Consider the following 57,671-nt stretch of genomic DNA (forward strand, 5'->3'; position numbering starts at 1 on the left):
ATTGAACGCATTGTTATATTTTACTCAGACGGAAGTTTTAAAAACTTTGAGAATTAAGCACATTCTTTCTTAATTTTGCAATTAAAATCAGTTTATGAAACAATTAATCATCCTATGCATCTCTGTGACCCTTTTAGGGTGTTATCAATCTGAAAGGAATTGTAAAGACTTTAAAACTGGAAAATATTATAGTGAAGTAACCATAGATGATGTGTTATATGCATCTGAATTTGAACGAACATCAGATATCCAAGTCGAAACCTATAACGGCAAGTCAGACTCCAGTCATGTGCGCTGGATAAACGATTGCGAAGTTATTTTTAGAACGATAAAGCCTAAAAACATGGCTGAGCAAAAAGATATTCACTTAAAAATATTACAAACTACCGATTCATCATATACCTACGAATACTCCTATGTTGGAGAAACGAATAAGCAAAAAGGGATTGCTTTTAAAGTTAATTAAACGGGTATAAAAAAGATTCTACTAAATGAAACTTGACCTCGTTTGATGGCGTGATTTCATAACGCAACAATAGTTCTCCCCAGAATTCACCATCAGAAAAATCAGCAATAATCCACTTATGGTTTAATAACTTCACGGTATTGATCATCATTTTTCGTCCGGAGCTAGAAGCATAAGGCACGATGGGGTGCTCTCCAGAAACCGCATTGGTGTTATAGAGTGCATCTTTAATAAAAGGAATCAATGAATCTACCCGATATCCTTTGTTTTCAAAATACGAGATCGCATCTTCATTGTGTTCCAAATTAAAATGAGACGCATATAAAATAGCATTCTGCAAAGACACTATAGAATCCTTGTAAGTTTTTAGCTGTTCTTTACTGCTTGTTATTTTCTCATTTTGAAATTCCAACAATCGTTTTGAATTCACATATTGAAATAAAATAATCAAAACCGAAAATATAAATAGATAAATAAAAATACGCTGTTTCATGTGTTTGTGTTATTGTTTTTTAATGATTAACTAATGTTTCCTATCAATCATTATTTTTTGATAAGGTTTTTGGCATGCTCGTTTCATAACTAATTTTAGATATTAATTTGTAACGTATCGTAAGCCAAAAATACGTTTTTAGGAAGCGTTTTTTCAACCTCTTCATGAAATCCCAATAGGTGGCTAATATGCGTGATAAAAGCGATTTCAGGATTTACGCTTTCTATAAACTGCAAAGCTTCTTCTAAATTAAAGTGAGATATATGGGGTTCATGGCGTAACGCATTTACAACCAAAACTTTAATATTTTTAATTTTATCAATCTCACGATCTTCAACGGTTTTCATATCAGTTAAGTAAGCAAAATCTTTAAATCTAAATCCGAATACTTGTAATTTATGATGCATGCCATTAATGGGAACGACCACCCCATTATTTAATGTAAACGGTTTATTTTCAATTGTATTGATGGCTAACGTAGGCACGCCTGGGTATTTGTCTTTCGTTGAAAAGATGTAATCAAATCGTCTTGTTAATGACTCTATAACGCGTTTATGCGCATAAATTGGAATATCCCCTTGCCTGAAATAAAAGGGTCTTACATCGTCTAATCCCGCAACATGATCGGAGTGCTCATGTGTAAATATAATACCATCAATTTTACTGCAGTCAGCTCGTAACATTTGTTGTCTGAAATCGGGACCACAATCAATCACATAGGTGTAATCATCCCATTCAACAAGTACAGATACCCTTAGTCTTTTGTCTTTCTCATCGGCACTTAAACAAACAGGATGTTTACTTCCAATAATTGGAATGCCTTGAGAAGTGCCTGTGCCTAAGAATGTGATTTTCATTAAAAAATGAAGTAAATTTTGAGTTTAAAATTAATACATTTTATTTAAAACTTTTACCCATCATTATTTTTTATAATAAACCCGCTTTTGTAACTAAAAATTAATTAAATATTTCAGGTAAAACATGATAATTATCACATATTAAACACTTGTAAAATATTATTTTTATGCTGTTATAAATCAAAACGTTTCCCAAATGATAATAGGTGTTTTAAAAGAAACCCAGAAAGGTGATAATAGAGTCGCTATTACTCCTAAAATTGCCCAACAACTTATAGAAAGAGGATTTGAAGTTAGAGTTGAAGAAGACGCCGGTGCTAATTCTTCTTACAAGAATTCTGATTATAGTAAAGCTGGTGCAAGCCTAAGAACTAAAGAAGATCTTATTAAAAATGCAGACGTCTTAATTAAGATTAATCCTTTTGATAATAGTGAATTAAAAAAATTAAAAAAGGGCCAAATCATTATTGCGCAATTATTTCACAAATCGCATCCAAAGGACATGAAAATTATTGCCAAACAAGGTGCTACTGCATTTTCAATGGATGCCATGCCCCGAATTTCAAGAGCTCAGGATATGGATGTATTGAGCTCTCAAAATAATTTAGCTGGTTACAAAGCTGTTATTAAAGGGGCGTATGAGATGACCAAAATATTTCCGTTAATGATGACAGCCGCAGGTACTATTTCGCCTGCAAGAGTTTTAGTATATGGCGTTGGGGTTGCAGGCCTGCAGGCTATTGCAACAGCCAAACGCTTAGGAGCTATTGTTGAGGCTACCGATATTAGAACAGAAACCAAAGAACAGGCAGAATCTTTAGGCGCTAAGTTTATTATGGTTGATAATACAGGTGAAGAATCTGAAGGCGGATACGCGAAAGCAGCTTCTGAAGATTACGCAAAACGACAAAAAGAAGCGGTTGATAAATCACTATTTAAAGCGGATTTAGTGATTACAACGGCCATGATTCCTGGAAGGAGATCTCCTGTATTAATTACTAAAGAACAAGTAAAACAAATGCAAAATGGTGCGGTAATTATAGACTTGGCAGCGGCTCAAGGTGGAAATTGCGAACTAAGCATCATGAATAGAACAGTGATCAAACACGGGGTTAAAATAATTGGAACTACCATTGCTCCTCAAAGTGTGTCAACCAATGCGAGTGATTTGTATGCAAAAAATACTTTTAACTATTTAGTGCACCTTACGGAAGGCAATGAATTTAAATGGGATTTGGAAGATCAAATTACAGATGAAACTTTAATCATTCGCAATGGAGAAATAAGACAAAACGGAATAACATCATAAGATATGAATGAATTAATAGATTTTGTAAGTAACAACCTCCAAATGATATATATCGTGATACTGATGATATTTGTTGGAGTCGAAATTATTGGCCATGTGCCTGCAGTACTGCATACACCATTAATGTCTGGAGCTAATGCCATTCACGGTGTGGTAATTATTGGCGCTATTTTAGTAATGCTGGGTGTAAACCCTGAAAATTATTTAGGACAAGCCCTGGGCTTTGTGGCTGTTTTATTAGGAACTCTTAACGTGGTTGGTGGTTTTGTTGTCACAGATCGCATGTTAGAAATGTTTAAAAAGAAAAAATAATGGAATATATATTTAGTCTTGAATTTATCTATTTAGTGGCATCAATGACTTATATACTTGGTTTAAAGATGCTTGGTAAACCAGAAACAGCAAGAAAGGGTAACCTCATTGCTGCAGCTGGTATGACCTTAGCTATTTTTGGAACCATTTTCTTATATCAAGGTGAGGTGCCTACATATATATATGTTTTAATTGGTACGGCTATAGGTATTGGAACTATTATAGGTTGGATGATAGCCAAAAAAGTAGCCATGACCAAAATGCCAGAGTTAGTATCACTTTTTAATGGTATGGGTGGTGCTAGTGCGGCTTTAATTGGCCTTATCGAATTTGAACATTATACGGGTGAGACCTTATCTACCACAACAATTGTAGCTGGAATTATAATTGGGAGTATATCCTTTTCTGGTAGTATGATTGCTTGGGCAAAACTTAATGGAACACTAAATAAACCGATTCGATTGCCAAAATACAATCTTATTAATAATGTCATCATCGCCGGTTTAATTGTATTTGCAGGATATATTGCTTGGTCTGGTACAGAAAGTCAATTGTTACTATATGTGCTGTTTTTTGGAGCTTTGGCATACGGTGTTTTATTTGTGTTTCCTATTGGAGGCGCAGATATGCCTGTGGTCATTTCATTATTAAACTCATTTACGGGTTTAGCCGCTGCTTTAGGTGGTTTTCTTTACGGAAATATGGTGATGCTAACAGGGGGTATCTTGGTAGGTTCTGCAGGGACTATTCTAACCTTTGCGATGTGTGATGCCATGAATAGATCACTTGTCAATGTTATTTTTGGAAGTTTTGGAAGTAGTGCCGGTGATGAAGCGACTCTAGGTGAATCTGAAACCATGAAAGGATCTATCAAAAAAACAACCGTTAGTGATGCAGCCATTATGATGAATTATTCTCAACGCATTATTATTGTTCCAGGTTATGGACTTGCAGTAGCGCAGGCACAACATGCCATTCATGAGTTAGAACAATTATTAGCGAGTAAAGGAATTGAAGTTAAATACGCCATTCATCCGGTAGCAGGACGTATGCCTGGTCACATGAATGTGTTATTAGCAGAGACTAATGTTGACTACGATAAGCTTGTTGAGATGGAAGATGTTAACCCAGAATTTAAAAATACGGATATTGTGTTTGTTGTAGGAGCTAATGACGTTGTAAACCCTGCGGCCCACAACAACCCATCAAGTCCTATTTATGGCATGCCTATTTTAGACGTGGAAAATGCAAAAAATATTATTATCAATAAACGAAGTATGAATCCTGGTTATGCGGGTATAGAAAATGAATTGTTTTATAATCAAAAAACATCCATGCTCTTTGGAGATGCCAAAGCCGTCATTCAATCATTAATTTCTGAATTAAAGGGTATGTAAATCATTAAATCCATAATTTTTTTAGCAAAGCCATTTCAAAATTTGAAATGGCTTTCTTTATTTATTAATCCTTCTTTTTTTTTCTATTTTTGTACCTTTCAAAAAAAAGAAAATGGCTTTAAAACTAAAAGGAGATAAAGAAATAAGTAAGATCCCTACTATTAAGCAGAAATCCTTACAGATAAATCTTAACGAAAATATTTACGGCACGTTTGCAGAAATTGGCGCTGGCCAGGAAACGGTTCGTAATTTCTTTAGAGCCGGCGGGAGTTCTGGCACAATTGCAAAAGCAATGTCAGCTTACGATAAAGATTTTAGTGATGCTATTTACGGTGTTGAAAAGGACAACCGTTATGTGAGTGAATCTCGTTTACGTAAAATGTTAAATCATGAGGTTGGACTGGTCGAAGATAGAATTACGAGAGACAAACATCCAGATAAATTATTTTTCTCATTTGCCAATACCGTCGCCACTATTGATTTTTCAAAAAAATTTAAAGGTCATGGTTGGGTTGGTATTAAATTTCAACTAGATCCACTTGAAGATTATAACGATATTGTCATTCACGTAAGGTTTAAGCAAACCAATGCACAGCTACAGCAAGAAACCTTAGGTATGCTTGGTGTTAATTTAATTTTCGGCGCTTTTTATATGCACGACGATCCTAAAGAGATTGTTAAATCATTATACGATAATATCGAAAAAGATCAAATAGAAATTGATATGATCAATTTTTCTGGTTGCAGATTTATGTACGTCGACAACCGATTAATGAGTTTACAGCTTCTTAAGAACGAAATGACAGAAGCGGTTATGTTTGGTCCTGATGGTATGAACTTGTTACCAGCCCAGGAACTATATAAGAAAAATATTTTAGCGCTTAGAGGAAGTTTTAGGCCGGTAACCAAAGTAAATATGGATATTTATGAAAAATCGGTAGAATTATTCCTCAATGAAAAAACAGTTAATAAGAAAAATGTCAAAATAATTTTTGAAATTACATTAACCAATCTTAGAGCTGAAGGAAAGATAAATGAACGGGACTTCTTAGATAGAGCAGAATTATTATGCTCTCTTGGACAAACGGTTATGATCACAAACTTCCAAGAATATTATAGATTGGTAGAATATTTTGCGCAATTTACAAAAGCGAGAATGGCACTTGCCATGGGCGTATATAATCTTATTCAAATTTTTGATGAAAAATACTATCGTAACTTAAGTGGTGGTATTTTAGAAGCCTTTGGAAAGATGTTCTTTAAAGATTTGAAAGTATATTTATATCCTTTAAAAAATCATGATACTGGAGAATTTTACACGAGTGAAAATTTAAAAGTACATCCGCGTATGAAAGAATTATATAAATTCTTTAAATACAATGGAAAAATGCTAGATATCAAAGATTTTAATCCAGATATCATGGACATTTTATCAAGAGAAGTACTTCAAATGATTGTTGATGGTGAAGATGGATGGGAAGACATGCTACCTGAAGGTATTGCAGAAATAATAAAAGACCAACGTTTATTTGGGTATTCTAGAAGGCGTCAATTAAAATAAAATTAGTCTTCTAGAATTTGACTTGTATGGTCCTTGGTTTTTACCTTTTCAATGATTTTGGAAATAGTTCCTTCTTCATTAATAACAAAGGTCGTTCTATGAATTCCATCGTATTCTTTACCCATAAATTTTTTAGGTCCCCAAACTCCAAAAGCGTTAATAACGGTTTTATCTTCATCAGCCAATAATGGAAAAGGAAACTTGTATTTATTTTTAAAGTTTTCTTGTTTCTTTTGGTTATCCGCACTCACCCCTAAAATATCATACCCTTCTTCTTGCAATGTTTTATAATGATCACTTAAATTACACGCTTCTGCAGTACAACCGGGCGTGTTAGCCTTTGGGTAAAAGAAAACAATGAGTTTTTTTCCTTTATAATCCGTTAATGAAATGGTGTTTCCTTGTTCATCTAAAGCTTTAAAATTAGGAGCCTTATCGCCTACTTGTAATGTTGTCATATTTTTTAACTTTGTTATTGCTAAAATACAATAAATGTCTAAAAAAGAAAATGTTGAATTTGTTATTTCAACGCTCCAAGAATTATATCCTGAAATTCCGATTCCACTGGATCATAAAGATCCGTATACGCTATTAATTGCCGTATTATTATCAGCACAGAGCACGGATGTTAGAGTCAATAAAATAGCGCCTATTTTATTTGAAAAAGCAGATAACCCCTTCGACATGATTAAACTTTCTGTAGAAGACATCAGGGAGATTATAAAACCTGTTGGCTTATCGCCTATGAAAAGTAAAGGCATCCATGGATTATCCAAAATTCTTATAGAAAAACATGATGGTGAGGTTCCTCAGAGTTTTGAATATCTGGAGGAACTTCCTGCAGTAGGCCATAAAACGGCCAGTGTGGTGATGTCCCAAGCCTTTGGAGTGCCTGCATTTCCTGTCGATACGCATATACACAGACTTTTGTACCGATGGAATTTAAGTAATGGAAAAAATGTGGTTCAAACAGAAAAAGATGCTAAACGACTATTTCCAAAAGAGCTTTGGAACGATTTACATTTGCAAATTATCTGGTACGGAAGACAATATTCACCTGCTAGAGGCTGGGATTTAGATAAAGATATTATTACTAAAACGATTGGTAGAAAATCTGTAATTACTAATTATTATAAATCAATAAAGTCCTGAAACTAGTTTCAGGACTTTATCAAAATTTAATTTAGAAGTGCTTCAAACTTCATTTTATTACAATTAATAACACTTAAAGCTTTTGAATAATTTAGAAGAAAATTAACCGTTTCTTCTTTCGGATTACGTTCTTTTAAATCTTTAATAGAATTGTTAGTGTAAAGTTTTGCCATTTAGCTATCATTTATGTTAATTATAAAGCTAACGTAACAAAATATCTTTTTATTGTTTAATTGGTTAAAACTATGTTATGTTTATCAATAATTTTTCTCAAATTAATAAGCGCATAGCGCATTCTCCCTAACGCTGTATTAATACTAACCCCTGTTTTATCTGAGATTTCTTTAAAACTCATATCGTCATAAATACGCATAAGCAACACTTCTTTTTGATCATTTGGAAGCTCTTCAACTAAGCGTCTTACATCATTTTCAACTTGATCTTTAATAATTTGTTTTTCTGCATTCAATGTCTTGTCACTTAACACTGAAAAAATACTAAACTCACCACTATTATCAAATTTCGGCATTCTATTGTTTTTTCTAAAAAAATCAATCACCAAATTATGAGAGATACGCATCACCCATGGTAAAAACTTACCTTCTTCGTTGTAAGCACCACGTTTAAGCGTTCGTATCACTTTAATGAAGGTGTCTTGGAAAATATCTTCAGTGAGATCTCTATCGTAGACCTTAGAATATATAAAACTATAGATTTTTTGTTTATGTCTCTTAATAAGAATTTCTAAGGCATACTCATCACCACTAATGTAATTAGATACTAGAGTTGCGTCTGGAATAAGTTCGTATTGCATAATCATTACTTTTTGTGCATAGAAGAAGTCTTCTTAGCTTGGGGTTAAATTTTAAAAAGTAATGTTTTGCTATAGGCTAAAAGTGTTTTGTTTGATATAATAACTTGTCAAATATAAGAACAAAGAATCTTAAAAAATAATAAAAAATACTTTTTTTTATCTCATAAGTACCTAAAAACGTATTTTTTACAATATGGCTTTTCTAAAATAGCACCATAAAAATTTTATCTCTACCTCTATTATATAACTAATGAAGATCAATATTTTTAGTAGGATAAAATACTTATAGTATCTTTGCAAAATTATTCCTTAAAAGTCATGATTAGTAATCTTTCAGACGTAAACCCTAAACAAAATATCATCATCAAAGGTGCTAAATTGCATAATTTGAAAAATATTGATGTGGTGATACCAAGAAACAAATTGGTTGTTATTACGGGGTTATCTGGTTCTGGTAAGTCAAGTCTGGCGTTCGATACCTTATATGCAGAAGGCCAAAGGCGCTATGTTGAAAGTTTATCCAGTTATGCACGTCAGTTTTTAGGACGACTCAACAAACCAAAGGTCGATTATATTAAAGGCATTGCACCTGCCATTGCTATTGAGCAAAAAGTAAACTCGACCAATCCGCGATCAACGGTTGGTACCACTACTGAAATTTACGATTATTTAAAGTTATTATATGCTAGGATTGGTAAAACATATTCACCCATATCTGGTGATGAAGTCAAAAAAGACACGGTTTCAGATGTTATACATTACTTAAAACAATTTGATGAAGGTGAAAAACTGTTGCTCCTTGCGCCTATTCATCTAGAAACCGGACGCGAAATGAAAGACAAACTTAAAGTCTTACAGCAACAAGGGTATGCACGCATAAAAGTAAAAAATGAGGTCATTAGAATTGATGAATCTCAGGATATTAGTGAATCTGTAAAAGATATTTTTTTAGTTGTTGATAGAATCATCTTTAAAAATGAAGAAGATTTTGAAAATCGATTAGCTGATGCCGTAGAAACGGCCTTTTTTGAAGGTAAGGGCGCATGTTATATTGAAAGACTAAGCACGAAATCGCTAAAACACTTTAGCAATAAATTTGATCTGGACGGAATCACTTTTTTAGAACCCAATGTTCATCTTTTTAGCTTTAATAATCCGTATGGCGCTTGCCCTAAATGTGAAGGGTATGGCGATATTATTGGTATTGATGACGATTTGGTAATTCCAAATACAGCCTTATCTGTTTATGATAATGCCATTTTTCCCTGGCGAGGCGAAAGTATGAGTTGGTATAGAGATCAATTAGTTAATAATTCGCATAAGTTTGATTTTCCTATACATAAGCCTTATTTTGAATTAAGTTCAGAACAAAAACAACTCATTTGGGATGGCAACCAATATTTTGAAGGGTTAAATTCCTTTTTTGCAGAACTCGAGTCAAAAGCATATAAAATTCAAAACCGCGTGATGCTATCCAGGTATCGAGGCAAAACGAAGTGTAAAACGTGTAACGGTAAGCGTTTGCGTATTGAAGCTAACTATATTAAAATTAGCGGAGCAACTATTACCGATTTGGTAGAAATGCCTTTAAATAAATTATCTGATTTTTTTAAAAATTTAATATTGAATGATCACGATAATCACATAGCTAACAGACTTCTAAAAGAAATACATAACCGATTAGAATTTTTATCGAACGTTGGACTTGACTACTTAACCTTAAATAGAAAATCTAACACCCTTTCTGGCGGGGAAAGTCAGCGAATCAATTTAGCAACGTCATTGGGAAGTAGTTTAGTGGGCTCTATGTATATTTTAGACGAACCAAGCATTGGGCTGCATCCTAAAGACACAGAACGCCTCATATTGGTATTAAAGCAGCTGCGTGATTTAGGAAATACCGTGATTGTAGTTGAACATGATGAAGATATTATGAAAGCTGCCGATGAAATTATTGATATTGGTCCAGAAGCCGGAACCTTTGGAGGTCACGTCGTTGCTCACGGAACCTTTGCTGATATTTTGGTTTCAAATTCATTAACGGCTAAATATCTTAATGGCGAATTAGAAATAGAAATACCTAAAACACGAAGAAGTTCAAAATATCATGTAGATATTATGGGGGCTAGAGAAAATAATTTAAAAAATGTTAATGTAAGTTTTCCGCTTGGAATGCTAACGGTGGTTACTGGTGTTTCTGGTAGTGGAAAAAGTACGCTTGTAAAAAAGATTCTCTTTCCTGCTTTGCAGAAAAAATTGACAGATTTTGGTGATAAACCAGGTCAGTTTTCAACTCTAGAAGGCAACTTTAGTAATGTTAATCATATAGAATTTGTCGATCAAAACCCTATTGGAAGGTCTTCCAGATCGAATCCAGTCACCTACATAAAAGCATATGATGATATTAGAGCATTATATGCAAAACAAAAACTTAGTGCGATTAGAGGCTATCAGGCAAAACATTTTTCGTTTAATGTAGATGGCGGACGCTGTGAAACTTGCAAAGGTGAAGGTGAAGTAACCATTGAAATGCAATTTATGGCCGACGTGCATTTAGAATGTGAAACCTGTAAAGGCAAACGCTTTAAAAAAGAAGTGCTCGAAGTTATGTTTTCTGATAAAAACATTGATGCTATTTTAAATATGACCATTGATGACGCCATCGCATTTTTTGAAACTAATAATCAACCTAAAATTAAAAATAAACTCCAGCCGTTACAAGATGTTGGTTTAGGTTATGTTACGTTAGGACAAAGCTCTTCTACTCTTTCTGGTGGTGAAGCCCAACGCATTAAATTAGCATCATTTTTAGGAAAAGGAAACAACAAAGAAAAAGCCCTCTTTATTTTTGATGAGCCAACTACGGGATTACACTTTCATGATATTTTAAAACTTTTAAAATCATTTAACGCCTTGATTGAAAAAGGACACTCTATTATTGTTGTTGAACACAACTTAGAACTTATAAAATGTGCTGACCACATTATTGATTTAGGTCCCGAAGGTGGCGAAAACGGTGGGTATATAGTAGCAACTGGTACTCCAGAAGAAATAATTATAAACAAAGCTTCTGAAACTGGCAAGTATTTAAAAGAAAAGGTTTAAATAAGGTAGTTCGATTTAAAAATAAGCCTAATTTAAGGATAAGAATTACTATTACAGGGAGTTGCCACCTTAAGCGTTGGTTGAAATAAAAATATATTTTATAAAAAGTACCTCGCGAATCTAAACGAAAGGTCTTGAAAATCGATAATTTTTATAGGTTTTGCCTGCGCTCAACCTTACATAAAATTATAAGTATTTATTTATTAGTTAAATACACGCCTAGTTATATCTGACTCATGATAAAGAAGGTCATTAGTAGAATAAAAAAGCAGATATTCCAATGATTAATGCTGCAAGAGGAATTACAAAACTCAAGAACAAAAACGAAACAATGCCACTTTTAACAAAGCTTAAAAAATAGCCTTGTTTATAAAAATGTTTTACTGCTAATAACAAATAGAAAAAAGTTGAAAACATGACCAGTCCAATCAATAAACCTGAAAGTGACCAAATAAGATCTACTAAAATTAAAATACTAAACACCATAAATAAAAACGAAAAGAAATAAAATGAAAACACTAAATGGTGTGAAAAACTACCTTTTCTAAAATAAAATAGTTTAAGTAACAAAGCAAAAATGGGCAACAAAATAAACATAGCAATAGGAATACTATCATAAAACGCCTGTAAAATAGAACCTCCATTTCTTTGTTTATAAAACTTGAGCGCTTGTCTGTATAATTTTCTCTTAATGGCACCTGCATCATCATTTAACCCCATTGCTTTTAATATGTCACTATCTGGAGCGTTTATAGCAATTAAAGAATCAATCTTTTTTTCCTTAAAATTAAAACTCGAATCTACAATGGGTTTCTTACCGGTGTTATTTTTAAATAATGTATCTAATTCAATATTTATCGCTTCATCGTCGCTAATACCTATAAAATCCTTATTATCCTTTAGTACTTTTAATAATTCTTTTTCTTGAATGGAATCTGATAATGCTTTGCTTTGAATAGTATCTAAAACAGCCTCCGTTTCATCAAACCCTTTTTTTAAAGCTGTATCAAATTTTTCAGTAGTTTCCCTTGTAATTATTGAAAATAAAAAGAAAAACACTACTGAAATAAACAGATACATCTGTGCAGGATGTAAATATAATAAGCGCTTACCTTCAACAAACTTATTAGGCAAATAACCTGGCCTAAACATTAAAGGGATATAGCTTTTAAAAAACCGCGCGTCAAAAGAGAAGTAATTGCTTATCGTATTATAAAATAATACGCCTAACGTAAGTTCATCATTTGTTTTTTGTCCGCAATGAGGGCAAAATTGAAAACCACTTTCATAAGTATTTTCGCAGTTTTTACAAGTAATAGATTCGTTGTCCATACAAATGATTGCTTTGATTATAAAAATATAAAAAAGAAACCACAAACCCATACGGTTTAACCAATTCATTCTTAGCAACTTAAATTTTTGGCACGCAAATTGAAAACTATAAAGCAATAGCGGCAGCCGAAAAGCTAAAGAGTAGGCAAAAAAATAAACCCCAGAATCATGAAAACAAAAATTACGCTACTCAGCCTTTGCTTTCTTTTAGTCACTGCTTTCAGTTTTGCGCAAAAAAAGAATGACCCAAAAAGTATTATAAATAACAAAGTCGCCATAAAAAAATATCACGGTAGTGAAGAACTAGAAAAAATGCAAAAAGGTGAATTATTAGAATTGTACTTAGAGAGAATAGCAGTTCTTTCCAATACATTGCCCTACATAGCCTTCGCAACGAAACCAAGTGCAACGATGTCTACGCTTGGCATACCTAACAGCAAAGAGAATAGAAAGGTACTTGATAATCAACACGAAAACACAGATACTTACATAAAAAACACGTTAGAATTTCAAAAAACAATCTTGCCCTACTCTGATACCAGCAAATTGGTTAGAGCTATTTTATTTTATGAAGAAATAATGAAATCGCTTCACACCTATGATGAATTTATCTAATGATGTATAACAAAAATGAATCATTTATAGCGGAAGCCGAAAAGCTTAAAGAGTAGGCATTATATATAATCCTTTGAATATGAAAACACAATTACTTTTTATTACAAGTTTGTTATTAAGTATAGCAACTGTATCAGCAACAGAACAACTAGACCCTAATCCAAAAGGGAAACATTCAAATATTATAAAACACTATCGTTATGCACAGCCTATTGTCTTTATGGAACGTGGTATAGAGTTTATGGTGTTTCCTGACGGAAGTTTTGATTTTGATGTATTATACAACACTAATTATTATGATTCAAATACAAGAAGAAACACTATTAACACAGGTTATGCTACAAAAGGTTTGCGTGTACAATACACCTCGAACACATATAGAAAACCTATGATTGTTAAGGATAGATTTGGATATATAACCCGAATTGGAAATACGCCTATTTATTACAATCGTATGGGTGATGTGACTCAAATTGGCTCAATAGATATTGATTATAAAAGAAGGGGCCAAATAGTGTCTAAAATTGGAGGCTTACACGTTAGTTACAATAATTGGGGACAAATAGTACACACATCTGGCTATATAAACCGATTAAATATAAATGTATGTAACGATGTTAGCCCGAACGATGGCAGTTTTTATGACAAGCATTACGATGCTAATTATTTTCATTATACGAAACATGGTAAGTTGAAAAAACTAAAAAAGAAAAATCATTAATAAATATTTTGAATTAGTTGTTTAAAATCTCAAAGCCTATAAAAAGGTTTTGAGTTTTTTTTAATTGATTATCAGCAACTTATAATCATATAACAGTTTTTGGCACGCTGTTTGTAACTAGATAAACGTACAACAATAAAAACTCACAATTATGAAAAAGTTACTACTAATAGCAGGATTAATCTTTACAGGGTTAACAGCTTCGGCAATCACAACCAATACTACTGAGAATGTGAATACATCTACTTATATTAATGGTTATGGAAATTCTTTCATATTTGTAGAGAATGGTATTGAGTTTTCTGTATTCCGTGATGGACAGTTTGATTTTAACATTTTAGGAAACAGATCCAATGTTAATGTATCAATTGGTTCTCCTAACATAAACTTTAGTTTTAATTCTGGATATGATTATAATGCATATGTACAATATGATGAGTATGGTGCTATTATTCAAATAGAAAACACCCCTATTTATTATGATTATTACGGACGCATAAGTCAAGCCGGAAACGTAAACATAAATTATAACAATTATGGTTATATCTCTAGAGTCGGTGGGTTATATGTACACTATAACAGATTCAATGTGTTTTCTCATTATACTGGTTTTATAAACATTTACAACAGAGGTTATATACACAGACCTTGGCATCGGTATTACAGTATTCCTGCTTATGATTACTGTGTAGTTTACAACAGACCTTACAGACAATATTATAATCCTGTACGTTATACCTATAACAGACCGTTTTATAATAACTACAGACCTAGAACTGCCATTGCTAGCAGACGCGGAAACAACATCACAAGAAATAGAAGTTATGCGACTGTAAATAGAAGCAATAAAAATGTAAGAGACATAAATAGAATTGCTAATACCAGACGTACTGTTGCAGAAAACAATACATCAAATAGACGTAATACTAATAATGTGAATACCAGAACAAGAATAGAATCATCAACTGTAACCAGAAATGATTCAAGACGTGATAACAACACAACGTTAAATAGAACAAACTCAAGAAGAGATTATAATAGAGATAATAAAAGAGTTGAAAATAACGTTACTAGAACTGAGTCAAGAAATCGAAATACTTCGGTGATTCAAAAACCAAAAAGTTCAAATACACGTGCATATAATAACACAAATAACACCAGAAATACGCAACGAGTTACTGCTAGAACAGAGCAAAGTAAACCGAGAACGACGGCACAACGCACTGTTACAAGGTCTACTGAAAACAGTGAGCCTAAAACAATGACACAACGGACTGTTAGAAAATCTACTGGAAACAGCAAACCAAAAGCGACGCAAAGTAGAAGTAGTAATTCTAGAAACAATACAAGATCGACAACAACAAGAAGACGATCATAATAATTTGGTTGGTTAGTTGGAAAGCCCTGCGATATGTTTGCCTCAAAGCGACTTCGCAGGGTTTTCTGCTTCTAATAATGACGTTTTAAGAGCTTATTCAAAATAGACGTTACATCTTCTGAAAAATTAAAAACATAAACCACACAACCGTAAAAAGCAACAAATAACAAGGATTTTAAACCGATGTTAATAATGACATGAAACGGAAACTCCCAAAAATAAAAGATAATAATGCTTATAAATATAAGCATCACTGTTTTAAGGGTTGCTATAGTAAAAGGAAACATATTAAACTTGAACTTTACAAGAAGTAATTTAGCCATGTTATAAACCAAAACAGATATAAAGGTTGCAAACGCAGAACCATTAATTCCATATATGGGTATAAAAATCATATTTAACGTGATGGTTGTAAAAACAAGAAAAATGCCTAAAAGCAATACGATTCTGTAGTAATCACTATTAAACAAAATAGCATTATTATTACCTAAAATATTGTCTGTGAGTTTTGAAACCCCAATTAAAAACACGATTAATAAACCTCCACTGAATTTTTCTGGAATAAGTAAATAGAGTTGATTGATATTTATAATGATCAATAGAAAAATAAAACCACTGATAATAAATAAATTTAAAGAGCTTTTTTTGTAAAGAGCCTTTAATTCTACTTTATTATTTTCATTTAAAAGTTTCGCCGTTATGGGGCTTATTATTTGATGTAAAGACCTTAATGGAACACCAATGACACTGGCTATGTAGATAGCGACGCCATAATACGCCACTTTTTCAATATCCACGTAGTAACCCAACATAAACTTATCTATTTCTAAAATGATATTCGCCACAGAACCTGCCACTATAATTAAAGCGGTGTATTTTAAAACTTTTGGTAAACTTTTAAACGTATGGAATTTTATAATAGGCTGTTTTAAACTGAAGGCGTAAATAGCCATAACTAACGCACGTAATATATAAACAGCAACAATACCATTAATTAACGCTTCGACATTTAAAAAATTAAAATACAAACAGAACAAAAGAATGGTCGTGGCTAATCTATGAAACACCTCTTTCATAAAATTACCAAAAACGCTTTGCATCTGTACTCTGCTCCAGGCGTAAAACACCTCGAAATATGCAAAGGCTATAGCAGACACATAAATCAACCAATAATAATCTTTAATGATGGCATTTTTTTGAGACAACCAATTACTTAAAACCTCATATGACAAATGCCCTATTAAACCTAACGGAATTATAACGACTATTGGTAAAAAAATCATGAGGGTTAAAAAACTATTTTGAGATTGTCTTGTTTTAAATATTGAATAGAACTTAATAATGGTATTATGTGTACCAAATGCCATTAAAGGCATCATAATATTTGCGGTAGAGAGTATAAACGTTATTAACCCAAAATAGGTGTCGCTAATAAAATTGGTGAATAAAAAGAGTACATTAATAGCCCCGATACCAAAACCTAAATAGGTAGTAATTGTGTTTTTAATCGATTGAGATGCAACAATACCCATTATATGAATTTAGATAAAGATTTTGTAAGCGATTTTCTACTGTACTTTTGAAGACCAACGGGATGAGATTGCAACATATGGCTCTTAAAATCTTTATAATGACTCAAGATAAGTTTTTTTAAGTTATTATAATCATCATAATAAAAATACTGTCCGGTATTGGTTTCATTAATAATGCTTTCCACATCCGATTCTTTTGGACCAACAGCTATAATGGGTCTTCCAGAAGCCATATATTCAAATAGCTTTCCTGGTATAATGCATTTAGTATCATCAGAATCTATTTCAATCAACAAGAGTAATTGAGATTTTTTTTGAAATACAATAGACTCTTTGTGTGAAACATAACCGATATTATTTAAATGATTTGTTAAATTATATTTTTTAATGCTATTTAACACATTTACACTAACCGCACCCACTAGATTAAGTTGGAAATCGTTTGAAAATGAATCATTTTCAGATATTAAATCACTTAATACGTTCCATAAATTTTCTGGATTCCGTTTAGATAATAATGATCCGATGTGTGACAATGTAAACTTAGAATCCATTATAACCTCAGAAACAGATTCCGTATCATAACCATTCGTAATAACTTCAATAGGTTGATTGGTAATCTTCTGAAACTCCTTTTTGGTAATAAAACTTGTTACAACAATTTGATCGGTAGCATTTAAAACCTGTTTTTCTAAAGCCTTATGCTTTGCTTTTGAAGCAGTCGTTAATTTTAATTGTTTGTGGTAACCAATCGTTGTCCAAGGATCTCTAAAATCTGCCAACCACCTCACTCCTAGTTGTTTTTTTAATTGCAAACCTATTAAGTGCAAACTATGTGGCGGCCCCGTAGTAATAATGGTTTGTATGTGTTCTTTTAAAATATAGTCTGAAAGAAAGGCTACGGAAGGCTTAACCCATGATACACGTGCATCTGGAATAAAAAAATTACCTCTTATGTAAAGTAACAACTTCTCAATCAAACCTTGTTGTTTTTGTTCAGGAATAATTCCTTTACTTATGGATTTTGATGAGGTTTTAGAAAACAATCCTGCCAGTTTATATGGTTCTTTAATGGGTTGTTTGATAATGGTTATATCACTTGAGACTTCCGAAAGCAAGCTTTTATCAATTAATGGATATTGCGGATTTTCTGGAATGTAAACAATAGGTTCAATATCAAATTCTGGAAGGTATTTTACAAATTTCAACCAACGTTGAACACCAGGGCCACCTGCTGGTGGCCAATAATACGTGATGATAAGTGCTTTTTTACGCACTGGCATTTTTGTTTCTCTTAATTTGAAAGAATAAGCCCAAGATAATTAAAATTCCGACTAAAACAGAACTAGCAAAGGCAATTGAGCTTCCTGTTTTTACAACTTGTGGTTGAAATTTAAACTCAATCGTATGGCTTCCTTTCGGAATTTCCATACCGCGCAACACATAATCAACATTCGTATGACTCACCTTGTTTCCGTCGATAAATGTTTGCCAACCAGAACGATAATAAATTTCTGAAAACACAGCAAACCCTTCAAAGTCATTATTAGATTGATACTTTAAATAATTTGGCTTATAATCAATTAACGGAATAGTTGCTGTAGAATCCTTTTTATATAAGGTACGGTAATTTCCTTGAGTCAATGAAACTTTTCTAATCGTTGCTTTGTTTTTATTATCTAAACTATCTAATGCTAACATTTCTTTGTTAGCAGAATCAAAACTTACCAATTCGCTTATAAACCAAGCATTTCCGTTCGCTTCATCATTTACATATGGCAAAACATTCCCCTCCTTGTCATTAATAATAATGTATTTAGTATTCAGCATGTTTAATACGTTCATATTGTTGTTAGCAACATAAAAATCAAACAATTCATCATACTTTTTTAATGAGGCGGCATGATAACCTGACAAAGAATTATGAAAATAAGACGCTCTGGCGCCTGATGATGTTAAATCTAACACTCTAAAATGCGTGCTATCTCTTAAAATTTCTAAATCTGCCTCATTGGGTTGATATGGCTTATTGACACTTATTGAAGATATAAAATCTTCATTATTCACATAACGTCTATCTACTATCACTAAATCAAATAGGATTAAAACACCAAAAGAAATAATGACCCACTCTTTCTTTAACTTTTCCTTCAAAAACATAAAAATTAATCCCGCAGAAAGCATTACCAAGATTAAGGTTCGTATGGTATCATTGGTGAAAAGTGTTTTTCTGTCTTCTTTAATAGCATCAATAAAGGCTTGCCCGTAATTTTGACGATAAAAACCATCATTCACACCAACAAAATTAAATAATGATGATTTAAATATTAAGAATACAAGTGCCAAACCTGCCGTAATAATGGTAGCATATTGTAATGCCTTCTGTTTTTCTTCTTTTTTAATAAATTCGGAAAATAATTTTACAAGTCCGAATACAGCCAATACAGGAATGCATAACTCTAATAGTACCTGTATAGATGTGACTGCTCTAAATTTATTATAAAGCGGTACAAAGTCAATAAAAAAGTCCGTTAAAACAGAAAAGTTCTTACCATAAGACAATAGTAACGATAAAATCGAACCGCCTACAAGCCACCACTTTAAACGCCCTTTTACTAAGAACAAAGCAAAGACGAACAAGAATAAAACAACCGCTCCAATATAAGCCGGGGCTTCAACAATAGGCTGGTCACCCCAATAGGTAGGAGCGCGTTTAGATTCCTGTAAAGCTTGTGTAGGGGTTGCTCCTAATTTTCTAAAAGCTTCATAGGTCGCGGAATCTTTACCGACATTCTCACCATTCCCACCACCCATAAATCGCGGAATAAACAAATTAAAAGTTTCAGCGATACCATAACTAAACTGTGTGATGTAATCTCTATCTAGACCAGATGTAATTTCTTTTATACTACCATCAGGATTTATGGTTAATTCACTTTTGCCACGTGTACTTTCTTTGGCATATTCTTTAGTTGCCAAAATATTCGTAGCATTTAAACCAACGGCTAGAATAGCTGCTATGATTAATACCCCCAGAGACTTAAAGAAATTAGAAAGCACCTTCTTCTTGTAAGCATCAATTAAATAAGCGATCCCCAAAACAAGAACCAACAACAATAAATAATAGGTCATTTGAAAATGGTTCGCTACAATTTCTAAACCTAAAGCAACGGTTGTTAGCAAAAAACCTAAAATATATTTCCGTTGGAAGGTTAATATAATTCCACTTAAAACTAGTGGCATATAAGCGATGGCATGTGCTTTACTGTTATGCCCTACTCCTAATATGATAATCAAATACGTTGAAAACCCAAAGGCTAGCGCACCAAGAGTGGCCAATTTAAAATCTACTTTCAAAACCAGTAACAGCACATAAAAAGACAACAGATATAAAAACAGATAATCTGCTGGTCTTGGCAAAAACCGAAGTGATAAATCTAATTTCTTAATATAATTATGTGGATATTTTGCACCTAGTTGATAGGTAGGCATGCCTCCAAAAGCACTATTAGTCCAATAGGTTTCTTCACCCGAATCGGATCTATAATCAGTCTGCTGTTTAGACATGCCAATATACTGCATGATATCACTCTGAAATAATTGTTTTCCTTGCAGTACAGGACTAAAATATGCTAAAGAAATAATAACAAAACCTATAAGAACCAATAGGTGTGGTAAAACGCGTTTTATGGGAAATTGCATGAATTTAGATTAAAACCAATGATAGTGAAAATTAATCAATTTCTTCGTAATCAATATAGTCTCCTACATTTTTATTTGAAGATTTCGTATTTGGAACTTTATCGATGGTTACTTCACCTTCTTTTTTTTGTGGTTCTTCTTTTGCATTAAACTGACTCCCAAAACGTTGTTCTGCCTTCTTTACGACAAATTTCATTAAAAATGGAGCAAACAATCTTGACAGAACTTTAATTCCGTAATAAATCAATAAAATGATTAGAATGGTTCTTAAAAACCCAGGTACCGATGCAAATTGTAGCATAATAATAGTTTTGAGCAAAAATACAATTCTATACTTTTAAAAAACATTCAAAAATGATAAAAAAACTATAAAATCTCTATATTTGATACGTCTTAATTTTTTAAATGTTAATAGTCTTTTGACGTAATAGATAGAAAAAATTAAAATCTGTACTTATGAAATTCAACAAATCTGCCTTTATTTATTTCTTTTGCTTATTCACTATCAATGTATTTAGCCAATATACCGATGTTATAAATTCAAACAGACCAGGTGTTTCTAGAAGTGCTTTTTCAGTAGGCACCAATGTGGTGCAGTTTGAGGTAGGCCCCTATATAATTAATGAAGATCGTACCCCAGCGTTAAGAACGGAAGTTTCGGGGTTTGGTGTTGATTTTGCCGGACGATATGGACTTGTATTTGAAGAATTAGAATTAAGCATTGAAGGCACCTACCAAAATGATACAAAAACATATTTTTCAAGCATTCCATTTGATGAATCGCGATCAAACTTTAAAAATATAACGGTAGGTGCTAAATATTTACTTTATGATCCTTATAAAAATTCTGAAAACGATAAACCAAACCTTTATAGTTGGAAAGCGAATCATCGATTTAAATGGAGTTCTTTAATCCCAGCAGTAGCTGTGTATGCTGGAGCAAATTATGACACCAAAAACAACCCTTATACGGCTAGCGGCATTGAAGGGTTTAGTCCTAAAGTAATGATAGCAACTCAAAACAACTTTGCTGGCGGATGGGTTTTTGTAATTAATTTAATAAAAGATAGAATTGGAACAGACCAATCCGATTTTCAATATATATTAACCCTAACGCATTCCTTTAATCCAAAATGGGTTATTTTCGGTGAAGCACAAGGGATACAAAGTGACTTTTACGCAGATAACTTATTTAGATTTGGCGGTGCTTATTTGTGGAGTAAAAATTTTCAGTTAGACACAGGTTTAACATTTAACACAAAAGACACACCATCAGTTTTAAGTGTCAATTTTGGACTTTCGTATCGATTAGACTTCCATAAAGACAAAGAAAAAAGTAAAACGGATAATGGTAACTCGTTAAAAAGAGGTAAAAAGAGAAAATCAAAAAAGAACAAGAAAACTACTGATGTTATTGAAGATTACAACAAGAAAAATAAAAGAAAAACTCAAAAATTTAATTAATAGTAAAAACCTATCATTTTAATATGATAATAATAAAAGAAGTAACATCAAAAAAAGACTTAAAGAACTTTGTGAAATTTCCCTTTAAGCTATATAAAAACTCAAAATATTGGGTACCTCCTATTATTAGTCAAGAAATTAAGACGTTCAGCAAAAAAGAAAATCCCGTTTTTAATGACGCCGAAGCTTATTTCTTTTTAGCTTATAAGGACAATGAAATTGTTGGACGCATTGCTGCGATTATAAATTGGTTAGAAGTAAAAAACCAAAACCAAAAAAAAATGAGATTTGGTTGGTTTGATTTTATTGATGATGTAGAAGTTTCTAAAGCTTTATTTGATAAAATTGAATTTTTAGGAAAAGAGAATGGTTTAGAATATGCCGAAGGTCCAGTTGGATTTTCAAATTTAGATAAAGTTGGTGTGATTACTGAAGGATTTGAAGATATTGCTCCAATGGTTACCTGGTATAACCATCCTTATTATGCTAAACATTACGAAGCAGCTAGCTATGTCATTGAAAAATCATATTTAGAAAGTAGATTTCCATTTGAAAATGTGAAGCCAGAGTTTTTTTTAAAGGCACAAGAGTTAATAAAACGTCGATACAACTTAAAAGCCCTGTCCTTTACTAAAACGTCTGAGGTGATGCCTTATGTCGATAAAATGTTTGATTTATTCAACAAGTCTTACGCTTCTTTATCTTCATTTGTCGAAATAACCGATATTCAAAAGGCATATTTTAAAAAGAAATTTATAAGTTTTGTAAACCCAGAATACATCAAGTTTATAATTGATAAAGATCAAAATTTAGTTGGTTTTGCTATTGTTATGCCAGCCTTTTCTAAAGCCTTACAAAAGGCCAAAGGACACTTATTCCCTTTTGGTTTTAAATATATTTTAGATGCTAAGAAAGATAGTAAGGAGGTTATTTTTTACTTAATAGGAATTCACCCTGATTATCAAAATAAAGGCGTGCACGCTGTTATTTTTAACGAATATTACAATACGTTTACTGAAAAAGGCATACAAACCTGCTTTCGAACTCCAGAATTAGAAGACAATATAGCTATTCACCAAATATGGAAGCATTTTAATCCTGAAGTTTACAGAAGGCGAAAAACATTTAGAAAAGCATTTTAAAAAAAAGAGCCACTTGAATAAGTGGCTCTTTTTTTATAATATATATTTTAATTACTCACCCATTGCAGCCATAACCGCAGCAGATAAACGTTTATAAGTTCCGTTTTCTAATCTCGATCTAATAGCATCAAAAGCATCTAACGTTATTTTAACATCTTCTAAAGTATGGGTCGCTGTTGGTATTAATCTTAGTAAAATTAAGCCTTTAGGTATTACAGGATAAACTACTATAGAACAGAATATTCCATAATTTTCTCTTAAATCTTTTACTAAAGCCATCGCCTCTGGAATACTTCCTTTTAAATATACTGGAGTAACACAACTTTGTGTAGTTCCTATATCAAAACCGCGCTCCTTAAGACCATTTTGCAAGGCATTCGTATTTTCCCATAGCTTGTTTTTAAGCTCAGGCATCGTTTTAAGCATTTGTAATCTTTTACGAGCGCCTACAACCAATTGCATCTGTAAAGATTTAGCAAACATTTGAGAACGCAGATTATATTTTAAATAATCTATAATTTCCTGATCTGCTGCTATAAAAGCTCCCGTACTTGCCATAGATTTAGCAAAGGTTGCAAAATAAACATCTACATCGTCTTGAACACCTTGCTCTTCTGGCGCACCTGCTCCTGTTTTACCTAAAGTACCAAACCCATGAGCATCATCTACTAAAAATCTAAATTTATATTTTTTCTTTAAAGCAGCTATCTCTTTTAGTCTTCCTTGTTCTCCTCGCATTCCAAATACCCCTTCAGAAATTACTAAAATACCGCCACCAGTTTGTTCAGCCATTTTAGTGGCGCGATCCAAATTTTTCTCTAAACTTTTTACATCGTTATGCTTATAAGTAAATCGTTTACCCATATGTAAACGAACACCATCAATAATACATGCATGTGCATCTACATCGTAAACAATAATATCATGCTTGTTAACTAAGGCGTCTATAGTAGATAAAATACCTTGATATCCAAAATTTAAAAGATAAGCAGCTTCTTTATTAACAAATTCAGCAAGTTCTTTCTGTAAAGTTTCATGAAGCTCCGTATGACCAGACATCATTCTTGCTCCCATTGGATAAGCCGATCCATAAGCAGCTCCAGCTTCTGCATCTACTTTGCGAATCTCAGGATGATTTGCTAAACCTAAATAATCATTGATACTCCAGGTAATAACATCTTTACCTTGAAACTTCATACGGTTAGAAATTTGCCCTTCTAATTTTGGAAACACAAAATAACCTTCAGCCTGCGATGCCCACTTCCCTAGTGGTCCTTTGTCTTTATAAATTTTTTCAAATAAATCTTTCATTAATTTTGTTTATTAGTGCTATTAAAAAAACTCTAAATCTAAATAACGAAAGGATAAATATATTAAAAGCAGCAATGTTTTTAATGTAACTTATTATAGTTTTAAATCCTTAGTTAGTTCTGGCAAAATTAAATATTTATATTGTTTGCACATAATTTTTGCCATTGAATTATTTATAAAATAAAAAAAGAGGTAGTTAATTGCTTTTTACACAATACGACCTCTAAGATATTTAAATTAGTTATTTTATTTTATATACTCTATAGCTTTCGCAGCTTCTATGTTTACACTATCAAAAAAGCCTTGTTCATTCATCCATTTATCACTATATATTTTACTCATATAACGCGATCCATGATCTGGGAATAAAACGACAACCATGTCACCTTTTTTAAATTCACCAGTTTCATTAAGTTGTTTTACTGCTTGTAACGCTGCGCCACTAGTATAACCTACGAAAAGCCCTTCAGTTTTTGAAATCTCTCGAGCTGTATGAGCACTTTCTTCGTCTGTTACTTTTATAAATTTGTCAATCTGACCAAAATCTGTTGCAGTGGGAATTAAATTTTTTCCTAAGCCTTCAATTCTGTATGGATATATTTCTTTTTCATCAAACTCATTCGTTTCATGATATTTCTTAAGTACTGAACCATAAGCATCAACTCCAATTATTTTAACATTCGGATTTTGCTCTTTTAAATACTTAGCCGTTCCTGAGATAGTTCCTCCGGTTCCACTACAAGCTACAAGGTGGGTTATTTTACCTCCTGTTTGATTCCAGATTTCTGGACCTGTAGAATTATAATGCGCATCAATATTTAATTGGTTAAAATATTGATTGATATATACAGAACCTTTTGTTTCTTCATGAAGTCTTTTTGCAACTTCATAATAAGATCTTGGATCATCAGCGGCAACATGTGCTGGACACACATAAACTTTTGCTCCAATAGAACGCAACATATCAATTTTGTCTGGTGATGATTTAGAACTTACCGCTAAAATACATTTGTAACCTTTAATGACACTTACCATTGCTAAACTGAATCCTGTATTTCCAGAGGTAGTCTCAATAATTGTATCTCCTGAGGTTAGGATTCCTTTTCGTTCTGCTTCTTCAATGATGTAAAGTGCTATTCTATCTTTCGTAGAATGTCCAGGATTGAAAGCTTCAACTTTTGCATAAAAATCACCTTTAAAAGGAGCAGTGATTTTATTTAGTTTAATAAGTGGTGTTTTACCTATTAAATCTAGTACATTGTCAAAAACTTGATTTTCGTGTCTCATAAATGCTTTTTAAGAGCTACTCTAATTAATGTGAAAATCAAAGTAACCTAAAACCTGTCAAAAATAAAACATTTTTTTTTATTAGCAATGAATTCCTTCTAAATCTAACAAGAAAGCATATTCTAAGGCAACCTCTTTTAAACTTTCAAAACGTCCAGAAGCACCGCCATGGCCAGAGTCCATGTCGATATGAAAAACCAAAATATTAGACCCCTTTCTTAATTCTCTTAGTTTTGCCACCCATTTTGCTGGCTCCCAGTATTGAACCTGAGAATCATATAACCCTGTAGTTACTAGCATATTGGGGTATGATTTAGCGTCTACATTATCATAAGGTGAATATGACTTCATATATTGATAATATTCTATTTCGTTAGGGTTTCCCCATTCATCATATTCTCCAGTTGTTAAAGGAATCGTATCATCTAACATGGTTGTAACGACATCTACAAAAGGTACCGCTGCTAAAACGCCATGGTATAATTCCGGATTCATGTTTATAACAGCTCCCATGAGTAAACCTCCGGCAGAGCCTCCATAAGCATATAAATGTTCGCTCGATGTATAATTTTCTTTTATTAGATGTTTAGAACAATCTATATAATCATAAAATGTATTTAGTTTCGATAAAAGTTTACCGTTTTCATACCATTCTCTACCCAAATATTCGCCCCCGCGCACGTGCGCTATGGCATATATAAATCCGCGGTTTAACAAACTTAATCTGATTGTGGAAAAAGACGGATCAATCGTTGAACCATAGGAACCATACGCATATAATAGCAACGGGTTCTTACCATTTAATTTGATTCCCTTTTTATAAACTAATGATATTGGAATTTTTACGCCATCTCTACTAGTAACCCAAATTCGCTTAGACTCGTAATCGTCTTGATTAAAATCACCACCTAAAACTTCTTGTTGTTTTTTTAATTCACTTTCCCTCGTATAAAAATTATAATCAATCACAGAACTTGGTGATGTGAGCGAATTAAAACTATATCTTAATACGTCACTATCAAAATCTGGATTATTACCAATAAAAACGGTATAGGTTTCACTTTCGAATGGCAAATAATAATCCTCATGTCGTTCCCAACTCATAATTCTAAGTCTATTTAGACCATTTTCACGCTCATTGATCACCAAATAATCTTTAAATATCTCAATATCTTCAATTAAAACGTCATCTCTATGAGGAATCACTTCTTTCCAAAACTCTTTTTGAGTTTGAGATTCATTAACTTTTAAAAGCTTAAAATTTCTAGCATTATCGCTGTTAGCAATAACGTAAAAGTGATCTTTGTAATGTGCAATACTGTAATCTAATTCGCGTACACGTTTTTGAAAAATCTTAAAGGTTTCATCAGGTGTGTTGGCATTTAAAATTCGATATTCTGAAGTCAAGGTGCTTGAAGACCCAATAATGATATATTTTTTTGATTTTGATTTATAAACAAAGGTATTATAGGTTTCATCTTTCTCATGAAATACCATCTTATCATTTTTAGTACCACTAAAAAGTTTATGCTTGAAAATTTTATAGGAACGAAGCGTTACTTCATCTTTCATGGCATAAAACAAGGTTTTATTATCATTAGCCCAAACACAACTACCTGTGGTATTTATAATTTTATCTGGATAAATCTCACCTGTTTTTAAGTTTTTAACTTGAATCGTATATTGCCTTCTACTCACAGTGTCAGATGAAAAGCTAGCCATAGTATTGTCAGGGCTTATTGCAATGCTACCTAAATTAAAATAGGCATGATCTTTTGCCATATCATTGCAATCAAATAAAATTTCATCAGGTGCTTGTAAGGTCTCTTTCTTACGAATGTAAACAGGGTAATCTTTACCTTTTTCATATCGTGTAATATACCAATACCCATTTAGTTTATAAGGAACCGTCGTGTCATCTTCCTTAATTCTACCTTTCATTTCTTCAAACAACACTTTTTGAAAATCTTCGGTATGAGACATTATTTCTTTAGCGTAATCGTTTTCAGAATTTAAATAATCTATAACTTCAGGATTTTCTTTGTCATTTAACCAATAATAATAATCAATTCTTCTGTCAGAATGAATTATTAATTCTTTTGGTTTTTTCGTTGCTATTGGCTCTATCACTGCTTTTTTCAAAAGGACGTATTTGTTTGGAATGAAAGTGTCAAAAATATAAAAATTATATAGCTTTGTAAGAAATATAAAAATAAAAAAACCATGTTTGGAGATATGATGAATATGATGGGCAAATTAAAAGAAACCCAAAAGAAAGTTGAAGAAACAAAAAAGCGTTTAGACACCGTTTTAATTGACGAAAAAAGCAATGATGATAAGGTTAAAGTCACTTTAACGGCTAACAGAACGATTAAGTCTATTTCAATATCTGATGATTTATTAAATGATAAAGAGGAACTTGAAGATTACTTAGTTCTTACATTAAACAAAGCCATAGAAAAAGCAACTAACATTAATGAAACAGAACTTGCGGCAGCCGCCAAAGACGGATTACCTGATATTCCGGGTATGGATATGTTTAAGTAGAGATGTTAGAAATCTAGATGGTTAAATGCTTAAAACTGCTTAAGACTGTTTCGTGCATTTCGTTAGTGTAATCCATATGGGTAACCATGCGTAGTTTATTACTACCCATGCTAATAATTAAAATGTTACTTTCTTTTAGCTTTTGAACAAATTTAGTTTCATTAACATCACTGTTTAATTCAAAAATAACAATATTGGTTTCAACAGGTTCAACCGTTTTAATATAAGACAAATTAGATAGAAGGGCTCCTAGTGCTTTTGATTTCTTATGATCCTCCTCTAATCTTTCAACATGATTATCTAATGCATATAATCCGGCAGCGGCTAAATACCCAACTTGCCGCATATTGCCGCCAAAAATCTTTCTAATTCTAATGGCATTTTTCATAATATTGTCATCTCCAATAAGCACAGAACCAATTGGACAACCTAAGCCTTTACTTAAACATACCGAAATGGTATCAAATACCTCACCATATTGTTTCGTAGTTTCACTTTTAGCGACTAAAGCGTTCCATAGTCGTGCACCATCTAAATGAAACCTTAATTCGTTTGAATCACAAACGTCCTTAATCTTTAAAATTTCATTGAAATCCCAACAAGCACCCCCTCCTTTATTGGTAGTATTTTCAATTTCAACCAAACTTGTCTGACTGTAATAAAAGGCATCTGGATTGATAGCCTCTAGGACTTGATTAGCCTTAAACATACCTCTATCCCCATCTAAAAGCCTGCAGGACACACCACTATTAAAAGAAGCTCCACCAGATTCATAATTGTAAATATGAGCATATTTATCACAGATGACTTGCTCACCAGGATTGGTATGTAATTTTATAGCTGTTTGATTTGCCATAGTGCCCGAAGGAAAAAACACGGCTCTTTCTTTACCAAACATGGCAGCTAACCGGGCTTCTAACAAGTTTACGGTAGGATCTTCACTAAACACATCATCACCTACTTGAGCTTGCATCATAGCTTCCAGCATGCCTTTTGTGGGCTTGGTAACCGTGTCGCTTCTTAAGTCTATTGTCATTAAAGTAATCTTATTTATTATTTGATAAAAATATCATTTAAATTTATGTTCTTAAAGGTTATATTATATTTTTGTTTAAAATAAATTCTTTACATGATTACATCGGACCAAATCAAATCTCTTAATACCCGCCTTGACAAACTTAGGCACTATCTTTGACATAGATGCCAAACTGATAGAAATTCAAAACGAAGAAGAACAAACCTTTGCGCCTGATTTCTGGGATGATTCTAAATCTGCTGAATTAGTAATGAAGTCATTACGAGTTAAGAAAAAATGGGTCGAAGATTATAATACCTCGATAACACTTTTTGAAGAACTAGAAATCTTATATGAATTCTATAAAGAAGGAGAATACACGCTTGAAGAGGTTCAAGAAAGTTATGAAAAACTTCAAAATCTTCTTGAAGATATAGAATTTAAAAATATGCTTTCTGAAGAAGGTGATAGTTTAAGTGCTGTTTTACAAATTACCGCAGGAGCTGGTGGTACAGAAAGTTGTGACTGGGCCAGTATGCTCATGCGAATGTATTTAATGTATGCTGAAAAAAGCGGTTTTAAAGTAAAAGAACTTAACTTTCAAGAAGGTGACGTTGCCGGAATTAAAACGGTGACTCTTGAGATTGAAGGCGATTTCGCTTTTGGTTGGCTTAAAGGTGAAAATGGGGTGCATCGTTTAGTTAGAATCTCGCCCTTTGACAGTAATGCGAAACGTCATACCAGCTTTGCTTCTGTTTATGTCTACCCATTGGTAGATGATAGTATTGAAATTGAAATTAATCCTGCCGATATCGAAATTACTACAGCACGTTCTAGCGGCGCTGGCGGACAAAATGTTAATAAAGTAGAAACCAAAGTGCAATTAACTCACAAACCTACTGGTATTCAAATTCAATGTTCAGAAACACGTTCACAGCATGACAATAGGGCGCGTGCCATGCAAATGCTTAAGTCTCAATTATATGAAATTGAACTCCAAAAACAATTGGCACAACGGGACGATATAGAAGCAGGGAAAATGAAAATAGAATGGGGAAGCCAAATTCGCAACTACGTTATGCAGCCGTACAAGTTAGTGAAAGACGTTAGAACCGGCCATGAAACCAGTAATGTAGATGCCATTTTGAATGGTGATATTGGTCCGTTTTTAAAATCGTATCTCATGATGATGGGACAAAAAGAAGAAGATAACTCGCTATAATTATATTTATATATGATGATTAAAATATATCACAACAATAGATGCAGTAAATCAAGAAATGGTTTAAAATTGCTTGAAGATTCAGGTAAAGAGTTTAAAGTAATAAACTATGTAACAGAAAAGCTCTCAATTAATGAATTAGAAAATATTATTAAGTTGCTGGGGATCAAACCCATTGAACTCGTTAGAAAAAATGAAGCCATTTGGAAAGAACATTATAAAGGAAAAGAGTTAACTGATGCCGAAATTATTAATGCCATGGTTGAAAATCCCAAACTAATTGAGAGACCAATTGTTGTAAATGGAAAGAATGCCGTAATTGGAAGACCTTCGGATAACATTTTAAAAATTATCTAGTTTTGTTTAACGTTTTATTAATTTCTTTTAACAATAAATTAACCGAAGCCCTTTAAACATTAAGGTAATTTTGTAGTCTAAGATTAAAAAACATAATGTTTAGACTAACCATAACCGTACTTATACTTACACTACTTAGCCCGCTTTCGCGTGCTCAATCTAGTTTACAGACTAGTTCAGAACAAATTGATACCTATTCTATTTTAAGCGAACCCTCTATTTTAAATCCCCCATCTGTTGAAATTTCCGAAAATATTTTTAAGGATATAAAAATTACTGGAACAGTGGTTGATGCAGAAACCAAAATTCCATTAGAATATGCCACAGTTTCGTTTTTTAATCATAAAGACCAAAAAATAGTTGATGGTGTAATCACTAATTTAGAAGGAGAATTTGAAATTAAAATAGCTAAGGGAGTTTATGATATTAATATTGAATATATTTCGTATAAAACAGTATCCCTGAAAAATAAAAATATCACTAAAAATATTGATCTAGGCACCATTTCATTACAAATAGATTTTGAATCTTTAGATGCTGTTGAAGTCATCGCAGAAAGAACTACGGTTGAAATTAAACTTGACAAAAAGATTTACAATATTGGTAAAGATTTGACTACGGCTGGAGGAACTGTTAGCGACGCTTTAAATAATGTACCTTCGGTTTCAGTTGATATTGAAGGAGGAATTAGCTTAAGGGGCAATGAAAATGTTAGAATTTTAATAAACGGTAAACCTTCTGCTATAGCAGGCTTTGGTGATACTAATGTGTTGAGTCAGTTACCAGCTGAAGCAATTGAACGCGTTGAGGTAATAACATCACCTTCTGCAAGATATGATGCCGAAGGCACCGCTGGTATTCTAAATATCATACTTAGACAAAAAGAAACTCTTGGTTTCAATGGGTCATTTAACCTAACTCTAGGGAATCCAGATAACCTTGGTATTTCTTCAAATATTAATTACAGAACAGAAAAATTTAACTTATTTTCCAATATAGGATTCAGATATTTTGATGCACCAAGAAACAGCTTTAATGATACAGATTATTTTGACAGATTGGTTGATGGCGTTCTTGAAGCTCCAGAATATGAAAGAGTTCGAGAGCAAGAAGAAGTATCACGTTTAAATCGTAATTATAACGCGAGCTTAGGTTTAGAATACTTTGTTTCTAAAAAAACGTCTGTAACCGGTAGTATATTTTATCGCTATGGTGAAGATGCCGATTTAGGCCTTAACAATAGTGATCGTTTTAATGGAGAAAGTATTGTTGAAGAAACCTTAAGAAGAGAGCAACAAAATGAAGATGGCGGAGATTTTCAGGTATCATTTAATTACATTACAAAGTTTAATAACGATGGACATCAATTAACCGCTGATATTCAATTTGAAAATGGTTCAGAAGATAAATTCACCAACATTAATGAAGACTATATTATAACCGATCAAATTAATCCTGAACCCTTCCAACAAGAAAAAGTGTTTCAAATAGAAGATAAAAAAGAATCATTATTCCAAGTAGATTATGTATTACCCATTGGTAAAAATGCAAGATTTGAAGCTGGATATCGCGGGAATTTTGAAAATGAAAAAACAGATTATACCTTAGAACAAGAAGATATTGAAACAGGAAATTTGTTTATAAACGATACCATTTCAAATATTTTTGATTACTCGGAAAACGTAAACGCTGTTTATACTCAATACGGAACTAAATTTGGTAAATTCTCATTTCTTTTAGGTTTACGTTTAGAAAACACACAATTAAAAGGAAAAATTGACTCAAGATTAAGCGAAACCGAACTACAAGAGGCTTTTGGATTTCCTATAGATACTGACTTTGATAATAACTACCTTGGTCTCTTCCCTACACTAAATTTAATATATAATTTAGCTGGAAGTGAAGATGATTCTGAACAAAGTATCACATTTGGTTTTAATAGAAGAATTAACAGACCAAGAGGTTGGTACATAAACCCTTTCCCTTCTCGCTCCAGCCGTACTAATGTTTTTCAAGGAAACCCTAATTTAAACCCCGCCTTTTCTAGTGCTTTTGATATTGGCTACTTAAAACGTTGGGATAAACTCACATTAACTACTTCTATATATTATCAACATGAAACTGATTCGTTTGAACGCGTGCAAGAGAATACAGGTCAACAGACCTCAGATGGGATCGATATTATTAGAACTATTCCGGTAAATTTATCTACCAATGATAGAACAGGCACAGAATTTGGTATTTTATACAATCCTGAAAAATGGTTGAGATTAAATACAAGTTTCAACTTTTTTCAATTTGAGACAAAGGGAACGTTTAACGGTGTAGATTATGGCGCTAAAAACACAAGTTGGTTCGCTCGTTTTAGTGGTAAAGTAACACTGCCGTCAAATATAAATTGGCAGACAAATGCTTCTTACAGAGGAGATAGAGCAAATGCTCAAGGTTCTTCAGAAGGTTATTTCTCTATGGATTTAGCGCTTAGTAAAGAACTATTTGATAAGCATTTAACGATCTCATTAAATGCAAGGGATGTTTTTAACTCCAGAAAAAGAAAATCTATAATAAATACAGAATTCTATTCAAGCTATAATGAATCGCAATGGAGACAACGCCAAGTAAATTTATCGTTCATGTATCGTTTTAACCAACAAAAGCAAAGAAATGAAAGATCAAATAATGGTCCTAATGGAGGTGGCGGTGATGACTTTGAATTTGAAGGGTAAACATATAAATTATAAAAATTCATATAAAAAAAGGAAGCTAATTTAGCTTCCTTTTATATTTCAAAACAATTCAAAATTACTGAATTGATGCTTCTTCTCGTTTAGATTTCTTTTCAGCTCTAATTTCTTTAAAACGTTCAATAGATGCTCCAAAAATCCAATAAGGAATTACAAATGTGATTAAAAATATCATTAACCAAAATCCTATGGTTAAAATGGTTAAAAATGCTAAAAATCCTAAATATTGGTCAAATTCAAACATAATTGCAAAAATCTTTTTTTTTAAAAATATGTTGCAAATATAGCGCAAAGCTATTTATTATACAATATCAAATGAAATTTTATTAACAGAGTTTCTCACATCGTTTCATTACTGCTTGATTCTCAAAAACATCAAAAAACTAACATAAATCATAATAAGAAACTTCAAAACCTTTAACTTTGTATCTCAATTTTTAATTAAAATCCTAATGAAATTCAGAATAGAAAAAGATACTATGGGCGAGGTAAATGTGCCTGCCGATAAACTTTGGGGAGCACAAACAGAACGCTCTAGAAATAATTTTAGAATTGGGCCATCAGCATCAATGCCTTTAGAAATTATTTATGGCTTTGCTTATCTTAAAAAAGCTGCTGCTTTTACTAATTGTGAACTTGGTGTTTTACCTATTGAAAAGCGTGATTTAATTGCTCAAGTTTGTGATGAAATTTTAGAGGGTAAGCATGACGACCAATTCCCTTTGGTAATTTGGCAAACAGGCTCTGGAACGCAAAGTAATATGAATGTTAATGAAGTCGTTGCCAACAGAGCTCAACAAATAGCTGGAAGAATTGTTGGTGAAGGAGAAAAAGTTATACAACCGAATGATGATGTGAATAAATCACAATCATCAAATGACACCTTTCCTACTGGTATGCATATTGCTGCCTATAAAAAAATAGTTAAAATAACGATTCCCGGTGTTAAACAATTACGAGATACCTTGAAGAAAAAATCTGAAGATTTTAAAAATGTTGTAAAAATTGGAAGAACTCATCTAATGGATGCGACACCTTTGACTTTAGGTCAAGAACTTTCAGGATATGTTGCTCAATTAGATCATGGTTTAAAAGCCTTAGAAAACACCTTATCACATTTAAGTGAGCTTGCCCTTGGTGGAACTGCGGTTGGGACCGGACTAAATACTCCAAAAGGCTATAGTAAGCGCGTCGCTGAATATATAGCTAAATTTACCGAGCTTCCTTTTACAAGTGCTCCTAATAAATTTGAAGCGCTTGCTGCACATGATGCTTTGGTGGAAACTTCAGGTGCTTTAAAACAATTAGCAGTATCCTTAAACAAAATAGCTAATGATATTAGAATGATGGCATCGGGACCTAGAAGTGGTATTGGTGAAATCAGTATTCCTGCTAATGAACCTGGCAGTTCAATCATGCCTGGAAAAGTGAATCCAACCCAATGCGAAGCACTAACAATGGTTTGTGCTCAAGTAATAGGAAATGATGTATCTGTGTCTGTTGGTGGTTTACAAGGACATTATGAATTAAATGTTTTTAAACCTGTTATGGCGGCCAATGTGTTGCAATCTGCTCAATTACTTGGAGATGCATGTAAGAGCTTTGATGAGCATTGTGCTGTAGGCATAGAACCTAATTATGATGTTATTACTAAACTTTTAAATAACTCTTTAATGCTCGTTACTGCTCTTAATACCAAAATTGGGTATTATAAAGCAGCAGAAATTGCGAATACAGCGCATAAAAACGGAACAACATTAAAAGAAGAAGCTATTAACCTAGGTTACGTTACTGCAGAAGATTATGATGCTTGGGTAAAACCAGAAGATATGGTTGGTAGTTTAAAATAATTTTTAAACAATACTAAATGACATAAAAAAGACCTTTCAATTAAAATTGAAAGGTCTTTTTTTTAATTATATTTTATTGAGTCGTTACCATTCATTAATTCAATTATACATTAAATCGTATTATTTCTTAATAAAGATATTTGTATAAAACCAGCTGCCCTCTGAACTCTGCTCGGCAGAAACATCAAAATTAGTAAAGTCACCTTCAAGGTTTTTTTTATGTGATTCACTCTTTAACCAAGCGTTCACTACAGATTCCGCCTTCGTATAACCATAGGCAACATTTTCTGATACTGATACAGCACCTGCATTTGATTTTAAAAAGGTACTTCTTTCAAAGAAATTATCATGAGACACTTCATTTTCTATAACCATATGCTCTGTGTGAGAAAAAGCTTGAGATTTAATTATATCCATACTTTCCAGAGGGTTTACACCTATGCTTAGCCTATGATTATTAATTAATTCTAAAATTTGAATTTCAATTGTTTTTGTTTCCGGAACAATAATACTTTGATTATAAGCTTCTGCACTTTCATCGATGCTATCAGTAGAACAAGAAAAACTAAAAATAGCTAACAACACCAATAACGGGAGTCTGGTTAATAAATTCATGATAAAGTAGGTTAAATTTGGTGTATAAAACTAACCCTCTAACCATGAATTATATGTTAAAGAAATGTTAAATTCGACAAAAAACAAACATATAATCGATTTATTATGCTTTTTATCGATTAAATACAATTTTAAAAATAATAATTATGCATTTCATCTATTTTTTAAGGAGATAATCGATCAACCTTCCAATTATAGTCTTCTTGAAGTAAAAAGCGTATTCTATCATGTAATCTATTCGGTCTGCCTTGCCAAAACTCTATTTCAACAGGTTTAACAATATATCCGCCCCAAAAAGATGGTCGCGTAACGTCTTTGCCTTCAAGCTCTTTTTCAAGTTCCGCTAGTTTTACCTCTAAATAGGCTCTATCTGATATTACCTCGCTTTGATTGGAAACTAAAGCACTTAATTGACTACCTCTTGGCCTCGATTCAAAATAGCCATCACTTAAATTTTCAGCTATTTTTTCTGCTTTACCTTTAATAATAATTTGTCGTTCTGCACTATGCCAAAAAAAAGATAAACAAACGTTCGGGTTTTGCTCTATAGCCTTTCCTTTTTCACTTAAATAATTTGTATAAAAAATAAAACCTTCATAGGTGTATCTTTTAAGCAACACGACTCTACTCTTTGGAAAACCATCTAACCCTAAGGTAGAAATAGTCATCGCATTAGTTTCTTCAATATCAAATTTTGAATCTACCTCGTAAAACCATTTCTGAAATAATTCCATGGGGTTATCTCCGACATTACTTTCAAGAAGCTCTTCTTTTTTATAAGACTTTCTGTAATCACCTAGGTCTGTATCCATTATAATATTTTCAAAATATATTCTAAATTAAATGCTATAGAGTTTAAAAAATCGTATAAATTTAAACAATAATTAATAGCAATGCGTTTCGAAGAAAGCAAATATTATAATAAATTGAAACATAAAAAGCTAAGGTTTCCTTTCGGAAATTTTTATTTATGTGACTTTTTTTTAGTTTCCGAATTAAAAGAAGGGGTTCATTTTGGCTGGGAAGAAGTTAAACTTCTTGTGAAAAAAATAATTAAGCTATACGGAAGTGATATTAAATTAGGATATATTTCAAATAGGATACATTCTTATTCTTCAGACCCTAATTCTTGGAAAAGAGTAGATAAAGAATATGGTATTATTGTAGCTAGTGCTATCATTTATTATTCTGATTTTACATATAAAAATGCCTCGCTAGAAAAATCATTTTCTGAAAAAAGCATCAAACGATGTATGAGCCTAGACGAGGCTATCATATGGATGACCAATCTTAAGGAATTTAATTAAACTCAAAGACTTTTCCATCTTCAGCTAATTCCACATTATTAAAAATCGTTTGAGCTTCGTCTTTAAAATCATTTAAATTATCGTAGCGTGTAGAATAATGTCCCAGAATTAAGGTCTTTGCGTTTGCCTTTTTAGCAATTGCTGCGGCTTGTTTAGCGGTACTGTGCTTTGTTGGTTCGGCTAGCTTTTTATGTTGCTCTAAAAATGTTGATTCATGATAAAGCACATCCACATTTTTAATAATAGGAATGACAGCTTCATTAAACATGGTATCACTGCAAAATGCATAACTCATGGGTGATTTTCCGGGTAAGGTTACTTCTGTATTTTCAATAATTTCTCCGTCTTCATTTTTTACATCGAAACCTTGCTTGAGCTTTCTATAATAGGCTACATTAATATTATGATCTTCTACAGCTTTAATATCTAATTTCCGATCTCCTTCTTTTTCTTTAAATAAGAAGCCATTGGTGTAAACACGATGTTTTAAAGGAATTGTAAACACTTCAACATCGTTATTTTCATAAATTAATTCTGAATTTTCAGAGATTAATTCATGAAAAATAAGCTGATAATTCGTCCACGAGTCGGCTAACTTCATTTGAAGCGTAATCACTTCTTTAATACCTTTTGGACCATAAATATGAAGTTCTAATTCTCTTCCTAAAAGTCTAAATGTTGAAATTAAACCTGCCAAGCCAAAAAAATGATCCCCGTGCAAATGTGAAATAAAAATATGCTTAATTCTATTGAATTTAATTTTATGCTTTCTTAACTGTACTTGCGTGCCTTCACCGCAATCAATTAAGAACATATTACCTTTCATTTCAAGAACTTGAGATGTTGGATTTGATAAAACTCTTGGAGTTGCGCTATAACAACCTAAAATGGTAAGTTCCATATTAAAATCCTAAATCCCTTTCCATTTCTTCCATGTCAATAATATCGTATGCTTCTTCAAGTGTTGGCACAATAATCATTTCATCTGGAACTTCATCTAAATCTATTTTATCTGAAACGATAACAAAGGAATGTTTAGATTTTCTATGACTATTTGAAAGTTCTAAAAATTCAAGGATATCTTGTAAATTAAGTTTATTTAAACTTGTTAAATTTACAATTATGTTATCGTTTTTTAGTTTTGAGTAAACCTCCTGAATTTTTTTTACTAATTCTATAATAGTTAATTTTTCTTGAGTTATTATAGATATATTTCCATTTTGATCTAAAATCATATTAATGTTTAATTTTTGATGCCAGCAAATAAATAGCAGCCATTCTTACAGCAACACCATTTTGAACCTGTTCTAAAATAATAGATTGTTTCGAATCTGCTACATCACTTGTTATTTCAACACCTCTATTAATTGGTCCTGGATGCATGATGATTATCTCTTTATCTAAAGAATCTAATAAGGCTTTATTTACACCAAATTGCTGGGTATACTCTCTGGTTGATGGAAAATAACTTATATCCATACGTTCGTTTTGAACTCTCAGCATGTTAGCAACATCACACCAGTTTAAAGCTTTTCTTAAATTGGTTTCTACCTTAACACCTAATTTGTCTATATACTTTGGTATTAAGGTTTTTGGTCCACAAACCTTCACATTGGCACCTTGAAGTTGCAATGCAAAAATATTTGATAGCGCTACACGACTATGCAAAATATCGCCTACAATTACAATATTTTTCCCTTTTACTTCCCCAAGTTTTTCTCTAATTGAATACGAGTCTAATAGTGCTTGTGTTGGGTGCTCATGTGCTCCATCACCCGCATTAACAATACTTGCGTTAACATGTTTTGATAAAAACACGCCTGCTCCAGGGTTTGGATGTCTCATAACAACCATATCAACCTTCATTGATAAGATATTATTAACCGTATCTATTAGGGTTTCTCCTTTTTTTACTGAAGATTGTCCAGATGAAAAATTAATCACATCTGCAGAAAGTCTTTTTTCAGCTAATTCAAAAGACAATTTTGTTCTAGTAGAATTTTCGAAAAATAAATTAGCAATAGTAATATCTCTTAGCGAAGGTACTTTTTTAATAGGTCTATTAATTACCTCTTTAAAATGATCGGCAGTTTCAAAAATAAGTTGTATATCTTGTTTGTTAAGATATTTGATTCCTAATAAGTGATTGACACTTAATTCGCTCATTGGTAAATTATTTATTTATTAAGTAAACGGAGTCTTCACCGTCGTTTTCCTTCCAATTTACTTTAACTTTTTCTTGATTTATCACATCTACTTGTCTGCCTCTATAGTCCGGTTGAATAGGTAAATGTCTGCTAAAACGTCGATCTATTAATGTTAATAACTCTATTTCATTAGGTCTTCCAAAGGATTGAATAGCAGTTAATGCAGCTCTAATACTCCTTCCTGTATGAAGCACATCATCAATAAAGACAATGTTTTTGTTTTCTACTAAAAAATTAATATTTGTACTGTTAGCCTCTAAAGGTTTGTCTCCTCGTCGGAAATCATCTCTAAAAAAAGTGATATCTAACAAGCCTAATTGAATGTTTTTAATTTTATAATCTTCCTTTAAAATTTTAGCAATCCTATTTGCTAAAAACACGCCTCGTGGCTGTAAACCAATTAAAACGGTATTAGAAAAGTCATTATGTTTTTCAATAAGTTGACAAGCCAATCGATGAAGAATGATGTTTACCTCTTTTGCGTTAAGTAAAACTTTTTGACTCATATTTATCCAAACGTATTTGGAATACAAATGTAATGCAAAATTTTAAAAATAATAGTTTTAAAAATGGGTTTAATAAAAAAGCCTTCAATTTCTTGAAGGCTTTATATTATTTAATGGAATAGGAATTTACTTTTTCTTAGCTTTAGTCGTTTTTCCGTCCATTTTATCTTTAAGAGCTTGAAGTGCATCATTGGCATCACCAAGTGTTGGTTTTGCTTCTGCAGCAGCACTAGCAGCTTTCTTAACAGCTGCTTTTACATTGGCTACTTCTTCAGCTTTAAAAATAGCTGTATGAGAAGCAACGACACGCTTAAACTCTTTATTGAATTCAATAATTTTAAATTCTGCTGATTCTCCTTTTTTAAGTTTCTTACCATCTTCTTTTTCAAGGTGACGAGAAGGAACAAATGCAACGATATCTTCATTAAATTCAACGGTTGCACCTTTATCAACGATTTCAGAAATTTCAGCTGTATGAACTGTGTTCAACGCAAATTCTGTTTCGTATTTATCCCAAGGATTATCAGTAGTTTGTTTGTGACCTAAACTTAATTTACGTCCTTCAACATCTAATTCTAATACAACAACATCTAATTTATCACCAACGGCACAGAATTCAGATGGATGTTTGATTTTCTTAGTCCAAGATAAATCGGAGATATAAATTAATCCGTCAATACCTTCTTCTAATTCAACGAAAACACCAAAGTTTGTAAAGTTACGAACCGTACCCACATGATTAGACCCTACTGGATATTTACCAGTAATATCTGTCCATGGGTCAGGTGTTATTTGTTTTATACCAAGAGACATTTTACGATCTTCTCTATCTAAAGTTAAAATAACAGCTTCAACTTCATCTCCTACAGATACGAAATCTTGTGCCGAACGTAAGTGAGTAGACCAAGACATTTCAGATACGTGAATTAAACCTTCAACACCATCAGCAACCTCAATAAACGCACCGTAATCAGCAATAACGACTACTTTACCTTTTACTTTATCACCAACTTTTACAGTATCAGCCAAAGCTTCCCAAGGATGTTTGCTTAATTGTTTTAAACCTAATTGAATTCTTGATTTATCTTCATCAAAATCAAGAATTACCACATTAAGTTTTTCATCTAACTCAACAATCTCATTTGGATGATTGATTCTAGACCAAGATAAATCTGTAATATGAATTAATCCGTCAACACCGCCCAGATCGATAAACACACCGTAAGACGTAATGTTTTTAACAACACCTTCTAGTACTTGACCTTTTTCTAATTGACCAATGATTTCTTTTTTCTGTTCTTCAATATCAGCTTCAATAAGAGCTTTATGAGATACAACTACGTTTTTAAATTCGTGGTTGATTTTAACAACTTTGAATTCCATAGTTTTATTTACATACTGATCGTAATCCCTAATAGGTTTCACATCAATTTGAGAACCTGGTAAAAATGCTTCAATGCCGAAAACATCGACTATCATACCACCTTTAGTTCTGCATTTAACAAAACCATTAACGATTTCTCCAGTTTCATGAGCCGCATTAACACGATCCCACGCTTTGATGACACGTGCTTTTCTGTGAGATAATACTAATTGTCCTGTAGCATCTTCACGTACATCAATTAATACTTCTACTTTATCTCCTACTTTTAAACCTGGATTGTAACGAAATTCGTTTAACGAAATAACACCTTCAGATTTTGCATTGATATCAATAATTGCATCTCTATCAGAAATGTGAACTACTGTACCTTCTACAACTTCATCATTAAGTGTGTCTACGAAGTTTTCCGCTACTAATTTTTCGAATTCTTGTAATTGCTTATCATCAACCTCGTCAATACCTTCTTGGTAATTGTGCCAGTTAAAGTCTTTTAAGAATTTTTCAGGGTTTGCTTGAGCTTCAGATACTACTGGAGCTTCTACTTGTGGAGTTTCTTCAGTTGGAACTTCTACTGTTTCAACCTCAGTTTTTTTTGCTTTTTCAGCCATGTGCTGATTAAATTTTGTATTCTATATGTTTCGGAAGATTTTAAGCGATTAACACACAGAAGTGTTATTTTTATTTATCGTTTCATTCCTTTTATCTTTCCGATGATTCGCTAAAAGGAGTGCAAAAATATACATTTTCAATAAAATAGCCTAATTTGAATACATAAAATTAATATGACTTTTTTATAAGTGTGTTTCATAAAACAAAATATATATTAATATTAATTTTATAAGAAAAGTAATATCTTGTGAGAACTTAAAATAATGAACAAATATGACAGCAAAAGCAAAATATCAAGACGTGCTTGATTTAGGAGAAGCATTACATATTAAAGATGGAAAGGTGACCGAAGAAAACGGCATCTTAAAAGTTAAAGGAGTGGCAAAAACGCAATATGAAAAAAACCTGATTTGGGATAAGATTAAAGAAATTGGTGGTGAAAACCCTACTGATATTTTAGCCAATATCTCTGTAGATGACACCAGTGTTTATCATAGACATAGGGTAAAAAGCGGAGAAACTTTAGGTAAAATAGCAAAACACTATTACGGAAATGCGTCTAAATATCAAGCGATTTTTAAAGCGAATTCTGATATATTAAAGAATCCAGATTTAATATATCCAGACCAAGAATTAATTATCCCTAATTTATAAGGATTAAAAAGAATAACGAATCTTTATTAAGTTAAGGGTTCGTTTTTTTTTACGTCTTTTCTAATATCGTATAACTGAAGTAATCTCATGAAATAAAACTAAATAATAAACAGATTGCTTCGTTCCTCTCGCCATGACGTAAAAGAAAAATTCGCAAGAAATGATATTATTCACAATCTTCCAAAGTCATTTTAACTAATCCAAGAATCTTATCAAACTGTTCTTGTAATGACATGTTTGAATTATCTATCTCTATAGCATCATCTGCTTTATATAATGGTGAATCATCTCTGGTAGAATCAATATGATCACGTTCTTGAACATTTTTTAATACATCTTCAAAACTGACCTTCTCACCTTTAGCTTTAAGTTCATCATAGCGTCTTAATGCTCTCGTTTTGGCTGAAGCGGTCATAAATAATTTAAGCTCTGCATTTGGAAAAACTACGGTACCTATATCACGTCCATCCATAACAATACCTTTTTGCAATCCCATTTGATGTTGTTGTTTAACAAGTTGTTTTCTAACCTCGGGAATCGCCGATACTTTACTCACAAAATTTGATACTTCTAAGGTTCTAATTTCTCGTTCTACATTTTCTCCATTCAAGTAAACCTCTGCAAATCCCAAGTCTTTATTAAATATAAAACTTACGTCAATATCATCAAGCTTTGCAATAAGCCCATCGACATCAAAATCATTTTTGCTGATAAAGCCATGGATCATGGCATAATAAGTAATAGCTCTGTACATAGCGCCTGAGTCAATATATACGTAACCTAGTTTTTTAGCCAATTGCTTGGCAACGGTACTTTTTCCTGTTGAAGAAAACCCATCTATGGCAATTATAATTTTATGCTGACTCATGTTCTATTGCAAATCTATTTGTAATCCGAAAAAATTTGAATTCGCTGCACTTGTATATTTAGCATGCGTATAACTAAACCTCATCTTATTTAATTTTATCGAAAACCCCGCTGATAAGCCAGAGAAATTTCGTTGGTCAATAATACGCAATTCTTCAGCTCTTCTAAAATTATATCCTAGCCGAATATTAAATCCGCCTTCTGGAAATAATTCGGCTCCCAAAATAGTGCGTCTTATAACTTTACCAAGAAACCCTATTTTTTCAGGAGTTTGATTTCCAGATAAATCTGTGGTGACACGTGCCGGATTTGAAACTGCAATGGGCCATTCTTGTAAGTTTTCTATAGTTACATGCCAACGAATAGGTACATTTTCTAAACGCTGAGACATTCCAAAATCTATTTCAAAAGGTAGTGGTTCATTTTGACCTGCATAGGTAGTGATTTGTGTTCCGAAGTTCCTTATTACCAAAGCTGCTTTAAAATCTAAATCTTCATTAATATAAAGTAAACCTAAATCAGTAGCCACTCCCAATGAATTATATTGCTCTAATTTAGATGTAATAAATTTGATATTTGCCCCGAAATAAAAATCACTATAGCCTAATTGTAAAGCATACCCTAATGATAGAGCGGCTTCATTACCTGTAAAAGAACCTGTTGAATTCCCGTCTTCATCATACCCATCAAATGATCCATAGTTTATGTAAGTGATTCCCGCATGAAATGTTTGCGTGCGCCTGTCTAAAGTATATGCATACGAAGCCGTACCATAACCAATACCACCCAAATAACTTGAGTAATTTAATGCTAATTGATTATCCATATCAATATTAATAGTTGCCGGATTATAAAGACCTTGAGCCACATCATAATCAACATTGGTCAATACTTTTCCACCCAGCGCAGCTTGGCGAGGAGAAGATATCAAATTTAAAAATTGAAACGTAGACTCACCTCCTACCTGTGCATTGGCTATAAAACTAGTCAATAAATAAAATAGAAAGAAAATTTTCTTTAGCATATAAAGTACAAAGTAAGTAACTAAATCTATCTTAGAACGAAAGTAGCTTTGAAATATTTTAAATCAAAAAAACCTCGAAGTTAATCGAGGTTTAAATTTATAATTTCTTTGCGTTTTTAACCTTTTGATTGGTAATAGCTATCTTAATAACATCACTCATATCTGTTACATAATGAAACGTTAAGCCTTTTAAGTAATCAGGTTTAATTTCTTCAATATCACGTCTGTTTTCTTCACAAAGTAAAATTTCTTTAATTCTGGCACGTTTAGCTGCCAAGATCTTTTCTTTAATACCTCCAACTGGAAGCACTTTTCCTCTTAAGGTTATTTCACCAGTCATCGCAAGACTTTTCTTTACTTTTCGCTGTGTAAACAATGATACTAATGAGGTTAACATAGTTACACCAGCACTTGGACCATCTTTTGGCGTAGCACCTTCTGGTACGTGAATATGTACATTATATGAATCTAATACTGTTGGATTAATACCAAAAGTTTCAGCATTCGATTTAATGTACTCCATGGCTATGGTAGCTGATTCTTTCATCACCTTACCAAGATTTCCGGTAATAGTTAAAACGCCCTTCCCTTTTGAGAGAATAGATTCTATAAATAAAATATCACCTCCAACACGTGTCCAAGCCAAACCAGTCACAACACCAGCGACATTATTGTTTTCATACTTATCACGCTCAAGTTTTGGACCACCTAAGACTTCTATAATATCGGCATTTGAAATTTTGATATTATAATCTTCTTCCATGGCAATATTTTTTGCTGCATACCTTACCATTTTAGCAATTTGTTTTTCTAATCCACGAACACCAGATTCGCGCGTATAACCTTCAACAATTTTTTCTAATTGAGGTTTTGCTATTTTTAAATGGGCCTCTGTTAAACCATGCTCTTTCAATTGCTTTGGAAGCAAATGACGCTTTGCTATTTCAACTTTTTCCTCAATAGTATAACCAGTCACATTAATTATTTCCATTCTGTCCAATAATGCTGGCTGAATAGTTGACAAACTATTACAAGTAGCTATAAACATCACTTTTGACAAATCATAACCCATTTCTAAAAAGTTATCATAAAACTCATAGTTTTGTTCTGGATCTAACACTTCTAACATGGCTGAGGAAGGATCTCCTTGATTGGAGTTTGATAATTTATCAATTTCATCCAACACAAAAACCGGATTGGATTTACCAGCTTTTTTTATGCTCTGAATAATTCTTCCAGGCATAGCTCCTATATAGGTTTTTCTATGTCCTCTAATTTCTGCTTCATCCCGTAAACCACCTAAAGATATTCGTACATATTCCCTACCAAGTGCTTCAGCAATAGATTTTCCTAATGATGTTTTTCCAACTCCTGGAGGCCCATACAAACATAAAATGGGTGATTTCATGTCGTTTCTGAGTTTTAAAACAGCCAAATGTTCAATAATTCTTTCTTTTACATCCTCTAATCCAAAATGATCTCTATCTAGAATTTTTCTTGCACGTTTTAAATCGAATTTATCAATACTGAATTCATTCCACGGTAAATCTAAAAATAAATCTAGATAGTTACGTTGAATAGAATATTCAGCTACTTGAGGGTTCATGCGTTGCATTTTTGCTAATTCCTTTTCAAAATGTTCAGCTACTTTTTCATCCCAGTTTTTATCTTTGGAACGCTGTTTCATTTCGTCAACCTCTTCATCATGACTCACACCCCCCAATTCTTCCTGAATGGTTTTCATTTGTTGGTGAAGGAAATATTCACGTTGCTGTTGACTCATATCCATCTGAACCTTAGACTGAATATCATTTTTAAGTTCTAATTTCTGAAATTCAAGATTCATAAATTTGAGAGTCGCTAAAGCTCTCTTTTTCAAGTCATTAATTTCTAAGAGACTTTGTTTTTCTTCTACAGACAGATTCATATTAGAAGACACAAAATTCACTAGGAACGAATTACTTTCAATATTTTTTATAGCAAAAGAAGCTTCACTAGGAATGTTTGGACTATCCTTTATAATTTGTAAAGCCAAATCTTTTATGGATTCAATAATAGCTGAAAACTCCTTATTACTGATTGCGGGTTTAGCTTCTGGAATTTCCCTGATGGTTGCATTCATATAAGGTTCTTCTGTAATAACCTCTGCAATTTTAAAGCGTTTTTTTCCTTGAATAATAACAGTCACATTACCGTCAGGCATTTTTAAAACACGCAGTATTCTAGCCACTGTACCTGTATTGTGAATATCTTTTGCCTTTGGGTCTTCAACAGACTCATCTTTTTGAGAAACAACACCAATAACCTTACTGCCTTTATTGGCATCGTTAATTAGTTTTATTGACTTATCTCTGCCAGCAGTAATTGGAATAACCACGCCAGGAAAAAGAACCGTGTTTCTTAACGGTAATATGGGCAGAGTTTCAGGTAAATTTTCATTGTTTATTTCTTCTTCATCTTCAGGTGTCATTAATGGAATCAATTCTGAGTTTTCATCAAAATCTTGCAATGACAAACTGTCAAGACTAATAAAATTAGATTTCTTCATATATCTTTTTAAGTCAATATGTCATTGTAAAACAAGTGACATATTTTTTTATTTATTACTATATTTAATAAGCCATTGGATATCAGTTATTTAATGATGTTATCCAATGTTGCACTTAGATATAAATCCAATAGCTATGCCATAGGTGTATTTTAACCTTAAAATTTAATTATTACATCTTGCCTGTTTTCTTTAAAACAAAAAGTAACAAAATAGGTATTGCCAATAAACCTATCATTAATAAGTCTTCCTTAAATAACACTGGTGCTAATATTAATGTCATTATATAGCCTCCAATCGCACCCCCAAAATGGGCATCATGACCAATATTGCCAACCTTATTTTTCATGCCATATATTGAATATAATAAATATCCAATTCCGAAAATATAAGCAGGAATAGGGATAGGAATAAAAAACATGTATAAACTCATACCTGGCTGTAATAGAATAGCCGAATAAATAATGCCCATAACGGCACCACTAGCTCCAACAGCACTATAATGATATTCGTCTTTATGAAAATACAAAGACAATAGACTACCCAATAACAAACTGCCAACATAGATAATTATAAAGCTAAAAACACCTAAAAAGCCAATAACAACATCAGCAAAAAAGTACAAGGAAAACATGTTAAAAAATAGGTGAGCATTATCTGCATGTAAAAAGCCTGAGCTAAACACCCTGAACTGTTCTCCTCTCCTTATGGCTCCTACGTTGAATTTATATTTTTCAAAAAAACCAAAATCACTAAAGCCTTTGTATGATATAATCACATTGGCTGCAATAATAATTATAGTTACTACATCTAATTTGCCCATAAGGAATAAACGTTTAAATAATTTATAACATATATTTGTTTCGGCAAATTTAAAATTAATTAATGCAATTTCTTGTTTACATTCTAGTTTATCCGTTTTTATGGATTATATCCATCTTACCTTTTAGGTTATTATATATGTTTTCGGACTGTTTATATGTTCTGATTTACTATGTTATTGGTTATAGAAAAAGAGTTGTGAAGGAAAACTTAAGGCTTGTGTTTCCTGATAAAACAGAAGGTGATATTAAAATCATTAAAAAAAAATTCTATCACCATTTATGTGATATGATTTTAGAATCTATTAAATCGATAACTATTTCTGAAAAGGAAATGAAAAGGCGTTATGTTTTTACCAATGTGGAAGAGATTCATCAGCTTGAAAAAGAAAATAAAAGTATTGTTTTATTTATGGGACATTATGCTAGTTGGGAATGGGTTTTTATTTTGCAAAGATATATTAATCATAAGGGATATGCCGTTTATAAACAATTAAGTAACTCATATTTTGATGCACTCGTCAAACGGATTCGTGCCAAGTATGATAGTTATTTAATAACGACTAAGGAAACCTTTCCTATCTTGATAAAGGCAAAAAAAAATAATGAATTAACCATAAATGGTTTTGCCTTCGATCAATCTCCTAAACTCAGTAGAGCCATTCACTGGCAGCACTTTATGGGTATAAAGGTTCCTGTACATGTAGGAGGAGAAGTGCTTGCAAAAAGACTAGATATGGCTACCTTATTTTTAAAAGTAAAAAAAGTGAAACGTGGTTATTATGAAGCTACCTTTGTAGACATTATTAAAGATGTTAATAACATTGAAAATTATGCGATTACTGATGCTGCACTTAAACGCGTAGAAGAACAAATTCGTGAAGCCCCTGAATTTTATTTATGGACCCATAAACGCTGGAAACATGCAAGTAAAACACCTCAATAAAATCCTTCTTTGCCAGTGCAATCAAACAATATGATTGTCTTTAATTTTAAGAAAGATTACTTCCGTTGTTTCGCCTTAAAATGACGTTTGATTCCTTTATTGCGAACGCAGTGAGGCAATTTCTTTATTTTAAATACGTTACATGAGAATACTTCGTCGTTAACTACTTAAAAAAGTCGATTGATTCCTTTATTGCGAACGTAGTGAAGCAATCTGTTCAATTTAACTCCTTATCGTAGATTACTTCGTCTTGATATCCTCGTAATGACGTTTCAATTTAATTGATTATTTAGGTGGTACTACCATTTATGTTCTAGTTAAATTTTAGCAATACGTCCAATTTCCGCAATAAACTTTTCAGCCAATGTATCCGCTTTTTCCTGTGATTTTGCTTCCGTATAAATTCTAATAATAGGTTCGGTATTGCTTTTTCTTAAATGCACCCAACTTTCAGAGAAATCAATTTTTACCCCGTCAATAGTCGTTAATTGTTCATTTTTATAACGCTCTTCAATGGTTTTAAGAATGCCATCAACATCTAAACCTGGAGTTAATTCAATTTTCTTCTTACTCATAAAGTAATTAGGATAGGTTTTTCTAAGCTCGCTAACCGTCATCTGCTTATCAGCTAATAAACTTAAAAACAATGCCACACCTACAAGAGCATCTCTACCGTAATGAGATTCTGGATAGATTATACCCCCATTACCTTCACCACCAATAACAACCTTATTCTTTTTCATTAATTTAACCACATTCACCTCTCCTACAGCACTCGCTTCATAACTGCCACCATGTTTTTTAGTAACGTCTCTCAGTGCTCTGGTTGAACTCATATTACTCACTGTATTTCCAGGTGTTCTACTCAAAACATAATCAGCACAAGCTACCAAAGTATATTCTTCTCCAAACATGTCACCATTCTCATCTACAAAAGCCAATCTATCAACATCAGGATCCACAACAATACCAAAATCTGCACGCTCTTTAATAACTTTTTCAGATAAATCCGCTAAATGCTCTTTTAGGGGTTCTGGATTGTGAGGAAAATGTCCTGTTGGCTCACAATACAGTTTTACGACATGAACACCTAAGCGGTCTAAAAGTAAAGGTATGGCAATGCCTCCTGTAGAATTCACACCATCAACCACTACTTTAAATCTGGCGTTTTCAATCGCTTTTACGTTAACCAATGGTAAATCTAGCACTTCAATAATATGCAAATCTATATAAGCTTTGTTTTTGGTAATCTTACCTAAACTATCAACATCAGCAAACATCATGGTATCACTTTCGGCAATCTCTAATATTTTAGCGCCTTCTTCTCCATCTAAAAACTCTCCGTTACTATTTAAAAGCTTTAAAGCATTCCATTGTTTAGGATTATGACTTGCAGTTAGAATAATGCCTCCATCTGCGTGCTCCATGGGTACCGCTAATTCTACCGTTGGCGTCGTAGATAAGCCTACATCTACCACATGAATCCCCATTCCAACTAAAGTATTCATTACTAAATTCTGAATCATGGCTCCCGAAATTCGAGCATCTCTTCCAACAACTACTTTATAATCCTCTTTATCTCTTTGTTGTTTTATCCAAACGCCATAAGCCGAAGCAAATTTCACAGCGTCTATAGGTGTTAGGTTTTCACCAACTTGTCCTCCAATAGTTCCTCTAATTCCTGAAATTGATTTTATTAATGTCATTATAATGAGTTTTCAACAAACCTACATATTTTTTTTAGCTTGTATTTTAATAATTCTCAAAAAATGATTAACGGAATAATTTTAAAGTTAAAATACTTATCTTCCTTTTGAATTTGTAAATTACGCCAATGAATTACTTAGCCCACATATATCTTTCTGGTGAAAGTGACCTTGTAACTATTGGCAATTTTATGGCAGATGGCATTAAAGGGAAAGATTACAAGAAACACTCTAAAGAGGTTCAAATAGGTATTTTATTGCATAGACATATCGATACGTTTACCGATGCCCACAAAACAGTAAGAAAAAGCACCAAACGATTGCATTCCAAATACAGTCACTATTCAGGTATTATTGTTGATATTTTATACGATCATTTTCTAGCGAAAAACTGGAACAAATATAGTGTTGTTCCTTTAGATGAATATGTCGATTCCTTTTATGACTCTCTAGAAAAAAATCACTCACTTTTACCCGCACGTATTCAGAAAATGATACCGTTCATGATGGCAGACAATTGGTTGTTAAATTACGGGTCTATTGAAGGGATTTCAAGAGTTTTAGAAGGCATGAACAGACGAACTAAAAACCGCTCTGGAATGGATGAGGCTGTAAAAGAACTTGAAATATTTTATAATGAATTTGAATCGGAATTTTCAACTTTTTTTGAAGAACTTATTGAATTTTCAAACCAAAAATTAAAAGAATTACATAATTTATACTACAAACAATGAAACATTTTCTATATGCTATTTTACTAGTATTACTTTTTGCATCTTGTAAAAAAAACAATTCAAATACTGCGATTAGTACAAGAGGTCTTATTACAAATCATGCCATGGTAGTTTCTGCACGTGTTGAAGCGTCTCAAATTGGAGCAGATATTTTAAAAAAAGGTGGTAATGCCTTTGATGCTATGGCTGCTACCGGCCTAGCCTTATCTGTAGCATATCCTTTTGCTGGAAATCTAGGCGGTGGCGGTTTTATGGTTTATAGACAATCTAACGGAGATATTGGTGGCATCGATTACAGAGAAAAAGCACCTTTGGCAGCATCAAAAAACATGTATTTAGATGAAAACGGTGACGTTATACCCAATAAAAGTACGCTTGGCTCAATGTCAATTGGTGTTCCCGGAAGTATTGCTGGTCTATTTGATGTTCATGAAAAATTTGGAAATTTAACAATAAAGGACATTTTAGAACCTGTAATAAATCTAGCTAAAAATGGCGTTGTGGTGACTAAAAATCAGGCGACAAGATTAAATTTGGTTCAACCTCAATTTCGTTTAGTAAATAAAGATTCATTGTTGTTTTATAAGGAGTGGAAAGAAAACGACACCATAAAATATCCTGCTTTAGCAAAAACTTTAGAGCGTATTTTAATATATGGTAAGGATGAGTTTTATAAAGGTGAAACCGCTAAAATACTTGTTAAGTTTATTCAAGACAATGGTGGTATCATCACCTTGGAAGATTTAGAAAAATACGAACCAAAATGGCGCACTCCAATTACGTTTACTTATGACGATTTAAAAATTATTTCCATGTCACCACCTTCAAGTGGCGGCGTGTGTTTAGCTCAGATTATGAAAATGATTGAACCTTTTGATTTACATGAATATGGGGCTAATTCATTGAAATCTGTTCAAGTAATTACAGAAGCTGAACGGCGTGCCTATGCTGATAGAAGTTTTTATTTAGGTGATCCTGATTTTGTTTCAATTCCTACAAACACGCTCATAGATCAAAACTATTTAACATCAAGAATGTCTGATTTCTCTTTTGATAAAGCCACATTATCTTCGGATGTGTCTCACGGCAATGTTGAAGTGGTAGAAAGCAATGAAACCACACACTATTCAATTATCGATCAATTTGGAAATGCAATTTCTGTAACAACAACATTAAATGGCGCCTATGGCTCTAAATTGTATTGTTCTGAACTTGGTTTTTTTCTGAATAATGAAATGGATGACTTTAGTAGTAAGCCAGGTATACCGAATATGTTTGGACTTATTGGCGCTGAAGCAAATAGCATACAACCTGAAAAAAGAATGCTAAGCTCTATGACACCAACTATTGTTGAAAAAAACGGAGAATTATTTATGTCTGTAGGAACTCCCGGTGGTTCCACTATTATAACATGTGTTTTGCAAACCATCTTAAATGTGCATGAATTCAAAATGACTATGCAAGATGCTGTAGATACTCCCAGATTTCATCACCAATGGCTGCCAGATGTTATTCAAATGGAACCTAATTCATTTGATAAAGATTTAATTTCTCAACTTAAAAACCTTGGATATACCGTTAATGAAAAAGACTCTCCTGTTATTGGTAAAGTTGATGGAATTATGGTTTTAAACGATAAACGGTTAGAGGGTGGTGCAGATCGTCGAGGTGATGATACGGCTGTCGGTTTTTAGCTAAATTTTTCTGTTTAGTCAATACAATTTAATAATTTAGCCTTGATTTATAGAACATTACCCCTCAAATGCTCTTGACCTATTAATCTATGAAATCAAAAAAAACATTTAAAATAATCACAGGTGTACTAGTCTTTTTTACATTGCCTAGCATCTTGTTTTTTGTATTTATGTTTTTTAAATATAACGAGGAGCTACCTGAAGGTGAACTTGGAGAAAAAGCCGATGCATTGGCTTATAAAATGCTAGAGGCCTTAGATTATGAAGCCTATAAAAACACCCATTATTTAGAATGGACTTTTAAAAAAGTTCATCATTATAAATGGAATAAATCTAAGGGAACATGTTCTGTTTTTTGGGATGAATATAAAGTTGATCTTAATTTAAAAAATGAATCTTTTAATAAAGCAACGGTTCACGGTTTTAAAATAGAGGGTGATATGGGTAAGGAACTTATTGATAAGGCTATCTCCTATTTTAATAATGACTCGTTTTGGTTAGTTGCACCTTATAAGGTTTTTGATTCTGGTACCGAACGAAGGTTGGTAGATTTAAAAAATAGTAGCAATAAAGGATTACTAATCACTTATACTAAAGGCGGGACAACACCAGGTGATTCATACTTATGGATACTTGATGAAAATGGTATGCCTAATAGTTTTAAAATGTGGACTTCCATTTTACCAATTAAAGGGTTAGAATCATCGTGGTCTAATTGGACGACTACAGAAAGTGGCGCTAAACTTCCCACATTTCATAATATATTTTTCTTAAGAATTGATATTACAAATATTAAAGGGACAAACTAATTTTAACAATTTTGTAAATTACATTATTTATTAACTAGACCTTTGTCCTACAAAGTTTTGATTTTTCAATTTAAACAAAACGTTAAAACTCGTTAAACTCCCGTATATCCTTGTAATATATTGTTGTAAATCTATTTTGCCTTGCTCATCTAAATCACTTGAATTTATGCGCTGTTCCATAACTCTCAAACGATCTCTAACCATCGTTATTTTATGAAAAAATGTATCTATAGGTAATTCATATGGCTTTAAACTAGTGTCAGCAGGTTCTAAAATTAACCTACCCCCTTTATATTTATCAGCTATTGGTACTACTTCACTTACGTCGCTCCATTTTTTTAAAATTTCAGTTAAACTTCTTTCTATATCAAAAAAACTAACGGTATCAACATCATCATCAGCCGCTTCAATAACTTCAAACTCACTATCTAAATCAATAGTTTCTAATCCGTTTTCAATAAACGTTACCCAATAATGTTGTGATGTTACATTGGTTACCACACCTTTTCCGTATTCAGCATGATTAATTCTTGAGCTTATTCCTAATAATTTCATATTCTTTATTAATTAAATTTAGTTAACAAGTATAATAAATCTAATAGTATTGGACAATTAAAAATTTATACTAAAATTGTACCTTTGCACTTTTGCAAATTTATGAGCCAATTTGAAGAACATATTGAGGTTAAAGGTGCCAGAGTTCACAACTTAAAAAATATAGATGTTACCATACCAAGAGAAAAACTCGTTGTTATTACGGGTTTGTCAGGCAGTGGGAAATCATCATTGGCATTTGATACCATTTATGCCGAAGGACAGCGCCGATATATAGAAACATTCTCAGCCTATGCAAGACAATTTTTAGGTGGTTTAGAGCGTCCCGATGTCGATAAAATAGATGGTCTTTCTCCAGTTATTGCTATCGAACAAAAAACAACCAGTAAGTCGCCTCGATCAACTGTTGGAACTATTACTGAAATCTATGATTTCTTGCGCCTGTTATATGCGCGCGCGAGTGATGCCTATAGCTATAACACGGGTGATAAAATGGTGAGTTATAGTGATGCGCAAATAAAAGAACTTATTATTAGCGATTTTAAAGGAAAACGTATTAATATATTAGCGCCAGTAGTTCGGTCTCGTAAAGGACATTACCGCGAACTGTTTGAACAAATAGCTAAACAGGGTTTTGTAAAAGTAAGAACCGACGGAGAGATTAGAGACCTTGTAAAAGGCATGAAATTAGACCGCTACAAAACGCATGATATAGAAATTGTTATTGATAGACTTAAAATTGATGATACCATAGATAACGACAAGCGTCTATCTGAAACAATCAATACGGCAATGTATCATGGTGAAGATGTTCTCATGGTAATTGACCAAGAAACGAATGAAACTAGATATTTTAGTAGAAATTTAATGTGTCCATCAAGCGGCATATCATACCCAAATCCAGAACCTAATAATTTTTCCTTTAACTCACCAAAAGGAGCTTGTGCCAATTGTAATGGTATAGGAGAACTTTATCAAGTTAATGAAAATAAAATTATTCCTGATGATTCAATCTCTATTAAAAACGGTGCATTAGCGCCTCACGGACCAGAAAAAAATAGTTGGATATTTAAACAGCTAGAATCCATTGCTCTGCGTTATAACTTTAAACTTACTGATCCCTATAAAAGTATTCCCGAAGCAGCAAAACAAATGATTCTTTACGGTGGTAATGAAAAATTTTCAGTTGAAAGCAAGACACTCGGCGTAACACGCGATTACAAAATTGATTTTGAAGGTGTTGCTAACTTTATTGAAAATCAATATAAAGTAGCCGATTCAACTTCTTTAAAAAGATGGGCTAAAGATTATATGGATAAAATAAAATGTCCAGAATGTGAAGGTTCCAGATTAAAAAAGAAATCACTTTATTTTAAAATAAATAATAAAAATATTGCTGAACTTGCTAATACAGATATTGTTGAACTTGCGGTTTGGTTTAATGAGCTAAGTAGTCATCTGTCAGAAAAACAATTAAAAATTGCAGAAGAAGTTATAAAAGAAATAAAATCCAGATTACAATTTTTGTTAGATGTTGGTTTAAATTATTTATCATTAAACCGAAGTTCAAAATCCTTATCTGGTGGAGAAGCCCAACGTATTAGACTCGCTACACAAATTGGTTCTCAGTTGGTTGGCGTACTTTACATTTTAGATGAGCCAAGTATTGGATTACACCAACGTGATAATGAAAAACTTATCAATTCACTTATATCTTTAAGAGATATTGGTAATTCTGTTATTGTTGTTGAACATGACAAAGATATGATTGAACGTGCAGATTATGTGATTGATATAGGTCCCAAAGCAGGAAAACATGGTGGTGAAATTATAAGTATAGGGACTCCTAGCGAATTGAAAACTCACAAAACACTTACCGCTGATTATCTTAACGGAACCAAACAAATTGAAATCCCTAAAAAGCGAAGAAAAGGTAATGGTCATTTTATTGAACTTAAAGGATGTACTGGAAATAATTTAAAAAATGTATCAGTAAAGTTTCCTTTAGGAAAAATGATAGGCGTTACGGGTGTTTCCGGAAGTGGGAAATCGACTTTAGTTAATGAAACCCTCTACCCTATTTTAAATGCATATTATTTTAATGGTGTAAAAAAACCAATGCCTTATAAAAGCATTAATGGTTTAAAACATATTGATAAAGTAATTGATGTAAACCAATCACCAATAGGAAGAACACCAAGAAGTAATCCGGTAACTTATACCGGAACATTTAGCGAGATTAGAGCCTTATTTTCGAAAATTCCAGAATCGATGATTCGTGGTTATAAAGCAGGACGTTTTAGTTTTAATGTAAAAGGAGGGCGTTGTGAAACCTGTCAAGGTGGTGGTTTACGTGTTATAGAAATGAATTTCTTGCCAGATGTATATGTGGAATGTGAAACCTGCCAAGGTAAACGCTTTAACCGTGAAACGCTTGAAATTCGTTATAAAGGAAAATCTATAAGTGATGTATTAAACATGACCATTAATGAAGCTGTAGACTTTTTTGAGCATATCCCTAAAATATTCAATAAACTAAAAACCATAAAAGATGTTGGCTTAGGATACATTACTTTAGGACAACAAAGTACGACGCTTTCTGGTGGAGAAGCACAACGGATAAAGCTTGCAACGGAATTAAGCAAACGAGATACAGGAAATACATTTTACATTCTTGATGAGCCTACAACGGGCTTGCATTTTGAAGATATTCGTGTTTTAATGCTTGTATTAAACAAACTTGTTAACAAAGGAAATACTGTACTTATTATTGAACACAATTTAGATGTTATAAAAACCGTTGATCATATAATTGATATCGGTTATGAAGGTGGAAAAGGTGGTGGAAAAATAATTGTTGAAGGAACACCCGAAGCGATTATTAAACATAAAAAAAGCTATACAGCAAAATTTCTTAAAAAAGAATTAAATTAGCGAGTTTTAATTTTTTATTTGATAGTATGATACACGAACAGCATCCAAAAGGGTGGAATGAAATAA

At 32.5% G+C, this 57,671-nt stretch carries 53 protein-coding genes (1 of these 53 running past the window's edge); 25 read left to right on the forward strand and 28 right to left on the reverse strand.

Annotated features, from left to right (window positions below; genetic code table 11):
- Window positions 1–94 precede the first annotated feature (94 nt).
- Window positions 95–466, forward strand: coding sequence for a DNA topoisomerase IV (locus tag AC15TD_RS00195; protein ID WP_484450129.1), 372 nt, complete (start codon window positions 95–97; stop codon window positions 464–466).
- Here the strand turns inward: AC15TD_RS00195 and AC15TD_RS00200 are convergent.
- Together AC15TD_RS00200 and AC15TD_RS00205 are read right to left on the reverse strand one after the other, a co-directional pair.
- Window positions 459–959, reverse strand: coding sequence for a hydrolase (locus AC15TD_RS00200; protein ID WP_484450130.1), 501 nt, complete (start codon window positions 957–959; stop codon window positions 459–461). The two genes, AC15TD_RS00195 and AC15TD_RS00200, sit on opposite strands and share 8 nt — an antisense overlap.
- Before the next feature lie 95 nt (window positions 960–1,054).
- Entirely contained in the window at window positions 1,055–1,816 is a 762-nt protein-coding gene (locus AC15TD_RS00205) for an MBL fold metallo-hydrolase (protein WP_484450131.1), read from the reverse strand.
- A 196-nt stretch (window positions 1,817–2,012) separates the two neighbouring features.
- Here AC15TD_RS00205 and AC15TD_RS00210 point away from each other — a divergent pair, with 196 nt between their 5' ends.
- The 4 genes from AC15TD_RS00210 (at window position 2,013) to AC15TD_RS00225 (ending at window position 6,395) form a co-directional block, all read left to right on the forward strand.
- On the forward strand, window positions 2,013–3,125 hold the full coding sequence (locus tag AC15TD_RS00210) for a Re/Si-specific NAD(P)(+) transhydrogenase subunit alpha (RefSeq protein ID WP_484450132.1): 1,113 nt from the start codon (window positions 2,013–2,015) through the stop codon (window positions 3,123–3,125).
- A 42-nt stretch (window positions 3,126–3,167) separates the two neighbouring features.
- The gene (locus AC15TD_RS00215) at window positions 3,168–3,437 is read left to right on the forward strand and encodes an NAD(P) transhydrogenase subunit alpha part 2 (RefSeq protein WP_484450133.1); all 270 of its coding nucleotides are present in this window, start codon (window positions 3,168–3,170) and stop codon (window positions 3,435–3,437) included.
- Window positions 3,437–4,834, forward strand: coding sequence for an NAD(P)(+) transhydrogenase (Re/Si-specific) subunit beta (locus AC15TD_RS00220; RefSeq protein WP_484450134.1), 1,398 nt, complete (start codon window positions 3,437–3,439; stop codon window positions 4,832–4,834). The genes AC15TD_RS00215 and AC15TD_RS00220 overlap by 1 nt, the downstream gene beginning before the upstream one ends.
- 112 nt (window positions 4,835–4,946) lie before the next feature.
- Complete coding sequence (locus AC15TD_RS00225) at window positions 4,947–6,395, forward strand: TonB-dependent receptor (protein ID WP_484450135.1); 1,449 nt, start codon at window positions 4,947–4,949, stop codon at window positions 6,393–6,395.
- Window positions 6,396–6,397: 2 nt separating this feature from the next.
- Here AC15TD_RS00225 and bcp read toward each other — a convergent pair whose 3' ends face one another.
- Window positions 6,398–6,853 (reverse strand): thioredoxin-dependent thiol peroxidase, encoded by a 456-nt coding sequence (bcp, locus tag AC15TD_RS00230; RefSeq protein ID WP_484450136.1) that lies wholly within the window; start codon window positions 6,851–6,853, stop codon window positions 6,398–6,400.
- Between the two features lie 34 nt (window positions 6,854–6,887).
- Between bcp and AC15TD_RS00235 the strand changes: the two genes are divergently transcribed.
- Entirely contained in the window at window positions 6,888–7,547 is a 660-nt protein-coding gene (locus AC15TD_RS00235; RefSeq protein ID WP_484450137.1) for an endonuclease III domain-containing protein, read from the forward strand.
- A 26-nt stretch (window positions 7,548–7,573) separates the two neighbouring features.
- On the opposite strand, the gene AC15TD_RS00240 is transcribed toward AC15TD_RS00235, so the two are convergent.
- Window positions 7,574–7,720, reverse strand: a complete 147-nt coding sequence (locus tag AC15TD_RS00240) for a hypothetical protein (RefSeq protein ID WP_484450138.1) — start codon at window positions 7,718–7,720, stop codon at window positions 7,574–7,576.
- A gap of 56 nt (window positions 7,721–7,776) precedes the next feature.
- Window positions 7,777–8,361, reverse strand: coding sequence for an RNA polymerase sigma factor (locus AC15TD_RS00245; RefSeq protein WP_484450139.1), 585 nt, complete (start codon window positions 8,359–8,361; stop codon window positions 7,777–7,779).
- 318 nt (window positions 8,362–8,679) lie between these two features.
- On the opposite strand from AC15TD_RS00245, the gene uvrA (AC15TD_RS00250) reads away from it, so the two are divergent.
- A complete protein-coding gene (gene uvrA, locus AC15TD_RS00250; RefSeq protein WP_484450140.1) occupies window positions 8,680–11,466 on the forward strand; it encodes an excinuclease ABC subunit UvrA in 2,787 nt (928 codons plus the stop codon).
- A 252-nt stretch (window positions 11,467–11,718) separates the two neighbouring features.
- Here uvrA (AC15TD_RS00250) and AC15TD_RS00255 read toward each other — a convergent pair whose 3' ends face one another.
- Window positions 11,719–12,798, reverse strand: a complete 1,080-nt coding sequence (locus AC15TD_RS00255) for a DUF3667 domain-containing protein (protein ID WP_484450141.1) — start codon at window positions 12,796–12,798, stop codon at window positions 11,719–11,721.
- A gap of 168 nt (window positions 12,799–12,966) precedes the next feature.
- Between AC15TD_RS00255 and AC15TD_RS00260 the strand changes: the two genes are divergently transcribed.
- The 3 genes from AC15TD_RS00260 (at window position 12,967) to AC15TD_RS00270 (ending at window position 15,512) form a co-directional block, all read left to right on the forward strand.
- Window positions 12,967–13,413 carry a hypothetical protein gene (locus tag AC15TD_RS00260; protein ID WP_484450142.1) on the forward strand — a complete coding sequence of 149 codons (447 nt, stop codon included), beginning with the start codon at window positions 12,967–12,969 and terminating at the stop codon, window positions 13,411–13,413.
- Between the two features lie 79 nt (window positions 13,414–13,492).
- On the forward strand, window positions 13,493–14,134 hold the full coding sequence (locus AC15TD_RS00265) for a hypothetical protein (protein WP_484450143.1): 642 nt from the start codon (window positions 13,493–13,495) through the stop codon (window positions 14,132–14,134).
- Between the two features lie 151 nt (window positions 14,135–14,285).
- Window positions 14,286–15,512: a hypothetical protein gene (locus AC15TD_RS00270; protein ID WP_484450144.1), complete on the forward strand. Its 1,227-nt coding sequence runs from the start codon at window positions 14,286–14,288 to the stop codon at window positions 15,510–15,512.
- Between the two features lie 71 nt (window positions 15,513–15,583).
- On the opposite strand, the gene AC15TD_RS00275 is transcribed toward AC15TD_RS00270, so the two are convergent.
- The 4 genes from AC15TD_RS00275 to AC15TD_RS00290 are packed head-to-tail and all read right to left on the reverse strand — an operon-like array spanning window position 15,584 to window position 21,047.
- Complete coding sequence (locus AC15TD_RS00275; RefSeq protein WP_484450145.1) at window positions 15,584–17,044, reverse strand: lipopolysaccharide biosynthesis protein; 1,461 nt, start codon at window positions 17,042–17,044, stop codon at window positions 15,584–15,586.
- Window positions 17,044–18,327 (reverse strand): glycosyltransferase, encoded by a 1,284-nt coding sequence (locus AC15TD_RS00280; protein ID WP_484450146.1) that lies wholly within the window; start codon window positions 18,325–18,327, stop codon window positions 17,044–17,046. Before AC15TD_RS00280 ends, AC15TD_RS00275 begins: the two co-directional genes overlap by 1 nt.
- Window positions 18,314–20,746 carry a YfhO family protein gene (locus AC15TD_RS00285; protein ID WP_484450147.1) on the reverse strand — a complete coding sequence of 811 codons (2,433 nt, stop codon included), beginning with the start codon at window positions 20,744–20,746 and terminating at the stop codon, window positions 18,314–18,316. Before AC15TD_RS00285 ends, AC15TD_RS00280 begins: the two co-directional genes overlap by 14 nt.
- 31 nt (window positions 20,747–20,777) lie before the next feature.
- Window positions 20,778–21,047 carry a DUF4834 family protein gene (locus AC15TD_RS00290; protein WP_484450148.1) on the reverse strand — a complete coding sequence of 90 codons (270 nt, stop codon included), beginning with the start codon at window positions 21,045–21,047 and terminating at the stop codon, window positions 20,778–20,780.
- A gap of 155 nt (window positions 21,048–21,202) precedes the next feature.
- On the opposite strand from AC15TD_RS00290, the gene AC15TD_RS00295 reads away from it, so the two are divergent.
- Window positions 21,203–22,210 carry a transporter gene (locus AC15TD_RS00295; protein ID WP_484450149.1) on the forward strand — a complete coding sequence of 336 codons (1,008 nt, stop codon included), beginning with the start codon at window positions 21,203–21,205 and terminating at the stop codon, window positions 22,208–22,210.
- Window positions 22,211–22,233: 23 nt separating this feature from the next.
- Entirely contained in the window at window positions 22,234–23,352 is a 1,119-nt protein-coding gene (locus AC15TD_RS00300; protein WP_484450150.1) for a GTP cyclohydrolase, read from the forward strand.
- 51 nt (window positions 23,353–23,403) lie between these two features.
- Here AC15TD_RS00300 and capB read toward each other — a convergent pair whose 3' ends face one another.
- From capB to AC15TD_RS00315, 3 genes are all read right to left on the reverse strand, one after another.
- Window positions 23,404–24,663: a cysteate-C-fatty acyltransferase gene (gene capB / locus AC15TD_RS00305; RefSeq protein WP_484450151.1), complete on the reverse strand. Its 1,260-nt coding sequence runs from the start codon at window positions 24,661–24,663 to the stop codon at window positions 23,404–23,406.
- A 246-nt stretch (window positions 24,664–24,909) separates the two neighbouring features.
- Window positions 24,910–25,950, reverse strand: a complete 1,041-nt coding sequence (gene capA / locus AC15TD_RS00310) for a cysteate synthase (protein WP_484450152.1) — start codon at window positions 25,948–25,950, stop codon at window positions 24,910–24,912.
- 81 nt (window positions 25,951–26,031) lie between these two features.
- Window positions 26,032–28,092, reverse strand: coding sequence for a S9 family peptidase (locus AC15TD_RS00315; protein WP_484450153.1), 2,061 nt, complete (start codon window positions 28,090–28,092; stop codon window positions 26,032–26,034).
- 81 nt (window positions 28,093–28,173) lie between these two features.
- Between AC15TD_RS00315 and AC15TD_RS00320 the strand changes: the two genes are divergently transcribed.
- On the forward strand, window positions 28,174–28,497 hold the full coding sequence (locus AC15TD_RS00320; protein WP_484450154.1) for a YbaB/EbfC family nucleoid-associated protein: 324 nt from the start codon (window positions 28,174–28,176) through the stop codon (window positions 28,495–28,497).
- Between the two features lie 13 nt (window positions 28,498–28,510).
- Here AC15TD_RS00320 and AC15TD_RS00325 read toward each other — a convergent pair whose 3' ends face one another.
- The gene (locus AC15TD_RS00325) at window positions 28,511–29,533 is read right to left on the reverse strand and encodes a threonine aldolase family protein (RefSeq protein WP_484450155.1); all 1,023 of its coding nucleotides are present in this window, start codon (window positions 29,531–29,533) and stop codon (window positions 28,511–28,513) included.
- Between the two features lie 93 nt (window positions 29,534–29,626).
- Between AC15TD_RS00325 and prfB the strand changes: the two genes are divergently transcribed.
- From prfB to AC15TD_RS00340, 3 genes are all read left to right on the forward strand, one after another.
- A protein-coding gene (prfB, locus tag AC15TD_RS00330; protein WP_484450156.1) for a peptide chain release factor 2 occupies window positions 29,627–30,734 on the forward strand; the annotation gives its coding sequence in 2 pieces (ribosomal slippage) (window positions 29,627–29,689 and window positions 29,691–30,734; 1,107 coding nt in all).
- A gap of 15 nt (window positions 30,735–30,749) precedes the next feature.
- On the forward strand, window positions 30,750–31,091 hold the full coding sequence (arsC, locus tag AC15TD_RS00335) for an arsenate reductase (glutaredoxin) (protein WP_484450222.1): 342 nt from the start codon (window positions 30,750–30,752) through the stop codon (window positions 31,089–31,091).
- A gap of 95 nt (window positions 31,092–31,186) precedes the next feature.
- On the forward strand, window positions 31,187–33,817 hold the full coding sequence (locus AC15TD_RS00340) for a TonB-dependent receptor (protein WP_484450157.1): 2,631 nt from the start codon (window positions 31,187–31,189) through the stop codon (window positions 33,815–33,817).
- 76 nt (window positions 33,818–33,893) lie between these two features.
- Here the strand turns inward: AC15TD_RS00340 and AC15TD_RS00345 are convergent, their stop codons facing one another.
- The gene (locus tag AC15TD_RS00345) at window positions 33,894–34,079 is read right to left on the reverse strand and encodes a hypothetical protein (RefSeq protein WP_484450158.1); all 186 of its coding nucleotides are present in this window, start codon (window positions 34,077–34,079) and stop codon (window positions 33,894–33,896) included.
- Window positions 34,080–34,287: 208 nt separating this feature from the next.
- On the opposite strand from AC15TD_RS00345, the gene fumC reads away from it, so the two are divergent.
- Window positions 34,288–35,685 carry a class II fumarate hydratase gene (gene fumC, locus AC15TD_RS00350; RefSeq protein ID WP_484450159.1) on the forward strand — a complete coding sequence of 466 codons (1,398 nt, stop codon included), beginning with the start codon at window positions 34,288–34,290 and terminating at the stop codon, window positions 35,683–35,685.
- 120 nt (window positions 35,686–35,805) lie between these two features.
- Here the strand turns inward: fumC and AC15TD_RS00355 are convergent, their stop codons facing one another.
- Window positions 35,806–36,300, reverse strand: a complete 495-nt coding sequence (locus tag AC15TD_RS00355; protein WP_484450160.1) for a CAP domain-containing protein — start codon at window positions 36,298–36,300, stop codon at window positions 35,806–35,808.
- Window positions 36,301–36,464: 164 nt separating this feature from the next.
- Window positions 36,465–37,112 (reverse strand): pyridoxamine 5'-phosphate oxidase, encoded by a 648-nt coding sequence (pdxH, locus tag AC15TD_RS00360; protein WP_484450161.1) that lies wholly within the window; start codon window positions 37,110–37,112, stop codon window positions 36,465–36,467.
- A gap of 114 nt (window positions 37,113–37,226) precedes the next feature.
- On the opposite strand from pdxH, the gene AC15TD_RS00365 reads away from it, so the two are divergent.
- The gene (locus AC15TD_RS00365) at window positions 37,227–37,607 is read left to right on the forward strand and encodes a hypothetical protein (RefSeq protein ID WP_484450162.1); all 381 of its coding nucleotides are present in this window, start codon (window positions 37,227–37,229) and stop codon (window positions 37,605–37,607) included.
- Here AC15TD_RS00365 and AC15TD_RS00370 read toward each other — a convergent pair.
- From AC15TD_RS00370 to rpsA, 5 genes are all read right to left on the reverse strand, one after another.
- The gene (locus AC15TD_RS00370; protein WP_484450163.1) at window positions 37,600–38,508 is read right to left on the reverse strand and encodes a ribonuclease Z; all 909 of its coding nucleotides are present in this window, start codon (window positions 38,506–38,508) and stop codon (window positions 37,600–37,602) included. The two genes, AC15TD_RS00365 and AC15TD_RS00370, sit on opposite strands and share 8 nt — an antisense overlap.
- A 1-nt stretch (window position 38,509) precedes the next feature.
- Window positions 38,510–38,842: a ribonuclease Z gene (locus AC15TD_RS00375; RefSeq protein WP_484450164.1), complete on the reverse strand. Its 333-nt coding sequence runs from the start codon at window positions 38,840–38,842 to the stop codon at window positions 38,510–38,512.
- A 1-nt stretch (window position 38,843) separates the two neighbouring features.
- A complete protein-coding gene (locus AC15TD_RS00380) occupies window positions 38,844–39,773 on the reverse strand; it encodes an aspartate carbamoyltransferase catalytic subunit (RefSeq protein ID WP_484450165.1) in 930 nt (309 codons plus the stop codon).
- A 7-nt stretch (window positions 39,774–39,780) separates the two neighbouring features.
- Window positions 39,781–40,320 carry a bifunctional pyr operon transcriptional regulator/uracil phosphoribosyltransferase PyrR gene (gene pyrR, locus AC15TD_RS00385; protein ID WP_484450166.1) on the reverse strand — a complete coding sequence of 180 codons (540 nt, stop codon included), beginning with the start codon at window positions 40,318–40,320 and terminating at the stop codon, window positions 39,781–39,783.
- A gap of 126 nt (window positions 40,321–40,446) precedes the next feature.
- The gene (rpsA, locus tag AC15TD_RS00390; RefSeq protein WP_484450167.1) at window positions 40,447–42,312 is read right to left on the reverse strand and encodes a 30S ribosomal protein S1; all 1,866 of its coding nucleotides are present in this window, start codon (window positions 42,310–42,312) and stop codon (window positions 40,447–40,449) included.
- Window positions 42,313–42,586: 274 nt separating this feature from the next.
- Here rpsA and AC15TD_RS00395 point away from each other — a divergent pair, with 274 nt between their 5' ends.
- Window positions 42,587–42,967 carry a LysM peptidoglycan-binding domain-containing protein gene (locus tag AC15TD_RS00395; protein WP_484450168.1) on the forward strand — a complete coding sequence of 127 codons (381 nt, stop codon included), beginning with the start codon at window positions 42,587–42,589 and terminating at the stop codon, window positions 42,965–42,967.
- 166 nt (window positions 42,968–43,133) lie between these two features.
- Here the strand turns inward: AC15TD_RS00395 and cmk are convergent, their stop codons facing one another.
- The 4 genes from cmk to AC15TD_RS00415 form a co-directional block, all read right to left on the reverse strand.
- The gene (gene cmk, locus AC15TD_RS00400) at window positions 43,134–43,835 is read right to left on the reverse strand and encodes a (d)CMP kinase (protein ID WP_484450169.1); all 702 of its coding nucleotides are present in this window, start codon (window positions 43,833–43,835) and stop codon (window positions 43,134–43,136) included.
- 3 nt (window positions 43,836–43,838) lie between these two features.
- Entirely contained in the window at window positions 43,839–44,858 is a 1,020-nt protein-coding gene (gene porQ, locus AC15TD_RS00405; protein ID WP_484450170.1) for a type IX secretion system protein PorQ, read from the reverse strand.
- A 97-nt stretch (window positions 44,859–44,955) separates the two neighbouring features.
- Entirely contained in the window at window positions 44,956–47,406 is a 2,451-nt protein-coding gene (gene lon, locus AC15TD_RS00410; protein ID WP_484450171.1) for an endopeptidase La, read from the reverse strand.
- Window positions 47,407–47,578: 172 nt separating this feature from the next.
- Window positions 47,579–48,229: a rhomboid family intramembrane serine protease gene (locus AC15TD_RS00415; protein WP_484450172.1), complete on the reverse strand. Its 651-nt coding sequence runs from the start codon at window positions 48,227–48,229 to the stop codon at window positions 47,579–47,581.
- A gap of 62 nt (window positions 48,230–48,291) precedes the next feature.
- On the opposite strand from AC15TD_RS00415, the gene AC15TD_RS00420 reads away from it, so the two are divergent.
- Window positions 48,292–49,173 carry a lysophospholipid acyltransferase family protein gene (locus tag AC15TD_RS00420; protein ID WP_484450173.1) on the forward strand — a complete coding sequence of 294 codons (882 nt, stop codon included), beginning with the start codon at window positions 48,292–48,294 and terminating at the stop codon, window positions 49,171–49,173.
- A gap of 317 nt (window positions 49,174–49,490) precedes the next feature.
- Here AC15TD_RS00420 and glmM read toward each other — a convergent pair whose 3' ends face one another.
- Window positions 49,491–50,879, reverse strand: coding sequence for a phosphoglucosamine mutase (gene glmM, locus AC15TD_RS00425; protein WP_484450174.1), 1,389 nt, complete (start codon window positions 50,877–50,879; stop codon window positions 49,491–49,493).
- Window positions 50,880–51,007: 128 nt separating this feature from the next.
- On the opposite strand from glmM, the gene AC15TD_RS00430 reads away from it, so the two are divergent.
- The 3 genes from AC15TD_RS00430 to AC15TD_RS00440 all read left to right on the forward strand — a co-directional run bounded on the left by AC15TD_RS00430 (window position 51,008) and on the right by AC15TD_RS00440 (window position 54,116).
- Window positions 51,008–51,613, forward strand: a complete 606-nt coding sequence (locus AC15TD_RS00430; RefSeq protein WP_484450175.1) for an acyl carrier protein phosphodiesterase — start codon at window positions 51,008–51,010, stop codon at window positions 51,611–51,613.
- Window positions 51,610–53,307 (forward strand): gamma-glutamyltransferase, encoded by a 1,698-nt coding sequence (gene ggt, locus AC15TD_RS00435; protein ID WP_484450176.1) that lies wholly within the window; start codon window positions 51,610–51,612, stop codon window positions 53,305–53,307. Before AC15TD_RS00430 ends, ggt begins: the two co-directional genes overlap by 4 nt.
- An 89-nt stretch (window positions 53,308–53,396) precedes the next feature.
- Entirely contained in the window at window positions 53,397–54,116 is a 720-nt protein-coding gene (locus AC15TD_RS00440) for a hypothetical protein (RefSeq protein WP_484450177.1), read from the forward strand.
- Window positions 54,117–54,146: 30 nt separating this feature from the next.
- On the opposite strand, the gene AC15TD_RS00445 is transcribed toward AC15TD_RS00440, so the two are convergent.
- Window positions 54,147–54,671, reverse strand: a complete 525-nt coding sequence (locus AC15TD_RS00445; RefSeq protein ID WP_484450178.1) for a hypothetical protein — start codon at window positions 54,669–54,671, stop codon at window positions 54,147–54,149.
- 102 nt (window positions 54,672–54,773) lie between these two features.
- Between AC15TD_RS00445 and uvrA (AC15TD_RS00450) the strand changes: the two genes are divergently transcribed.
- The gene (uvrA, locus tag AC15TD_RS00450; protein ID WP_484450179.1) at window positions 54,774–57,605 is read left to right on the forward strand and encodes an excinuclease ABC subunit UvrA; all 2,832 of its coding nucleotides are present in this window, start codon (window positions 54,774–54,776) and stop codon (window positions 57,603–57,605) included.
- 26 nt (window positions 57,606–57,631) lie between these two features.
- Window positions 57,632–57,671, forward strand: partial view of an LOG family protein gene (locus AC15TD_RS00455; RefSeq protein ID WP_484450180.1) — the start only. 650 nt of this gene lie beyond the right edge of the window; 40 of the gene's 690 nt are visible here — the first part of the coding sequence; it begins with the start codon at window positions 57,632–57,634; the stop codon falls past the right edge of the window.

The organism is Yeosuana sp. (assembly GCF_057126245.1).

Coding starts and splice junctions, on each gene's coding strand:
- AC15TD_RS00195 (WP_484450129.1), top strand. CDS start 95: ATGAAACAATTAATCATCCTATGCATCTCTGTGACCCTTTTAGGGTGT.
- AC15TD_RS00200 (WP_484450130.1), bottom strand. CDS start 959: ATGAAACAGCGTATTTTTATTTATCTATTTATATTTTCGGTTTTGATT.
- AC15TD_RS00205 (WP_484450131.1), bottom strand. CDS start 1,816: ATGAAAATCACATTCTTAGGCACAGGCACTTCTCAAGGCATTCCAATT.
- AC15TD_RS00210 (WP_484450132.1), top strand. CDS start 2,013: ATGATAATAGGTGTTTTAAAAGAAACCCAGAAAGGTGATAATAGAGTC.
- AC15TD_RS00215 (WP_484450133.1), top strand. CDS start 3,168: ATGATATATATCGTGATACTGATGATATTTGTTGGAGTCGAAATTATT.
- AC15TD_RS00220 (WP_484450134.1), top strand. CDS start 3,437: ATGGAATATATATTTAGTCTTGAATTTATCTATTTAGTGGCATCAATG.
- AC15TD_RS00225 (WP_484450135.1), top strand. CDS start 4,947: ATGGCTTTAAAACTAAAAGGAGATAAAGAAATAAGTAAGATCCCTACT.
- bcp (WP_484450136.1), bottom strand. CDS start 6,853: ATGACAACATTACAAGTAGGCGATAAGGCTCCTAATTTTAAAGCTTTA.
- AC15TD_RS00235 (WP_484450137.1), top strand. CDS start 6,888: ATGTCTAAAAAAGAAAATGTTGAATTTGTTATTTCAACGCTCCAAGAA.
- AC15TD_RS00240 (WP_484450138.1), bottom strand. CDS start 7,720: ATGGCAAAACTTTACACTAACAATTCTATTAAAGATTTAAAAGAACGT.
- AC15TD_RS00245 (WP_484450139.1), bottom strand. CDS start 8,361: ATGCAATACGAACTTATTCCAGACGCAACTCTAGTATCTAATTACATT.
- uvrA (WP_484450140.1), top strand. CDS start 8,680: ATGATTAGTAATCTTTCAGACGTAAACCCTAAACAAAATATCATCATC.
- AC15TD_RS00255 (WP_484450141.1), bottom strand. CDS start 12,798: ATGGACAACGAATCTATTACTTGTAAAAACTGCGAAAATACTTATGAA.
- AC15TD_RS00260 (WP_484450142.1), top strand. CDS start 12,967: ATGAAAACAAAAATTACGCTACTCAGCCTTTGCTTTCTTTTAGTCACT.
- AC15TD_RS00265 (WP_484450143.1), top strand. CDS start 13,493: ATGAAAACACAATTACTTTTTATTACAAGTTTGTTATTAAGTATAGCA.
- AC15TD_RS00270 (WP_484450144.1), top strand. CDS start 14,286: ATGAAAAAGTTACTACTAATAGCAGGATTAATCTTTACAGGGTTAACA.
- AC15TD_RS00275 (WP_484450145.1), bottom strand. CDS start 17,044: ATGGGTATTGTTGCATCTCAATCGATTAAAAACACAATTACTACCTAT.
- AC15TD_RS00280 (WP_484450146.1), bottom strand. CDS start 18,327: ATGCCAGTGCGTAAAAAAGCACTTATCATCACGTATTATTGGCCACCA.
- AC15TD_RS00285 (WP_484450147.1), bottom strand. CDS start 20,746: ATGCAATTTCCCATAAAACGCGTTTTACCACACCTATTGGTTCTTATA.
- AC15TD_RS00290 (WP_484450148.1), bottom strand. CDS start 21,047: ATGCTACAATTTGCATCGGTACCTGGGTTTTTAAGAACCATTCTAATC.
- AC15TD_RS00295 (WP_484450149.1), top strand. CDS start 21,203: ATGAAATTCAACAAATCTGCCTTTATTTATTTCTTTTGCTTATTCACT.
- AC15TD_RS00300 (WP_484450150.1), top strand. CDS start 22,234: ATGATAATAATAAAAGAAGTAACATCAAAAAAAGACTTAAAGAACTTT.
- capB (WP_484450151.1), bottom strand. CDS start 24,663: ATGAAAGATTTATTTGAAAAAATTTATAAAGACAAAGGACCACTAGGG.
- capA (WP_484450152.1), bottom strand. CDS start 25,950: ATGAGACACGAAAATCAAGTTTTTGACAATGTACTAGATTTAATAGGT.
- AC15TD_RS00320 (WP_484450154.1), top strand. CDS start 28,174: ATGTTTGGAGATATGATGAATATGATGGGCAAATTAAAAGAAACCCAA.
- AC15TD_RS00325 (WP_484450155.1), bottom strand. CDS start 29,533: ATGACAATAGACTTAAGAAGCGACACGGTTACCAAGCCCACAAAAGGC.
- arsC (WP_484450222.1), top strand. CDS start 30,750: ATGATTAAAATATATCACAACAATAGATGCAGTAAATCAAGAAATGGT.
- AC15TD_RS00340 (WP_484450157.1), top strand. CDS start 31,187: ATGTTTAGACTAACCATAACCGTACTTATACTTACACTACTTAGCCCG.
- AC15TD_RS00345 (WP_484450158.1), bottom strand. CDS start 34,079: ATGTTTGAATTTGACCAATATTTAGGATTTTTAGCATTTTTAACCATT.
- fumC (WP_484450159.1), top strand. CDS start 34,288: ATGAAATTCAGAATAGAAAAAGATACTATGGGCGAGGTAAATGTGCCT.
- AC15TD_RS00355 (WP_484450160.1), bottom strand. CDS start 36,300: ATGAATTTATTAACCAGACTCCCGTTATTGGTGTTGTTAGCTATTTTT.
- pdxH (WP_484450161.1), bottom strand. CDS start 37,112: ATGGATACAGACCTAGGTGATTACAGAAAGTCTTATAAAAAAGAAGAG.
- AC15TD_RS00370 (WP_484450163.1), bottom strand. CDS start 38,508: ATGGAACTTACCATTTTAGGTTGTTATAGCGCAACTCCAAGAGTTTTA.
- AC15TD_RS00375 (WP_484450164.1), bottom strand. CDS start 38,842: ATGATTTTAGATCAAAATGGAAATATATCTATAATAACTCAAGAAAAA.
- AC15TD_RS00380 (WP_484450165.1), bottom strand. CDS start 39,773: ATGAGCGAATTAAGTGTCAATCACTTATTAGGAATCAAATATCTTAAC.
- pyrR (WP_484450166.1), bottom strand. CDS start 40,320: ATGAGTCAAAAAGTTTTACTTAACGCAAAAGAGGTAAACATCATTCTT.
- rpsA (WP_484450167.1), bottom strand. CDS start 42,312: ATGGCTGAAAAAGCAAAAAAAACTGAGGTTGAAACAGTAGAAGTTCCA.
- AC15TD_RS00395 (WP_484450168.1), top strand. CDS start 42,587: ATGACAGCAAAAGCAAAATATCAAGACGTGCTTGATTTAGGAGAAGCA.
- cmk (WP_484450169.1), bottom strand. CDS start 43,835: ATGAGTCAGCATAAAATTATAATTGCCATAGATGGGTTTTCTTCAACA.
- porQ (WP_484450170.1), bottom strand. CDS start 44,858: ATGCTAAAGAAAATTTTCTTTCTATTTTATTTATTGACTAGTTTTATA.
- lon (WP_484450171.1), bottom strand. CDS start 47,406: ATGAAGAAATCTAATTTTATTAGTCTTGACAGTTTGTCATTGCAAGAT.
- AC15TD_RS00415 (WP_484450172.1), bottom strand. CDS start 48,229: ATGGGCAAATTAGATGTAGTAACTATAATTATTATTGCAGCCAATGTG.
- AC15TD_RS00420 (WP_484450173.1), top strand. CDS start 48,292: ATGCAATTTCTTGTTTACATTCTAGTTTATCCGTTTTTATGGATTATA.
- glmM (WP_484450174.1), bottom strand. CDS start 50,879: ATGACATTAATAAAATCAATTTCAGGAATTAGAGGAACTATTGGAGGA.
- AC15TD_RS00430 (WP_484450175.1), top strand. CDS start 51,008: ATGAATTACTTAGCCCACATATATCTTTCTGGTGAAAGTGACCTTGTA.
- ggt (WP_484450176.1), top strand. CDS start 51,610: ATGAAACATTTTCTATATGCTATTTTACTAGTATTACTTTTTGCATCT.
- AC15TD_RS00440 (WP_484450177.1), top strand. CDS start 53,397: ATGAAATCAAAAAAAACATTTAAAATAATCACAGGTGTACTAGTCTTT.
- AC15TD_RS00445 (WP_484450178.1), bottom strand. CDS start 54,671: ATGAAATTATTAGGAATAAGCTCAAGAATTAATCATGCTGAATACGGA.
- uvrA (WP_484450179.1), top strand. CDS start 54,774: ATGAGCCAATTTGAAGAACATATTGAGGTTAAAGGTGCCAGAGTTCAC.